50 protein-coding genes (2 of these 50 cut by a window edge) are annotated in these 57671 nt (G+C 62.9%); 41 read left to right on the top strand and 9 right to left on the bottom strand.

The window, feature by feature from the left end:
* Nucleotides 1–358, bottom strand: partial view of a 5-dehydro-4-deoxyglucarate dehydratase gene (kdgD, locus tag G3N95_RS00795; RefSeq protein ID WP_205968054.1) — the start only. 560 nt of this gene lie to the left of the window's left edge; the window shows 358 of its 918 coding nt (coding positions 1–358); its start codon is at nucleotides 356–358; its stop codon lies off the left edge, out of view.
* Nucleotides 359–558: 200 nt separating this feature from the next.
* On the opposite strand from kdgD, the gene garD reads away from it, so the two are divergent.
* Together garD and G3N95_RS00805 are read left to right on the top strand one after the other, a co-directional pair.
* Entirely contained in the window at nucleotides 559–2151 is a 1593-nt protein-coding gene (gene garD / locus G3N95_RS00800; RefSeq protein ID WP_205968055.1) for a galactarate dehydratase, read from the top strand.
* A gap of 63 nt (nucleotides 2152–2214) precedes the next feature.
* Nucleotides 2215–3327 carry a beta-propeller fold lactonase family protein gene (locus G3N95_RS00805; RefSeq protein ID WP_205968056.1) on the top strand — a complete coding sequence of 371 codons (1113 nt, stop codon included), beginning with the start codon at nucleotides 2215–2217 and terminating at the stop codon, nucleotides 3325–3327.
* Between the two features lie 78 nt (nucleotides 3328–3405).
* On the opposite strand, the gene G3N95_RS00810 is transcribed toward G3N95_RS00805, so the two are convergent.
* Nucleotides 3406–3825 (bottom strand): helix-turn-helix domain-containing protein, encoded by a 420-nt coding sequence (locus G3N95_RS00810; RefSeq protein ID WP_205968057.1) that lies wholly within the window; start codon nucleotides 3823–3825, stop codon nucleotides 3406–3408.
* 199 nt (nucleotides 3826–4024) lie between these two features.
* Here G3N95_RS00810 and G3N95_RS00815 point away from each other — a divergent pair, with 199 nt between their 5' ends.
* The 15 genes from G3N95_RS00815 (at nucleotide 4025) to G3N95_RS00885 (ending at nucleotide 20482) form a co-directional block, all read left to right on the top strand.
* The gene (locus G3N95_RS00815) at nucleotides 4025–5032 is read left to right on the top strand and encodes an NAD(P)-dependent alcohol dehydrogenase (RefSeq protein ID WP_205968058.1); all 1008 of its coding nucleotides are present in this window, start codon (nucleotides 4025–4027) and stop codon (nucleotides 5030–5032) included.
* Between the two features lie 123 nt (nucleotides 5033–5155).
* Nucleotides 5156–5368: a hypothetical protein gene (locus tag G3N95_RS00820; protein ID WP_205968059.1), complete on the top strand. Its 213-nt coding sequence runs from the start codon at nucleotides 5156–5158 to the stop codon at nucleotides 5366–5368.
* Between the two features lie 71 nt (nucleotides 5369–5439).
* Nucleotides 5440–6453 (top strand): GlxA family transcriptional regulator, encoded by a 1014-nt coding sequence (locus G3N95_RS00825; RefSeq protein WP_205968060.1) that lies wholly within the window; start codon nucleotides 5440–5442, stop codon nucleotides 6451–6453.
* A 162-nt stretch (nucleotides 6454–6615) separates the two neighbouring features.
* On the top strand, nucleotides 6616–7827 hold the full coding sequence (locus tag G3N95_RS00830) for a M24 family metallopeptidase (RefSeq protein ID WP_205968061.1): 1212 nt from the start codon (nucleotides 6616–6618) through the stop codon (nucleotides 7825–7827).
* 66 nt (nucleotides 7828–7893) lie between these two features.
* A complete protein-coding gene (glyA, locus tag G3N95_RS00835; protein ID WP_205968062.1) occupies nucleotides 7894–9153 on the top strand; it encodes a serine hydroxymethyltransferase in 1260 nt (419 codons plus the stop codon).
* Nucleotides 9154–9204: 51 nt separating this feature from the next.
* The gene (locus G3N95_RS00840) at nucleotides 9205–9999 is read left to right on the top strand and encodes a creatininase (protein ID WP_205968063.1); all 795 of its coding nucleotides are present in this window, start codon (nucleotides 9205–9207) and stop codon (nucleotides 9997–9999) included.
* Between the two features lie 16 nt (nucleotides 10000–10015).
* The gene (locus G3N95_RS00845; RefSeq protein WP_205968064.1) at nucleotides 10016–11491 is read left to right on the top strand and encodes a cytosine permease; all 1476 of its coding nucleotides are present in this window, start codon (nucleotides 10016–10018) and stop codon (nucleotides 11489–11491) included.
* 247 nt (nucleotides 11492–11738) lie between these two features.
* Entirely contained in the window at nucleotides 11739–13106 is a 1368-nt protein-coding gene (locus tag G3N95_RS00850) for an MFS transporter (protein ID WP_241018157.1), read from the top strand.
* A 6-nt stretch (nucleotides 13107–13112) separates the two neighbouring features.
* Complete coding sequence (locus tag G3N95_RS00855; RefSeq protein WP_241018158.1) at nucleotides 13113–14186, top strand: GlxA family transcriptional regulator; 1074 nt, start codon at nucleotides 13113–13115, stop codon at nucleotides 14184–14186.
* Between the two features lie 432 nt (nucleotides 14187–14618).
* Nucleotides 14619–15161, top strand: a complete 543-nt coding sequence (locus G3N95_RS00860; RefSeq protein WP_205968065.1) for a hypothetical protein — start codon at nucleotides 14619–14621, stop codon at nucleotides 15159–15161.
* Between the two features lie 59 nt (nucleotides 15162–15220).
* Nucleotides 15221–16534 carry a gallate dioxygenase gene (locus G3N95_RS00865; RefSeq protein WP_205968066.1) on the top strand — a complete coding sequence of 438 codons (1314 nt, stop codon included), beginning with the start codon at nucleotides 15221–15223 and terminating at the stop codon, nucleotides 16532–16534.
* 94 nt (nucleotides 16535–16628) lie between these two features.
* A complete protein-coding gene (locus G3N95_RS00870; RefSeq protein ID WP_205968067.1) occupies nucleotides 16629–17978 on the top strand; it encodes an aromatic acid/H+ symport family MFS transporter in 1350 nt (449 codons plus the stop codon).
* 78 nt (nucleotides 17979–18056) lie between these two features.
* Nucleotides 18057–19082, top strand: coding sequence for an amidohydrolase family protein (locus G3N95_RS00875; RefSeq protein ID WP_205968068.1), 1026 nt, complete (start codon nucleotides 18057–18059; stop codon nucleotides 19080–19082).
* A 1-nt stretch (nucleotide 19083) separates the two neighbouring features.
* A complete protein-coding gene (gene ligK / locus G3N95_RS00880; RefSeq protein WP_205968069.1) occupies nucleotides 19084–19767 on the top strand; it encodes a 4-carboxy-4-hydroxy-2-oxoadipate aldolase/oxaloacetate decarboxylase in 684 nt (227 codons plus the stop codon).
* 7 nt (nucleotides 19768–19774) lie between these two features.
* Nucleotides 19775–20482 (top strand): substrate-binding domain-containing protein, encoded by a 708-nt coding sequence (locus G3N95_RS00885; protein ID WP_205968070.1) that lies wholly within the window; start codon nucleotides 19775–19777, stop codon nucleotides 20480–20482.
* 48 nt (nucleotides 20483–20530) lie between these two features.
* Here the strand turns inward: G3N95_RS00885 and G3N95_RS00890 are convergent, their stop codons facing one another.
* Nucleotides 20531–26173, bottom strand: coding sequence for a CHAT domain-containing protein (locus G3N95_RS00890; RefSeq protein ID WP_205968071.1), 5643 nt, complete (start codon nucleotides 26171–26173; stop codon nucleotides 20531–20533).
* Between the two features lie 702 nt (nucleotides 26174–26875).
* Here G3N95_RS00890 and G3N95_RS00895 point away from each other — a divergent pair.
* The 9 genes from G3N95_RS00895 (at nucleotide 26876) to dhaK (ending at nucleotide 35280) form a co-directional block, all read left to right on the top strand.
* Nucleotides 26876–27895, top strand: coding sequence for a LacI family DNA-binding transcriptional regulator (locus G3N95_RS00895; protein ID WP_205968072.1), 1020 nt, complete (start codon nucleotides 26876–26878; stop codon nucleotides 27893–27895).
* Nucleotides 27896–28008: 113 nt separating this feature from the next.
* A complete protein-coding gene (locus G3N95_RS00900) occupies nucleotides 28009–29340 on the top strand; it encodes an extracellular solute-binding protein (RefSeq protein ID WP_205968073.1) in 1332 nt (443 codons plus the stop codon).
* Between the two features lie 75 nt (nucleotides 29341–29415).
* A complete protein-coding gene (locus tag G3N95_RS00905; protein WP_205968074.1) occupies nucleotides 29416–30372 on the top strand; it encodes a sugar ABC transporter permease in 957 nt (318 codons plus the stop codon).
* Entirely contained in the window at nucleotides 30369–31322 is a 954-nt protein-coding gene (locus G3N95_RS00910; RefSeq protein WP_205968075.1) for a carbohydrate ABC transporter permease, read from the top strand. The genes G3N95_RS00905 and G3N95_RS00910 overlap by 4 nt, the downstream gene beginning before the upstream one ends.
* Nucleotides 31319–31513, top strand: a complete 195-nt coding sequence (locus G3N95_RS00915) for a hypothetical protein (protein WP_205968076.1) — start codon at nucleotides 31319–31321, stop codon at nucleotides 31511–31513. The genes G3N95_RS00910 and G3N95_RS00915 overlap by 4 nt, the downstream gene beginning before the upstream one ends.
* Nucleotides 31514–31516: 3 nt before the next feature.
* Complete coding sequence (locus G3N95_RS00920) at nucleotides 31517–32632, top strand: ABC transporter ATP-binding protein (protein ID WP_205968077.1); 1116 nt, start codon at nucleotides 31517–31519, stop codon at nucleotides 32630–32632.
* A complete protein-coding gene (locus G3N95_RS00925) occupies nucleotides 32625–33644 on the top strand; it encodes an ABC transporter ATP-binding protein (protein ID WP_205968078.1) in 1020 nt (339 codons plus the stop codon). Before G3N95_RS00920 ends, G3N95_RS00925 begins: the two co-directional genes overlap by 8 nt.
* A complete protein-coding gene (dhaL, locus tag G3N95_RS00930; protein ID WP_205968079.1) occupies nucleotides 33641–34276 on the top strand; it encodes a dihydroxyacetone kinase subunit DhaL in 636 nt (211 codons plus the stop codon). The genes G3N95_RS00925 and dhaL overlap by 4 nt, the downstream gene beginning before the upstream one ends.
* Nucleotides 34277–34290: 14 nt before the next feature.
* Nucleotides 34291–35280, top strand: coding sequence for a dihydroxyacetone kinase subunit DhaK (dhaK, locus tag G3N95_RS00935; RefSeq protein ID WP_205968080.1), 990 nt, complete (start codon nucleotides 34291–34293; stop codon nucleotides 35278–35280).
* A gap of 30 nt (nucleotides 35281–35310) precedes the next feature.
* Here dhaK and G3N95_RS00940 read toward each other — a convergent pair whose 3' ends face one another.
* The gene (locus G3N95_RS00940; RefSeq protein ID WP_205968081.1) at nucleotides 35311–36294 is read right to left on the bottom strand and encodes a CAP domain-containing protein; all 984 of its coding nucleotides are present in this window, start codon (nucleotides 36292–36294) and stop codon (nucleotides 35311–35313) included.
* Nucleotides 36295–36620: 326 nt separating this feature from the next.
* Here G3N95_RS00940 and G3N95_RS00945 point away from each other — a divergent pair, with 326 nt between their 5' ends.
* Nucleotides 36621–37322: a hypothetical protein gene (locus tag G3N95_RS00945; RefSeq protein ID WP_205968082.1), complete on the top strand. Its 702-nt coding sequence runs from the start codon at nucleotides 36621–36623 to the stop codon at nucleotides 37320–37322.
* 46 nt (nucleotides 37323–37368) lie between these two features.
* Here the strand turns inward: G3N95_RS00945 and G3N95_RS00950 are convergent, their stop codons facing one another.
* The gene (locus G3N95_RS00950; RefSeq protein WP_205968083.1) at nucleotides 37369–38091 is read right to left on the bottom strand and encodes a DUF1223 domain-containing protein; all 723 of its coding nucleotides are present in this window, start codon (nucleotides 38089–38091) and stop codon (nucleotides 37369–37371) included.
* Nucleotides 38092–38204: 113 nt separating this feature from the next.
* The gene (locus G3N95_RS00955; RefSeq protein ID WP_205968084.1) at nucleotides 38205–39020 is read right to left on the bottom strand and encodes a DNA-binding transcriptional regulator; all 816 of its coding nucleotides are present in this window, start codon (nucleotides 39018–39020) and stop codon (nucleotides 38205–38207) included.
* A 156-nt stretch (nucleotides 39021–39176) separates the two neighbouring features.
* Here G3N95_RS00955 and G3N95_RS00960 point away from each other — a divergent pair, with 156 nt between their 5' ends.
* The 8 genes from G3N95_RS00960 to G3N95_RS00995 all read left to right on the top strand — a co-directional run bounded on the left by G3N95_RS00960 (nucleotide 39177) and on the right by G3N95_RS00995 (nucleotide 49807).
* The gene (locus tag G3N95_RS00960; protein WP_205968085.1) at nucleotides 39177–41030 is read left to right on the top strand and encodes a bifunctional 3-(3-hydroxy-phenyl)propionate/3-hydroxycinnamic acid hydroxylase; all 1854 of its coding nucleotides are present in this window, start codon (nucleotides 39177–39179) and stop codon (nucleotides 41028–41030) included.
* 1 nt (nucleotide 41031) lies between these two features.
* Nucleotides 41032–42027 (top strand): 3-carboxyethylcatechol 2,3-dioxygenase, encoded by a 996-nt coding sequence (locus G3N95_RS00965; RefSeq protein WP_205968086.1) that lies wholly within the window; start codon nucleotides 41032–41034, stop codon nucleotides 42025–42027.
* Nucleotides 42028–42042: 15 nt separating this feature from the next.
* Nucleotides 42043–42831, top strand: coding sequence for a 2-keto-4-pentenoate hydratase (mhpD, locus tag G3N95_RS00970; protein ID WP_205968087.1), 789 nt, complete (start codon nucleotides 42043–42045; stop codon nucleotides 42829–42831).
* 22 nt (nucleotides 42832–42853) lie between these two features.
* Nucleotides 42854–43807, top strand: coding sequence for an acetaldehyde dehydrogenase (acetylating) (locus G3N95_RS00975; RefSeq protein ID WP_205968088.1), 954 nt, complete (start codon nucleotides 42854–42856; stop codon nucleotides 43805–43807).
* Nucleotides 43808–43820: 13 nt separating this feature from the next.
* Nucleotides 43821–44855: a 4-hydroxy-2-oxovalerate aldolase gene (gene dmpG, locus G3N95_RS00980; protein WP_241018159.1), complete on the top strand. Its 1035-nt coding sequence runs from the start codon at nucleotides 43821–43823 to the stop codon at nucleotides 44853–44855.
* A 75-nt stretch (nucleotides 44856–44930) separates the two neighbouring features.
* Nucleotides 44931–46184 (top strand): 3-(3-hydroxy-phenyl)propionate transporter MhpT, encoded by a 1254-nt coding sequence (gene mhpT / locus G3N95_RS00985; protein WP_205968089.1) that lies wholly within the window; start codon nucleotides 44931–44933, stop codon nucleotides 46182–46184.
* A 16-nt stretch (nucleotides 46185–46200) separates the two neighbouring features.
* Complete coding sequence (locus tag G3N95_RS00990; protein WP_205968090.1) at nucleotides 46201–47064, top strand: alpha/beta fold hydrolase; 864 nt, start codon at nucleotides 46201–46203, stop codon at nucleotides 47062–47064.
* Nucleotides 47065–47365: 301 nt separating this feature from the next.
* Nucleotides 47366–49807, top strand: a complete 2442-nt coding sequence (locus tag G3N95_RS00995) for a glycogen/starch/alpha-glucan phosphorylase (RefSeq protein WP_205968716.1) — start codon at nucleotides 47366–47368, stop codon at nucleotides 49805–49807.
* Nucleotides 49808–49841: 34 nt separating this feature from the next.
* On the opposite strand, the gene G3N95_RS01000 is transcribed toward G3N95_RS00995, so the two are convergent.
* Both G3N95_RS01000 and G3N95_RS01005 read right to left on the bottom strand, forming a co-directional pair.
* A complete protein-coding gene (locus G3N95_RS01000; RefSeq protein WP_205968091.1) occupies nucleotides 49842–50732 on the bottom strand; it encodes an ATP-dependent Clp protease proteolytic subunit in 891 nt (296 codons plus the stop codon).
* Nucleotides 50729–51499 (bottom strand): DUF3047 domain-containing protein, encoded by a 771-nt coding sequence (locus G3N95_RS01005; RefSeq protein ID WP_205968717.1) that lies wholly within the window; start codon nucleotides 51497–51499, stop codon nucleotides 50729–50731. The genes G3N95_RS01000 and G3N95_RS01005 overlap by 4 nt, the downstream gene beginning before the upstream one ends.
* A 324-nt stretch (nucleotides 51500–51823) precedes the next feature.
* On the opposite strand from G3N95_RS01005, the gene G3N95_RS01010 reads away from it, so the two are divergent.
* From G3N95_RS01010 to G3N95_RS01025, 4 genes are all read left to right on the top strand, one after another.
* On the top strand, nucleotides 51824–52879 hold the full coding sequence (locus G3N95_RS01010; RefSeq protein WP_205968092.1) for a 3-keto-5-aminohexanoate cleavage protein: 1056 nt from the start codon (nucleotides 51824–51826) through the stop codon (nucleotides 52877–52879).
* Nucleotides 52880–53039: 160 nt separating this feature from the next.
* Nucleotides 53040–54365: an MFS transporter gene (locus G3N95_RS01015; RefSeq protein ID WP_205968093.1), complete on the top strand. Its 1326-nt coding sequence runs from the start codon at nucleotides 53040–53042 to the stop codon at nucleotides 54363–54365.
* Between the two features lie 108 nt (nucleotides 54366–54473).
* Complete coding sequence (locus G3N95_RS01020; RefSeq protein ID WP_205968094.1) at nucleotides 54474–54851, top strand: BON domain-containing protein; 378 nt, start codon at nucleotides 54474–54476, stop codon at nucleotides 54849–54851.
* A 456-nt stretch (nucleotides 54852–55307) separates the two neighbouring features.
* Nucleotides 55308–56504 carry a porin gene (locus G3N95_RS01025; protein ID WP_205968095.1) on the top strand — a complete coding sequence of 399 codons (1197 nt, stop codon included), beginning with the start codon at nucleotides 55308–55310 and terminating at the stop codon, nucleotides 56502–56504.
* A gap of 190 nt (nucleotides 56505–56694) precedes the next feature.
* Here G3N95_RS01025 and G3N95_RS01030 read toward each other — a convergent pair whose 3' ends face one another.
* Nucleotides 56695–56958: a DUF4148 domain-containing protein gene (locus G3N95_RS01030; RefSeq protein WP_205968096.1), complete on the bottom strand. Its 264-nt coding sequence runs from the start codon at nucleotides 56956–56958 to the stop codon at nucleotides 56695–56697.
* A gap of 213 nt (nucleotides 56959–57171) precedes the next feature.
* Between G3N95_RS01030 and G3N95_RS01035 the strand changes: the two genes are divergently transcribed.
* Nucleotides 57172–57465, top strand: coding sequence for an antibiotic biosynthesis monooxygenase (locus G3N95_RS01035; RefSeq protein WP_205968097.1), 294 nt, complete (start codon nucleotides 57172–57174; stop codon nucleotides 57463–57465).
* 127 nt (nucleotides 57466–57592) lie between these two features.
* Nucleotides 57593–57671, top strand: the 5' portion of a protein-coding gene (locus G3N95_RS01040) for a hypothetical protein (protein WP_205968098.1). The gene runs 248 nt beyond the window's last position; only the first 79 of its 327 coding nucleotides appear in the window; the start codon lies at nucleotides 57593–57595; its stop codon lies beyond the right edge, outside the window.

Consider the following 57671-nt stretch of genomic DNA (forward strand, 5'->3'; position numbering starts at 1 on the left):
ACGCTTCCGTCAGATAGTGCGGCATCAGCAGAATGCCGTTCGCGCCGTTGCGTCGTGCTTCCTGCGCGAAGGCGATGGCAGCGCGCGTCGGGCCGCCCGCACCCGCGAGGATCGGCACCTTGCCTTTGCAGACTTCGGTCGCCGTGCGCACGACGTTCGAATACTCGCTGTGCGTGAGCGAGAAGAATTCACCCGTGCCTCCCGCGACGAACAACGCCGAGGCGCCGTAAGGCGCCAGCCATTCGAGACGCTGCGCGTAGGTGTCGGGGCGGAAATCGCCATTGGCGTCGAAGTCGGTCACGGGGAAGGACAGCAGGCCTTCGGAAACAATCTGCTTGAGTTCTTGCGGTGTCGTCATGATTCGGGTGCGTCGAGTAATGTTGTTTGACATGTTGAGTGAGGTGATCGTACAAGTGCGACGCGGCCAAATCAAACAAAATCAGCATTTTTCTGTGGATTTGAGGGTTTACGCGTAGCCGTAAAAGCGTTAAATGTTGTACGATGACGCCTAAGTTGTTTGACGAAATTGCAGGCTTTAAGCCGATCGAGTTGAAGGCAATGAAACAATCTCCGCTTTACATTCGCGTACACCCCGAAGACAACGTCGCGATCGTCGTCAACGACGGCGGTCTGGACACGGGCGCCGTGTTCCCCGACGGCCTGACTTTGTGCGAGCGCGTGCCGCAAGGGCACAAGGTCGCGCTGCAGGATCTGGCCGAAGGCGATGCTGTCGTGCGCTACAACGTGGTCATCGGGTATGCGCTGAAGGCGCTGCCGAAGGGCAGCTGGGTGAACGAGCACGTGATCCGCATGCCGACGCCGCCGGCGCTCGACGACCTGCCCATCGCGACGATCAAGGCGCCCGACATGGCGCCGCTCGACGGCTATACGTTCGAGGGTTATCGCAATGCGGACGGCTCGGTCGGCACGCGCAACATCCTCGCGATCACGACCACCGTGCAGTGCGTAGCCGACGTGGTTCAGCACGCGGTGACGCGCATCAAGGCCGAGTTGTTGCCGAAGTATCCGAATGTCGACGACGTCGTGAGCCTCGGACACACGTACGGATGCGGCGTCGCGATCGACGCGCCCGATGCGATGGTGCCCATTCGCACAGTGCGCAACATCAGCCTGAATCCGAACTTCGGCGGCGAGGTGATGATGGTGAGCCTCGGCTGCGAGAAGCTGCAACCCGAGCGCCTGATGCCGCCGGGCACGATCCCGATCGCCACGGCGACGAATACGGAAGACGTCGCGGATATCGGCGATCTCTCCGCGAAGGCGGGCAACGGCGAGGTCGTGACCTTGCAGGACGATTCGCACGTCGGCTTTCAGGCGATGATCGAATCGATCATGAAGATGGCGGAAGGGCATCTGAAGCGGCTCGATGCGCGGCGTCGCGAGACCTGTCCCGCATCCGATCTCGTGATCGGCGTTCAATGCGGAGGCAGCGACGCCTTCTCCGGACTCACGGCGAATCCTGCCGTCGGCTTCGCAACGGACCTGCTGGTGCGCGCGGGCGCAACCGTGATGTTTTCGGAAACGACGGAAGTGCGCGACGGCGTCGGCCAGCTCACGGCGCGCGCGGCCAATGCCGATGTCGCGGCGGCCATCATCCGCGAAATGGAGTGGTACGACAGTTACCTCAAGCGCGGCGGCGCGGACCGCAGCGCCAACACGACGCCCGGCAACAAGAAAGGCGGCTTGTCGAACATCGTCGAAAAGGCGATGGGCTCGATCATCAAGTCGGGCAATTCGCCGATCTCCGGCGTGCTCTCGCCGGGCGAGAAAGCTAAGCAAAAGGGCTTGATTTACGCGGCAACGCCTGCCAGCGATTTCATCTGCGGCACGCTGCAGGTGGCGGCGGGGATCAATCTGCACGTGTTCACGACGGGCCGCGGCACGCCGTATAGCCTCGCGGAAGTGCCCGTCATCAAGCTCGCGACGCGCACGGACCTCGCGCGCCGCTGGTTCGACCTGATCGACGTGAACGCGGGCACGATCGCAACCGGCGAAGCAACGATCGAGGATGTGGGCTGGGAGCTGTTCCGCCTGATGCTCGAAGTCGCGAGCGGACGCAAAAAGACCTGCGCCGAAGCGCTCAAACTGCACAACGCGCTCGTGCTCTTCAATCCGGCGCCCGTGACCTGAGCGGATGTGTTTCGACGCAGGCAATCCGAAGAATGCAGTGAAACTTCAACATCGACGACAACAATGACAAGCAAAGACAAGTTCGGGAAACGCGCTCTTCGGATCGTGACGGGTGCCGTATTCGGGGTGATGGCATCGGTGGCGGCTCATGCATCGACTTATGTGTATGTGTCGAACGCGGACAGCAAGGATATTTCCGTGCTCGCACTCGATCAGACCAACGGCAAGCTGACGTCGGTCGAAACGGTGCCCGTCGACGGTGCGGTGATGCCGATGGCGATGTCGCCGGACCATCGTCGTCTGTATGCGGCGCTGCGCTCCACGCCGTATCGCGTGGTGAGCTTCGCGATCAATCCGCTCGATGGCCGTCTGATCGAACTGGGCAGGGCGCCGCTCGCCGACAGCATGGCCTATGTGTCGACGGATGCGACGGGGCGCTATCTGTTTTCCGCGTCGTATGGCGGGAACCTGCTCGCGGTCAACGCGATCGGCGCGGATGGCGTTGCGAAGGACGTGCAGCAGACCATCAAGACGGGACCGATGGCCCATGCGATCCGTACCTCCGGCGACAACCGTTACGCCTTTGCATCGGTGCTCGGCTCGGATGCCTGGCTGCGCCTGAAGTTCGATGCCTCGACGGGACAACTGACGGAAGACAGCGCGCCCGCGTACAAGCTGCCCGAAAAGTCGGGGCCGCGTCATTTCGTGTTTTCGCGCGATCAACGGTTCGTGTATCTGATCGATGAACTCGACGGCAAGCTGCACGTGCTGTCGTTCAATCGCGCGACGGATACCGTCACGCCGATCCAGACGGTGTCGATTCTGCCGCCGGCGTTTTCGGGCGACAAACCGTGGGGTGCTGATGTGCATCTGACGCCGGACGGGCGCTTCCTGTACGCATCGGAACGCACGTCGAGCACGTTGGCGTCGTACAAGGTCGACCCGGTTACGGGCAAGCTGAAACGGCTCGGCACGTATCCGACGGAAAAGCAGCCGCGCGGTTTCAATATCGATCCGACGGGGCAATATCTGTTCGCCGTCGGTCAGTTGTCTCCCACGATGAGCGTGTACCGCATCGACGCGAAGACCGGCGACCTTGGCGAGATCGGCAAGTACCCGGTAGGCAAGGGCGCCAACTGGGTCGAAGTGGTGGGCTTCGACGGATCGAATCAGTAATTCGAGGCTCGTTGCTATTGCGCGAGGTGCCTCGCGCAATAGCGTCTGATTGCAGACCCAGCAGCCGTTTGCACTATCTCAGACGGCTTGTTCAACAGCGTCCGCACGGCGTCGGCGGGTTCCCGCTGTCTTCGGCGCCGTCTTCTCCTTCTCCTCCCCGACCGCCTTCTCCCGGCGCGTCTGCCAGGACTCACCCCATTCACGCAAGCCAATCAGTACCGGCTCGAGCGTTTTGCCGAGCGGCGTCAACTCGTATTCGACCTTTGGCGGCACTTGCGGATACACGTGGCGCGTCACGATGCCATCCGCTTCCAGTTCACGCAGTTGCAGCGTCAACATGCGTTGTGTCGTGTTCGGCATCAGCCGCGTCAGTTCCATGAAGCGCTTTTTCTCGTTCAGCAGATGGAACAGGATCACCGGCTTCCACAAGCCGCCGATGACGGACAGTGTGACCTCGACAGCGCAGCCGCTCTTGCTGTCCAGACGTTTGGGGCGCATGGCTTTTATACCTACATAATTGATAGTACCGGCTTTAATTGTACCTTCTTGCGGCTATCGAGGTACGACGGGACAATCACGCTGTGGTCGCGGGCCTTCCGCGACCTCGCGCGCCGTCACATGGGCGCGATTGCCATTTCGATGCCGATGCGAACTCACCGTTCGTGCGTGCATCAATCGACCATCAGGAGTTGCTTCGATGAAAGCCATCACATTGCGCCGCCCCGGCGGACTGGACCATCTCGAACGCGTGGAACTCGCCGATCCGGGCGCCCCGGCGCCGGGAGAAATCCGCGTACGCATTCACGCGAGTTCGCTCAACTTCCATGACCTGGGCGTCGTCACCGGCCGCCTGCCCGCGGATGACAAGCGCATTCCGATGTCGGATGGCGCAGGCGTCGTCGAAGCGGTCGGCGATGGTGTCACCGAATTCGCCGTCGGCGATTCCGTCGTTTCCACGTTCTTTCCGAACTGGCTCGACGGCGGTCCGATGCTCGACGATTTTTCGACCACACCGGGCGATGGCGTCGATGGTTACGCTCGCGAAATCGTCGTGCGTCCGGCGCAATGGTTCACGCACGCGCCGCGCGGCTACAGCCATGCGGAAGCGGCGACCTTGACCACGGCGGGCCTGACGGCGTGGCGCGCGCTGGTCGTCGACTATTCGCTGAAGGCGGGCGACAGCGTGCTCGTGCAGGGCACGGGCGGCGTGTCGATCTTCGCGCTGCAGTTCGCGAAGCAGATGGGCGCGACAGTGATCGCGACTTCGTCATCCGACGAAAAGCTGGAAAAAGCCCGCGCGCTCGGCGCCGATCATCTGATCAACTACAAGCGCGATACCGACTGGGCGTCGAAAGTACTCGAATTCACGAATGGGCGCGGCGTCGACAACGTCGTGGAAGTGGGCGGACCGGACACGCTGGGTCAATCGATACGCGCGTGCCGGATCGGCGGCCATATCGCGCTGATCGGCGTGTTGACGGGCATCGCCGGGCAGGTGCCGACGGTCGATCTGATGCGTCGCCAGCAGAAGCTTCAGGGGTTGATCGTCGGCAGCCGCAGGCACCAGAGCGACATGATCCGCGCGATCGACGTAAACGGAATGAAGCCCGTGATCGACAGCACGTATCCGCTCGACGAGATTGCCGATGCCTTCCGCCATCAGGCAGCCGGCAAGCATTTCGGCAAGGTTTGTCTGTCGATTTAAAAGAGGGCGGCGCACGTGCTCATGCGTCGCGAGACCTCTAAAGTTTTCCGGATCAGCGCCGAAGAAGTAGCCGTGGTCGTCCACTAACACGCGCAGCGCATCTCTCTACGGCACTGATCCAGAATGAACACGAACAACTGTCGGCAAACAGCCGTCAACGGGTACGCGGCGCAACCGGTGCAGGACGGGCGAGCGAGAGCCCGCAGCGTTCCGCGCGACCAGCCGTCGACCACCGTCGAGCAAATCAAGGAAACGGCCGGCGTTGTGCTGGCGGCCGTGTTCACCATCATCGCGGGAGCCGGAACCGTCCTTCAGCTCGTCGCGTTCTTACGTTGATCCCTGAGCGGCAGCCGAATGAAGTGACGCTATGATGCCGGTTTCAATCATCGCTTCCGATGCGGCCGGTCATGTCGTCAACTCCTGAGCCACCTCTCCAGAGCCGTATCGATGCGGGCGTGCATGATCTGCGCGTCACGCGATACGGCTTCCTGCTGCTCGACAACTTTTCGCTGATCGCGCTAGGCACCGCGGTGGATCCGCTGCGTATCGCGAACATGCTGGTCGAACGCAAGGTTTACGACTATCAGCTGATCGGCGCCAGCAACGAGTTCGTGTGTTCGAGCGACGGCATCCGCGTGATGCCCGACACGTCGATGGCTGACGCAGGGAAATTCGACGCCGTGTTCGTCGTCGGTCCCAATCCGATTCCACGCAAGGGCATCGGCGCGGTGCTCGACTGGCTGCGTTATCACGCGCGCAGCGGCACCGCGCTCGGCGGACTCGATACGGGCAGCTACTTTCTCGCGCGAGCGGGCCTTCTGAACGGCTATCGATGCACGATTCACTGGGAAGACCAGGACGTGCTGCTGGAGCAATTCCCCAAACTCACCGTCTCCAACCGCCTGTATGAGGTCGACCGCGACCGCTACACGTGCAGTGGAGGCGTTGCGCCGCTCGATCTGATGGTGCATCTGCTCGGCATGCCGCCCGGCAGCCATTCGCTGGCGGCGCGCGTGCTCGAACTGCTGGTCGCCGAGCGGCGCAGTCACGAGCAGCGTCAGGTCACGTCGCTGCGGCAGTACATCGGCGCCGAGCACGCGAAACTGGACGAAGCGCTGCAGGTCATGGAAAGCAACGTCGAGGAAACGCTGTCGGTCGCGGAGATCGCGACGTTTCTCGACGTCTCGCAACGGCAGCTCGAACGATGGTTCCAGGAGCGGCTCGGCAAGACGCCGGCGCAGGCGTACCTGGAAATCCGTCTGCTGCGCGCGCGGCAACTGCTCTACAGAACGGCCAAACCGCTCGAAGAGGTCTGCGCCCGCACCGGCTTCACATCGCTGACGCATTTCTCGACCCGCTACAAGGCGCAGTTTCATATCTCTCCGATAGCCGATCGCAGGCGCTATCAGAAGGCGCTGTAAACACCCCACAGCAAGCAGGCACGCGTGAATGCGGCAAGGATCGTGGTTAACCCTCGATGTCGAAAACGAAAACTCCAGTGTCGCATCGAGAAATATTCGAAAGCGGCAGAACCCTAACATGAGGCTCACTTCAACTGGATTTTTCACCGAGGAGTCGAGCACATGAAACTGGAGAACCTGATCCGCATCGAGAACGGCGAGAAAGTGAAGCACACCTTCTCCGACGCCGAATATGCAAGCCGTCAAGGCAAACTGCGTGAGCTGATGGCGCGCGACAACATCGACGCCGTACTGTTCACGTCGTATCACAACATCAACTACTACGCGGATTTTCTCTACTGCTCGTTTGGCCGCAAGTACGGGCTCGTCGTGACCAGCAAGAAAGTCGTGTCGATCTCGGCGAACATCGACGGCGGCCAGCCGTGGCGGCGCACGGTCGGCGACTACAACGTGGTCTATACCGACTGGCAGCGCGACAACTTTTTCCGTGCGGTGCAGGGCGAGATCGAGAACAAGGGCCGCGTGGGCGTCGAATTCGACCAGATGCCCGTCGAAGTGCTGGCTAAACTGAAGGCAGCGCTGCCTGCCGTCGAATTCGTCGATATCAGCGCGCAGACCATGCGCATGCGGATGATCAAGTCGGCGGAAGAAATCGCCTTGATCAAACACGGCGCGAACGTGTGCGACGTGGGCGGCGCGGCGCTCGCAGCGGCCGTGCGTGAAGGCGTGCCCGAGCATGAAGTGGCGCTCGCTTCGACTCAGGCGATGGTGCGCGAAATCGCGCGGCGTTTTCCCGATTCGGAACTGATGGATACGTGGACGTGGTTCCAGTCGGGCATCAACACCGACGGCGCGCACAATCCCGTCACGACGCGCAAGGTGCAGAAGGGCGACATCCTGAGCCTGAACTGCTTTTCGATGATCGCCGGTTACTACACGGCGCTGGAACGCACGATGTTCTTCGATCATTGCCCGGACGAGTATCTGCGCCTGTGGAAGATCAACGTCGAGGTGCATGAAGCAGGTCTCAAGCTGATCAAGCCGGGTGCGCGCTGCTGCGACATCGCGAACGAACTCAACAAGATCTACGCCGAGTACGGCGTGCTGAAGTACCGCACGTTCGGCTACGGCCACTCGTTCGGCGTGCTGTCGCACTACTACGGCCGCGAAGCGGGTCTCGAACTGCGCGAAGACATCGAGACGGTGCTGGAGCCGAACATGGTCGTGTCGATGGAACCGATGATCATGCTGCCGGAAGGTCAGCCGGGCGCAGGCGGCTATCGCGAGCACGACATTCTCGTGATCGGCGAGAAGGGCGCGACCAACATCACCGGCTTCCCGTACGGACCGGAGCGCAACATCATCGCGGCCTGACGGCTGTTTGCGCGTAGCCCTGCGGCGCGAGCCGCAGGCGACCCACTGTGGCAGGAGGCGTTGTACATGTTTTCAAAAGAACAGACCATCGCGGGTTTCGATCCGGAACTGTCGGACGCGATGCTGCGCGAGCGTCAACGACAGGAAGATCACATCGAGCTGATCGCGTCGGAAAACTATGCGAGCCCGCGCGTGCTGGAGGCGCAGGGTTCGGTGCTGACGAACAAGTATGCGGAAGGCTATCCCGGCAAGCGCTATTACGGCGGATGCGAGCATGTGGACGTGGTCGAAACGCTGGCTATCGAGCGAGCGAAGCGGCTGTTCGGCGCCGCGTATGCGAATGTTCAGCCGCACAGCGGCTCGCAGGCGAACGCGGCGGTCTATCTCGCGCTGCTCGCGCCCGGCGACACCATTCTCGGCATGAGCCTCGCGCACGGCGGGCATCTGACGCACGGCGCGAAAGTGTCGTTCTCGGGCAAGGTCTTCAACGCGGTCCAGTACGGCGTCGATGCGGCGACGGGACTGATCGACTATGACGACGTCGAGCGGCTGGCGCTGGAGCATCGCCCGAAGATGATCGTCGCCGGATTCTCGGCCTATTCGCGCGTGCTCGACTTCGCGCGCTTCCGCGAGATCGCCGATCGCATCGACGCGTATCTGTTCGTCGATATGGCGCACGTCGCGGGCCTGGTTGCCGCGGACCTGTATCCGAATCCCGTGCCGTTTGCGGACGTCGTGACGACGACCACGCACAAGACGCTGCGCGGTCCGCGCGGCGGCCTCATACTGGCGCGCGCGAATGAAGCGCTCGAAAAGAAGCTCAGTGCGATGGTATTCCCCGGCACACAAGGCGGACCGCTGATGCATGTGATCGCCGCAAAGGCGGTGGCGTTCAAGGAAGCGCTCGGCGCGGAGTTCGCCGGGTACCAGAAGCAGACGCTGAACAATGCGCGCGCAATGGTGGACGTGTTCATCGAGCGGGGCTACAAGGTGGTGTCCGGCGGCACGGACGATCACCTCTTGCTGGTGGATCTCGTCGATAAAGGGATCACGGGCAAGGACGCGGACGCGGCGCTCGGCCGCGCGCACATCACGGTGAACAAGAATGCGGTGCCGAACGACCCGCAGTCGCCGTTCGTGACGAGCGGCATTCGCATCGGCACGCCGGCCATCACGACACGCGGATTCGTCGAGCACGATGCGAGGCTGACGGCGTCGCTCGTGTGCGACGTGCTCGACGGTATCGGCGACGAGCGGACGGAAGCTCGCGTGCGCGAACAGGTTGCGCAACTGTGCGCACGGTTGCCCGTGTATCGGGGCCTGTGAAGCGCGCGTGAACAACGGGACATGGATTGACGTAATCAGGAGGCAACAGCCATGAAGCAAAGTGTGGTGATAGGAGAACTGGCGGCGCCCGAGTACGCGCGCCGCATCGGCGGCGGCTGGCCCGTGCTGATTCCGCTTGGTGCGCTGGAGCAGCACGGGCCGCACATGTCGATGAACCCCGATGTGCTGCTGCCGACGGCGATCGGCGTCGCGGTCGCGCAGAACATCGACGCGCTGGTCGCGCCCGCGATTGCCTACGGATACAAGTCGCAGCAAAAGAGCGGCGGCGGCAATCATCTGTGCGGCACGACGAGTCTCGACGGCCATACGTTGTCGTCGACGATCAAGGACATCCTCAAGGAATTCGCGCGGCACGGCGCACGCAAGATCTGCCTGATCAACGGCCACTTCGAGAACTCGATGTTCGCGGTCGAAGGAATCGACCTTGCGCTGCGCGAGTTGAAGTGGGAAGGCATTCACGACTTGCAGGTCGTGATGCTGTCGTACTGGGACTTCGTTACCGAGCAGACGATTGCGCGTATCTATCCCGACGGCTTCCCGGGTTGGGCCGTCGAGCACGGCGGCGTGCTCGAAACCTCGCTGATGCTGCATCTGCATCCGCATCTGGTGGACATGTCGCAGGTGCCCACGCATGCGGCCGCGACCTTCCCGCCCTACGACGTGTTTCCGCCGATTGCCGAGTGGACGCCCGCATCGGGATGTCTGTCTTCGGCTGCGAATGCGTCGGCGGAAAAGGGGAAATTGCTGTTCGACGTCTGCGTTGAAGGGATGTCGCAGGCATTGGGCGAAGCCTGGCAAGCGCGTGCGAAAGCATCGCGGGCCTGACAACCGGGAGAGAGCGATGAGCACGCGCGAGAGCAGTCACCCGACACATGAAGTAGTCGCCGACAAGGCATGGAGCATCGAGCAGCACGCGATCGACCCGATTCCCCGCGAAGACCGGCATGGCACGCCCGCCGAACTCTTCAAGATGTGGATCGGCGCGAACACGAATTACGTGGTGGTGGTCACCGGCGCGCTGGCGCTTTCTCAAGGACTGTCGTTGTGGCAGGCCTTGCTCGCGATTCTGGTCGGCAATGCATTCGGATGCTTCGTGCTGGGACTGACGACCATCATGGGGCCGAAAACGGGCACGTCGGGGATCATGACGTCGAGAAGCTCTTTCGGGCAACTCGGTTCGTTCCTGCCGAAAGCCGTCAGTCTCGTTTCAGCGTTGAGCTGGTTCTCGATCAATTCCGTCGTCGCGACCCAGGCACTCGAAACGCTGCTGAAAATGGGCGGTTTTCATAGCCATGGCGTGGTGTGGGTGTCGCTCGCGATCATTCTGGCTGCGGAGATCGTGCTCGCAATCTTCGGGCATGCGACCATCATCGCCGCGGAGAAATGGATCGCGCTGATACTCGCCGTACTGTTCGCGGGGCTTGCGGCATTCGTGTTGCCGCACACGAGTCTCGCGATTGCATCGCAAGTCAATCACGGCGGCGGATCGTTCAGCACGTGGCTGATCGCAATGGGAATCGTGTTTTCGTACCCGATCGGCTGGGCCAACTTCGCCTCCGACTACAGCCGTTATTTCCCCGCGGAAACGAGCTGGAAGAAGATCGTGCTGGCGGCAGGCGGCGGTCAGTTCGTCGCGCTGATGTTCTGCGAAGTGATCGGCGTGCTGTTTGCGACGGCGCTTGGCGGCTCGCTCGGCGAAGATCCCGTGAGCCAGTTGGGCCGCTTCCTGCCGACGTGGTTCATCGTGCCCTTGCTGTTCGCCATCATCCTGGGCGGCATTGCAGCGAACGTGCCCAACGGCTATACAGCGGGTCTCGGTCTTCTCGCGCTGCGCATCCCGATCAATCGCGTGACGTCGCTTGCGATCATCGCATTGTTCACGTTGTCGTTTCGCGTGGTCACCGTGTTCTATGGCCAGTTCTTCGACATGTATCAGGTCTTTCTCAACTACATGGTCTTCTGGACTGCGCCCTGGGCCGCGATCGTCGTCGTCGACTACTTCATGCGCGGCGGCCACTATCGCCCCGACGAATGGATGAAGTGGGGCAGCGGCGCGTACTGGTACACGAACGGAATCTTCTGGCCGGGCATCATCGCGTGGATGCTGGGTATCGTTGCATCGATCGTGTTCTCGAACTCGCCGACCTACGTGAGCCCGCTGATGCGCGACTATCTCGGCTGGGGTGATCTGAGTTTCGAGTTCTCTCTGCTGACGGGCGGTATCGCGTACTTCCTGCTTGCGCGTCGACATCCGCTCTTTCTGACGACATCGGCTGGCGATCGCCTGCGCGGCGATATTCACTCCACGTCGATCTGATTCGTTTATTCCGAGGTTGCCCGCTATGTCCGTCGGCGTCTTATGACGCCAGCGGAGATAGCGGGCCTTTTTGCGTTTACGCGCTCGTTTTCATTCGACTTTAGCGACACTCGAAGCGCTTTTTCTGGCGTATACCCTCGATGTCGGAAACAGTGAGCACGTTGTCGAAAGCGGAAATATTCCGCGTTACTGGACTTCTACCATGCACTCAAGCCGGTTCGATCAACATGAGGTTTGGAGAGTGTCAATGAATACGAGAAGAGCTTTACGTGGAGAGTCCCCCGCGAGTGGCATCGCGTCCACTGACGTCACGCGCGAGGGCGGTGCCGCAGTCCCGGCAGTCGATCCCAAACTGCTCAGGCGCGCGGCCTGTGCGAGCTTCATCGGCAACTTCGTCGAATGGTTCGATTACGCGTCGTACGGTTACCTCGCGACGATCATCGCCGTCGTGTTCTTTCCGAAGACGGATGGCACCACCGGGTTACTGGCGGCCTATGGCGTGTTCGCGATTTCGTTCATCGTGCGGCCCATCGGCGGCATCGTGTGGGGGCATTTCGGCGACAAGATCGGCCGGCGTGCATCGCTCTCGTTGTCGATTCTGATCATGTCGGCGTCGACGTTCGTGATTGCGCTCTTGCCGACTTACGCACAGGTCGGCGTGCTCGCGCCGGCGCTGCTTCTGCTGGTGCGCGTGATCCAGGGTTTTTCCGCTTCCGGCGAGTATGCAGGCGCGTCGGCGTTTCTCGCCGAATATGCGCCGTCGAACCGGCGCGGCTTCTATACGAGCATCGTGCCCGCCAGCACGGCGGCAGGCCTGCTGTTCGGTTCGATTCTGATTGCTGTGATGCACGCGGTGCTGAGCAGCGAGCAACTGCATTCGTTCGGCTGGCGCCTGCCGTTTCTGCTCGCCGCACCGTTTGGTCTGATCGGCCGATACATCCGGGTGAAGCTCGAGGACACGCCGCGTTTCAAGGCAATCGAGCAACAGAGCCATGTCGCGCGTGCGCCTATTGCAGAACTGCTCGGCAGGCATCGCGTGAAGATGCTGATCGCGTTCGGCGCGACCTGCCTGAATGCCGTCGCGTTCTATCTGGTGCTGAGCTACATGCCGACCTATCTGTCGACGGAACTCGGCATGGATGAGACCGCGTCGTTCATCGCCGCGACGATCTCGCTGACGGCATACATCGGCCTGATCTTCCTGATGGGCGCATTGTCGGACCGGCTTGGCCGCAAGTCGATGCTGATCGGCGCATCGATCCTGTTCGCGGTGTTGACGGTGCCGCTCTTCAAGGGCCTGGCGGGCGCGGGCTTCATGACGATCGTCGCGATACAGATTGCATTCGGTGCGTTGCTGACGATGAACGACGGCACACTGCCTTGCTTCTTGTCGGAGATCTTCCCGACGCGGGTGCGTTACAGCGGCTTTGCATTCTGCTTCAACGCGGCCAATGCGCTGTTCGGCGGCACGGCGCCGCTGGTGGCGACGTGGCTGATCGGCGCGACGGGCAGCAAGCTCGCACCCGCGTGGTATCTGGTGGGCGCGGCCGTCGTCGCGCTGGTTGCGATGAGCGCGAGCCGCGAAACCTCGCGTGCACCGTTGGCCGACGAGTAACCCGCCATGCGCATCGCAGACGATCCATTCGGATCGAGAGCACGCGGCGGCGCGGCAAAGAGCCGTGCCGCCGCGGCTGAGGCAACCCGGCCCGTGAAGTTTGGAATCGTCCTGTTGCCGAACTTCACGTTGACGGCGTTTTCCGGTTTCGTGGATCTCTTGCGCCTCGCGAGCGACGAGGGCGATTTCAGCAAACCGGTCCGCTGCGCATGGACGGTGGTCGGCGAGACGCTGACGCCCGTGCGGGCGAGTTGCGGCATTCAGATCCAGCCCTGGCAAACCTTCGAAGATGCCGGCACGTTCGATTACCTCGTCGTGATCGGCGGCCTGCTTCATTCCGGACCCGGCGCCAGCGACGCGACGCTGCGCTTCATCCGCCGTGCCGCCGATACGTCGTCGACACTCGTGGGCATCTGCACCGGCGTGTTCGCGTTGTCGCGAGCAGGTGTGATGGACGGGCATCGCGTGTGCGTCAGCTGGTTTCACTACTGGGATTACATCGCGCGATTTCCGGGCGTGGACGAGACGCTGCTCGTCGCAGACCGGCTGTTCGTCATCGATCGCCGGCGAATTTCCTGTTCGGGCGGACGCGCGTCCATCGATGTGGCGGCGGCCATTCTGCAACGACATCTCGATGCCGCAACGGTGCAGAAGGCACTGCGCATTCTGCTCGTGGAAGACGCGCAGCGGGCGAGTGCGCCACAGCCGCACCCGCCGGGGACGAAGCCCGTCACGCATCCTCGCGTCAAACGGGTGGTGCATCTGATGGAGCAGCACATCGGGCGGCCGTTGAGTCTGGATGAACTGGCCGGACGCGTCGATATGTCGGTGCGCCAGTTGCAGCGTCTCTTCAAGACGCAAACGGGCGAGTCGCCTCTCGCCTACGCGAGGCGCTTGCGGCTGAAGACGGCTGCGTGGCTGCTGACGGACTCGGAGCGAACCGTGGCGGAGATCGCCGCGCTCTGCGGGTTCTCGGATGCCTCTCACATGGGGCGCGAGTTTCGCAAGGAGTTCGCGGTCGCGCCCAATGCCTATCGCGCCGATCGGGCTCGCGAGTCTGTCGCCGTCGAGCAGGTGTGAGCGACGGAATTCGCGACCTACGCGACGGGCGTGGACGCGTTGCGGGCCGGTCACGCGACGCCTGCACTGCCGTTTCAACGCGATCCCACTCAGAGTCGCTATTAAGCCATCTGTTTTGTTTATGAGTCCGCGCAGCGAACAGCAGGACGACAACGCACACGGTCTCCAGACGGGATACCGTGGGATGCGCTCCACGCGGCCTTCCCGCTTTCCTCATACCTGCCTTTTCCATCCGCAGACCGTTGTCACCGTGCCGTTGAACCTGGTTTGACAAGGGTTTACCCTGTGTTCACGTTGCGGCGGCCTGGGTTTGTACTTCGTATCCCATAAGCACCGTCGACTGGTCGAAGACCAAAGCATCGCGCCGAACGAATCAAACGGGCGCGGCGACCGTCGACGAATTTCGTTCAATGTGACTACGAAGGAGGAGACATGGGCAGTCATCTGGCCACGAGCGGTAACGATTCCCGCCGGCATCTCGGCAACCCCGAAGCGGATCGCCACGACCTCAAGGCGACGATTCGCGCGGGCATGGCAGGCGGTTTAACGGGTGCCGTGCTGATCTGGATTTACGAGGCGCTGGTTTGGGTAGGCGCACAACATCTGATGCCGCTCGCGGGCATTCCACGCAACGCGACGGGGCTGGTGTTCGGCAAGGGCGTTCAGGATGCGCTGGGCATCTGGGCGTATTTCCTCGGCACCGCAATCCACTTTTTCTTCGCGCTGGGATGGGGCGTGCTGTTTGCTCTGATCTGGCCGTATTTCCGCCGGCGCGGTTATGAAGCCACGTTCGTCGCGCTGTTCTACGCGATCTTCGCGTGGATCGTGATGCACGTGCTGATCTCGATTGCGTCGAGCAATCACCCGAATTACTTCGATCCGAACGTGATCGTCGGCGGCTTCATGTCGCACTTTGTGTTCACGGTTCCGCTCGCGCTGGTCGTCAAGCGCATGCTCGACCCGCAGAAACGATAGAAGGACGGACGCACGCGTCGGTCCGCAGGAAAGTACCAGCACTACCAAGGAGTTTTGGCATGGCACGGATCATCGGAGGCATTGCGGCCTCACACACGCCCACCATCGGGTTTGCCTTCGACAAGAACAAGCGGGACGATCCTGTGTGGGCGCCCATCTTCGAGAACTTCGCGCCGCTCGCCGACTGGCTCGCGGAAAAGCGCCCCGATGTTCTGCTCTTGATCTACAACGATCACGTCACGTCGTTCTTCTTCGATCACTACTCCGCATTCGCACTCGGCGTGGGGCAGGAATGGAACGTGGCGGACGAGGGCGGCGGACCGCGCGATCTTCCCTCGATCCAGGGCCACCCCGAATTCGCCGCGCACGTCGGCAAGTCGCTGATGACCGACGAATTCGACATGTCGTTCTTCCAGAACAAGCCGCTCGATCACGGCTGTTTCTCGCCGCTGTCGATGCTGTGTCCGCACAAGCCCGAATGGCCCGTGAAGCTCGTGCCGCTGCAGATGGGCGTGCTGCAATTGCCCGTGCCGAGCGCGCGCCGCTTCTACAAGCTCGGGCAGGCACTGCGCCGCGCCGTCGAGAGCTATCCGGAAGACCTCGATGTCGCGATCGTCGCGACGGGCGGCCTGTCGCATCAGGTGCACGGCGAGCGCTCGGGCTTCAACAATACGCCGTGGGACCACCGCTTCCTCGATCTGCTCGAACAGGATCCGGAACAGCTCGCGGGCATGACCCTCGCCGAATACGCCGAGCTGGGCGGCTACGAAGGCGCGGAAGTGATCATGTGGCTGACGATGCGCGGCGCGCTGCCCGCGAATGTCGTCTGCAAGCATCGCAGCTATTACCTGCCGTCGATGGCGGGCATTGCGACGGCGATCTTCGAAGGGCAGGGCGGCGAAACGCGGCCTGCCGTCGTCGAGCGACATCGCGATCGCATGGCCGTCGAACTCACGAACGTCGAGAAGCTGGAAGGCACCTATCCGTTCAGTATCGAGACGGCCGTCAAGGCTTATCGCATCAACGAATACCTGCACCGGATGATCGAACCCGCGCATCGCGCAGCGTTCATCGCCGACCAGGAAGCGAGCTTCGAGGCAGCGGGCCTGAGCGAACAGGAGCGCGACCTGCTGCGTCGACGCGACTGGCGCGGCCTGCTTCATTACGGCGTGATCTTTTTCATGCTCGAAAAGCTCGGCGCCGTGACGGGCGTATCGAATCTGCACATCTACGCCGCGATGCGCGGCCAGACGCTCGAAGAGTTTCAGAAGACCCGCAACGCGCCCGGCGCGCTCTATTCGGTGGCGGGTAAAACCGCTGCCAAGGCCGACTGGGAAGACGCGGAAAAAGCAAAAGACATCAACAAGGGCTGAACGCCCATCGCGTTGCCGCGACTGGCGCGACGTGCATCGAACATGAATCGCACGCAACGCCAGTACGCACGCGCCGCACTTTAGGAGACTACACATGCCGGCGAGCAAGACAATCGACATCAAGGCGTTCATCGACGAACGCCACATTTCGGCCTATCAGTGGCTACTGGTGGTGCTGTGCTTCCTGGCCGTCACCGCGGACGGGATGGACGTCGCCATCATGGGCTTCGTCGCGCCGTCCATCATTCACGACTGGGGCATTTCGCGTCCGCAGTTCGGCCTCGTGATGAGCGCAGCGCCGATCGGTCTCGTGATCGGCGCGCTCGCAGCCGGTCCGGCATCGGACCGCTTCGGCCGCAAGTGGGTGTTGATCGCGTCGGTGTTTCTGTTCGGCGTGTTCACGATCATGACTGCGTTCACGCAGTCGCCGGTGTCGATGGCCGTGCTGCGCATCCTGACGGGCATCGGTCTGGGCGCGGCGATGCCGAACTCGACGACGCTGCTGTCGGAGTACTCGCCGCAACGCAAGCGCGCGTTGCTCATCACGATCATGTTCACGGGCTTCAACCTCGGGTCGGCGCTGATCGGCTTCGCGGCTGGCTGGCTGATTCCGTTGCATGGCTGGCGCTCGGTGCTGATCTTCGGCGGCACGTTGCCGCTTGTGCTGATTCCGCTGCAAATCTGGCTGCTGCCCGAATCGGCTCGCCTGCTCGCGGTGCGCGGTGCGCCTGCTGCACGCATCGGTTCCGTGCTGGGCCGTGTGACGGGTGCCAGGTTCGACGGCGACGAGAAGTTCATCTCGACGGAACCGCCGCTGCCGACGCGCAAGCCGATCGGCGTGCTGTTCTCGCAAGGCTACGGTTCGGTCACGCTGGCGCTGTGGGTCACGTATTTCATGGGCCTGCTCGTGATCTACCTGCTGACGGGCTGGCTGCCGACGCTCATCAAGGACGCGGGCCTCTCCGTGACGGCTGCCGCCAACGTGACGGCGATGTTCCAGATCGGCGGGACGATCGGCGCTGTGCTGGTCGGCTGGTTCATGGACAAGACGCGTCCGGCGCATGTGATCAGCGCCGCGTATGTCGGTGGCGCGGTGTTCGTGCTCGCGCTGGGATGGATGGGCGCACTGTCGTCGTCGCTCGCGCTGCTGGTGTTCGCCGCCGGGTTCTGCATGAGCGGTGCGCAGACGGGCCTCAATGCGTATGCGCCGGGCCGTTATCCGACCGTTGCACGTGCGACGGGCGTCAGCTGGATGCTCGGCATGGGCCGCTTCGGCAGCATTTTCGGTTCCGCAGTGGGCGGCGCGCTGCTCGGGCTCGGCTGGCAATTCGGCGCGATCCTCGCGATGCTCGCTGTGCCCGCCACGCTCGCGGCGATCGCGGTCCAGGTCACGCAGCGCAAACAGGTCGATGGACCGGCCGTGTCTGCCAACGCGGCGCACTAAGCTCCATGGATTGAAGGGCGCTTGCCGCGAACGAGCGGCATGCGCCTGATTTGAAGCATCAAGCGATTGGGAAGAACGATGATCATCGACATTCACGGCCACTACACGACCGCGCCGAAAGCGCTGGAGGCGTGGCGCAACCGCCAGATTGCTGGCATCAACAATCCGTCGGAGATGCCGAAGGCATCCGAACTGCACATCACCGACGACGAACTGCGCGAGTCGATCGAGCAGAACCAGTTGCGCCTGATGCGCGAGCGCGGTCTCGATCTCACGGTGTTCAGCCCGCGCGCGAGTTTCATGGCGCATCACATCGGCGACTTCGAGGTGTCGAGCACGTGGGCCGCGATTTGCAACGAGCTGTGTTATCGCGTGAGCCAATTGTTCCCCGAGCACTTCATTCCCGCTGCGATGCTGCCGCAAAGCCCGGGCGTGGATACGGCGAGCTGCATTCCCGAACTCGTGAAGTGCGTCGAGCAGTACGGCAATGTCGCGATCAATCTGAATCCCGATCCGTCGGGCGGTCACTGGACGAGCCCGCCGCTGTCCGATCGCTACTGGTACCCGATCTACGAGAAGATGGTCGAGTACGACATCCCCGCGATGGTTCACGTCAGCACGAGCTGCAACGCGTGCTTCCACACGACGGGCGCGCACTACCTGAACGCGGATACGACTGCGTTCATGCAATGCCTGACATCGGACCTGTTCCGCGACTTCCCGAGCTTGCGCTTCGTGATTCCGCATGGCGGCGGCGCGGTGCCGTATCACTGGGGACGTTTCCGTGGACTCGCGCAGGAAATGAAGAAGCCGCCGTTGCAGGAGCATCTGCTCAACAACATCTTCTTCGATACCTGCGTGTATCACCAGCCGGGGATCGACCTGCTGACGAACGTGATTCCCGTCGACAACATTCTGTTCGCCAGCGAAATGATCGGCGCGGTGCGCGGCATCGATCCGCAAACGGGCCACTATTTCGACGACACGAAACGCTATGTCGAAGCCGCCGATATGAATCCCGAACAGCGCTACAAGATTTATGAAGGCAACGCACGGCGTGTGTATCCGCGCCTCGATGCCACGCTCAAAGCTCAAGGAAAGTGACATGTACGAACTCGGAGTGGTGTATCGCAACATCAAACGCGCGGATGGCGACGTCGCGACGCAGCTCGGCGCGCTCGGCAGCGCGACGGTGCACGAAGCAATGGGACGCGTCGGTCTGCTGAAGCCGTATATGCGGCCGATCTACGAAGGCGCACAGGTGGGCGGCACGGCCGTGACGGTGCTGCTGCAACCGGGCGACAACTGGATGCTGCACGTCGCGGCCGAGCAGATCCAGCCGGGCGACATCGTGGTCGCGGCCTGCACGACCGACAACACGGATGGCTTCTTCGGCGATCTGCTGGCGACGAGCTTCAAGGCGCGCGGCGCACGTGCGCTGATCATCGACGGCGGCGTGCGCGATGTGCGCGTGCTCACCGAAATGCAGTTTCCCGTGTGGAGCAAGGCGATTTCGTCGAAGGGCACCGTGAAGGCGACGCTCGGCTCGGTGAATATCCCCGTGGTGTGCGCGGGCGGCCTGGTTCACCCTGGCGACGTCGTCGTGGCCGATGACGATGGCGTGGTCGCGGTGCCCGCTGCATTGGCGGCACAAGTGCTGGAAAAGGCGCTGGCGCGCGAGGCCTTTGAAGGAGAGAAGCGCGCGAAGCTGGCGTCGGGCGTGCTCGGCCTCGACATGTACAACATGCGTGGTCCGCTCGAAAAGGCGGGACTGCGCTATATCGACTGAGGCGGCGATGGTCAGTGGCGCAGCTCCGGGACCGTTGACGGTCGTCTCGTCGATGGCGACGCGCCAGTTGCTTGCCGATCTGGTGGAAGGCTATCGGCGCGAGACGGGCGAGCCGGTCGAGGTCGATTCGATGGGCGGCGTGGAGGCTGCACGATGTGTGCTCGAAGGCGAACCGTACGACGTCGTCGTGCTGGCCGCCGATGCGATCGAGCGCCTTGCTGCCGCCGGGCGCGTCGATCCGCACAGCCGCGTGGATCTCGTGCGCTCGGGCATTGCCGTGGCCGTGAAGGCGGGCGTCACGGCACCCGCTCTTGGCAACGGGGCGGCCGTTCGCCGCGCCGTGATGAATGCGCGGTCCGTCGGCTATTCGACGGGACCGAGCGGCGCGTACGTGTTGAAGCTGCTCGATGGCTGGGGGATCAGCGCGGACTCTTCGATGCCGCGCGTGGTGCAGGCGCCGCCGGGCGTGCCCGTCGGCTCGCTCGTCGCGAGCGGCGAGGTCGATATCGGCTTCCAGCAGCTCAGCGAACTGATGCACGTGGAAGGCATCACGGTGGCGGGACTCTTGCCGCCCGACATTCAATCGACGACGATTTTCTCCGCTGCGATCTGCGGCACGTCGCAGCGGCAGGACAGCGCGCGGGCACTGATCGCGTTTTTCGCGTCGCCCGCTGCCCACGATGCCAAGCTCCGCCAGGGCATGGAGCCGGCCTGATCGTCGTGGACGAGGCAAGGCGGGGTGCGATTCCCGCCGACCGCTTCGTCAGGTTTGCCCAGGTTCTTCCGCCCACCCGCGCAGCAGATTCAGCAATCTCTGCGCGGCATCGTATTCCCCCTCGTTCGCCGCGCTGCAGAAACGGCTCAGCACGAATTCGCATTGCCCCGACACGATTCGCCAATATCTCACCGACGGCACCCGGGTGTGCAGGCGTGCGAGCGTCAGTTCGAGTTGCGGCGCATGGTCGCTGAAAGTGCCGTCCGCGAGCCATCGATAGATGTTCAGCTCCGAGACGGAATACACGCTCCAGAAGTCCGGGGACTGGCGATTCTTCCTCGCCAGCCAGCTCTCGGCGTTATTGGCGAGATCGTTGTTCAGTGAGCGGATCTCGCCGGGCGGCCGCACCACGAGTTCGGCGGCGAGGCAATTGAGCGCGGGATAGAAAGAGTTGGAATCGTCGGTGATGCGAGCGCGATCGAGTGACGCGTAATACCCCTTCAACATCATCTCCAGCGCCTCGTGCTCGGCTTTCGGCTGCTGGGCGAAGCGCTCGATCATGGCGAGGCGCTTGTAGGCCGAAGCGCAGATGTTGTGCCGCTCCATCGTCGGGCTCAGGGCGATGAGCGTGTTGATGCGTTTCAGTGCGCCGTTCACGCGTTCGCGCGCCGCGGCGATGTCGGTCTGCTGGGGCGGTGTGCCTGCGTTGCCGTTGACGGGCGTGACGCGCAACGCTGCCCACGCGCATTTGGCCGAGAGATTGGCATGTTGCTCGGCCGCGCGCAGGCACGCGCTGCCATCGTTGGCATCGAGCGCCTTCTTGTACCAGTCGACCGCACGTTCGTCCCAGCCCGCTTCGGAACACGCCATGCCGAACGCTTCGGCAATGGTACCCATGCTTCCCCATTCTTCGCCGAAGCGTGTCTCCAGATAGTTGAGACGCTCCAGATGCGTGTCCGGCTCGTCGTCGTCATAGCGGAGCTTTGTGATCAGCGCTTCGAGCGCCAGCGTGAGAGCAGGCGCCGACGCGACGCCCGCGTAATGGTCGGGCGGCGATCTTTTCCGGCTGTTGGGGCGCGAGTCCTTGCATCGGAGTTGCCAGTTCGCGTCGCCGTAGCACTGATACGCAGCCCACGTGTTGCCGTCGAGTCGCCATGAGGCGTCGCGCGCCTGTCCGACTGCGTCGCCGAAGCGTTCGCCGGCAAGCAGCGCGCGATAGAAAGTGGTCGCGAAAGTCTCGGCGGCATCGTCGTCGACGGCCCATCCGGCCGCAATCACGCAGCGCACGCCGATATCGATCAGCGCCTCGGCGACTGACGCGGCGAACTGCGGCCGGTTGATCTCGACACGTTTCTCGTCGGTCAACAGCTGCCGCGCATCCCGCTCCGCCAGGTGGCAGCAGTTGACGAAGACGAGTTCAGGCACGCGCTCCATGTTCTTGATCTCGCGCGGGCCCAGAAAGGTGTCGTTCGACAGGACGACGCCTTTGCGTCTGTCCTGGTCCGGACGCGTGGCGATGCCTTTGCGTTTGTCTTCGTCAGAACGTGTGGCGGCGTCGTCGCTCGCATCGGGTGCCTCGCCGTGCCCGGCGATGTGCACGATGCGCCAGTCGCGCTCGAGCAGCGTGGTGATGATGGTGCGGGCATTGGGACGGTTCTGGCCGCTCGCGTCACCGATGAGCTCGCGCACGTTTTCCGCGCCGTGACGCTCGCGCAACAACCGGGCGACAGCTTCCGCTTCCTTGCGCGCGCCCGGCAGGCGCACATAACGGGTGGGATCGCAATCGGGCTCGCCGATCACGAGCATCTGCGCGTCGCTATCCGTGTCGGACACGAAGCGCCGGTCGTCCGTGGTGCGCAGCTTGCGGATGAGCTTCGAACGGATCGCCCACGGCCGCGTGTCCTGTTGCTGGGGGCCATCCGTCTGCGCGCAGTCGAGCAGTTCCCACGGAATGCCCGCCGTGCCCTGGTCGAGCTGGATCTGCATCTCGGTCGAGCCGGCGAGAAACGGCCGGATTTCGAGCGGCACGACAAGTTGAAAGAGCGCGCCTCTGATACTGGTGTCCTGGCACTGGTCGTTCGAGGAAGCGGTGACGAGTTCGCGCAACAGACGCACCTGCGTGGCGACGCAACGGACTTCGGAGCGCGCGCGCCGCGTGTCGAGCGTAAAGGATATCTCGTGCTCGCCCTCCGTTGAGACCTGGGATACCGCACTGATCAGATCGTAGTCCGCGCCCCGGTAGCTCGATTCGAGCGGGCGGCGCAGTGCGCCCGCACCGTGTTCGACCGATTTCTCGACGTCGTACCGGCCGGGCATCGCGGCGCTCAGCAGCTGAAGCGAGCGCCACGCTTCCGTTGCACGGTCGAGGAAGAGTTCATAGATCTTGAGTCGCGCGACTTGCGGCCAGCCCGTGAGCGCAAGCCGCTGATTCGCCTGCCATACGCCCTCGGCGATGAACCGCGCAGACGCGCCCGCCGTCACGTCGATCCCGCCGCTACCCACCAGAACGGACGAGAAGTCGAACGGCTCGGTGCGCTCGCGCTCGCGCGTTCGCTCCAGAAGGCGTTGCGACCACGCGATCACGCCTTGCCGCACCGACGCCATCGCATCGCTCGTGTGCAACTTGCCTTCGCTGCCAAGGCCGATCACAACGACGCCTTCGGGGCGCGGCAACTGCTTCTCGTCGTAGAGATTGGCATTCAGGTTGCAGAAGATCAACTGCGTTTCGGTTGTCTGCGGATAGCGGCCGTTGCGCAGCGATTCGCTCATCGTTTTGCCGATCAACAAATCGACCACGCGCTCGGTACCCGTCAGCGCGAAGCCGCGGTAGTGGCCGATCATCACGGGACCGTGCGCGAACTTCAGATTGGCGTTGACGACCGTGATACTGAGCGGGCGCGCGGCACGCGTGTCGGCCGCAAGCGAATCGGCGCCTTCGACGCGCTGCAGATCGTCTTCTCCGCGCGGCGGCACCATCGCGCCGCGCTCGCGCGACGGTCTCCAGCGTTTCAATTCGCCGTTCGCCGGCGGCGCGGCGGGCGCTCCGCCGCGCTTGTCCGCTGCGGGGTGGGATAGTCGGTTGGTCGAGCCGGACTGGAGGAGTTCCAGGAAGCCGGCGAAGCAGTCCTTGGCCTTCGGCAGATCGCCGTGCATGACGCCGATCTGCCAGACGGGCACGCCCGGCAGCGCGGCGTTTTCCAGCGTTACGCGGCCGTCGCCCGCATTGCCTTCGACGTGCAGATAGGTCAGCCCCCGATCTCCGCTCTCGTAACCGCAGGGCGTGAGCTTCGCGCTGCCGACCACCATCACGGCCTTGTCGCGGAACAGGCCGGGCATCTTCTGACGTTGTGCATCGAGCCGCTGATACCAGCCGATCGCCCGGTCGAGCACCGCCTGAGTCGGCACGCCCCACCGGAACACGGCCGTCTGCTCCTCATTCGTGTGCCACCAGTTGAACTGGTTGAGCGCGGCGACGTCCGCATCGGCCAATGTGCGCCAGGTGTCCGCATTCGCAAGCTTGGTGTTCGCATCCGACAAGCCTGCCTGCAATTGCAGGAAGCCGGGCAATTCGGCCATCATCTGGCGCGCGTCGTGATCGCGAAACGGCGAGCCGAGGGTGACGAGCGCATTGCCGAACGTGTCGTCGCCCGTGAGCACCTGCATCGGCGCCCACGAACCGCCATTGGGCGTGCCGAGCATCAGGATGCGCGAGTCCGGGTGCGCGAGCATCCGGTCCCACACGTCGGCGCATTCGAGTTGCATGGCGCGCGCAAGCAGCCCGCCCATCGAGTGCGCAACGATGCGCACCGGCTGCGCGCTTTTTGCGCGCAGCGTCAGCGCCTGCTGCACGGCTTCGCCGAGCCGCTTCGCTTCTTCCTCGATCGGCTTGCGCCAGTCGTACGGAAACTCGATCACTTCGTGCGTCGTGCGAAGGAAGCTGACGAGCTCGTCATAGATCATGCCGATGGGTGCATCGGGCGTTACGCCGTCCGGCTGATCCTGCGCGTAACGCAACCTCGACAGCCCGTTGACGAGCCGCCAGCTGAGCCACACGCGCTCGCCGTTCACCTTCAGATGGCTGCCCAGAATGCCCGGCAGCAGAAACACGGCGGGCTTTTCCGGCTGCGGCTCGGCGCGGCGGCGATCGGCTCCGCGTACGCCGTCCGACGATTCGCCTGCCCACGACAGCGGCCCGATCGCCTGGAAGTCGGCGGGCGGTGCGTTCGAAATGAGCGCGTCGGCAATCAGCTTCGCCGTGCGCTCGTTGGAAAAATAGCTGAAATGCGAGACCTTGCCGCCGCGGTCGAGCACGAAGCTCGCATCGGCTGCACGCGGCGCACCGCCGTACATGGAGCGTGTCTGCACGACGAGATCGTTGTCGGTCCAGAAGAACGCGTCGGACAGCAGCGTCTTGATCCATGAGGCGAGCGAGTCGCCGTCCATGTCGCCCGCCACCACACGCAGGTCGCCGGGCAGCGGCGTGCCGGTTCCATGCAGCCAGTCGATCAACGGGCTGTCGGGCATCTGCGCCGCGAGTCCGGGTGCTTCGCGCGGATCCATGCGGCAGCGCGCCACTTCCGAGATGAGATCCACCAGCGCGGCGGTGACGGGCAGATTGGCTTGAGCGATCAGCCAGTGCACCACGGATAGATACGCATCGAGCCGTCTCGACGCGAGCAGCGTGCCGCGCGCCGGACAGGCGACGCGCACGACGCGCTCGACCCGAATGTCGTTGCTGCGCACGACTTGAATGAGTTCCTTGAGATCGCGCAGGTCGTCGGCGCCGTCTGCTTTGGCGAACGGCGCAAGGTCGGAGTCGCTCAGGTTGATCCCGCTGCACGCGCGCGCAAGCACCTCCGCGATCAGACCGCCGCGCGAATGGCTCAGCAGATGCATCCGCGCACCTTTGGGCATGGTTTTGACGAGCGCCAGTGCGTTGGCGATGGGACTCACACCGAGCGTGGGATGTTCGAGCGCATACACGCCATTGCGATACTGATCGAAGAGGCGCTTCACTTGTGCGGCGTGTTCGGACCATAGCTTGCCGAACGTGCCGTTGGTATCGGAGAACGTGCCGTGCAGCAGCACCAGGACCGGCTGGCTCGAACCGGCGGTCAGGCTGACCGTGTCGACGCGTGTCGCGTCCGATAGCGGTCCGAGGCTGGCGAGCATGAGTCGATGAAGTCCCGGATCGATGCGATCGTCGAAATGGTCGATCACCTTGCGCGCCAGCGCACCCGCGAGCGGGCCCGTATTGGCGCCCGTCTGGCTCGTCGGCCGGAAGATCTGGACGCTCGCGCACAACACGTCCTTCAGCAGTCCGCGCTGCTGCGTGCCACTCGCGACGCCGGCGCGTTGCAAGCCGCGCCATTGCAATTGCGACGGCACGCGGACATCGGATGATGGGGCGGCGCCTCGCTTGACTTCCTGCTGACCGAGCAGCAGGTCGCGCGCGGTGTCGGGATGAAGCACCAGGGGAGGCCCGTCCTTGATGCGGAGAATCACGACGTCGCGACCCGGCTCCGCCGATATCTTGCGTTCGGCGCCCTGGCCGCGCGTCGCTGACAAGCGCACGAATTCGCGCGATGTGCCCGCGAGCGGCAGATCGCCGGATGGAGGAACGGGCGGACTTCCGCCGGCATCGTCGGAGGACACGACGAAGGTCACGGCTTGAGCAGTCGATGGTGTCATGATCAGAAGCCCAGGTTGGACGCGGCCGGTCGTGACTCGATACTCGGTACGCCAGCACGGCATGAGATGCGGGGCGCGCCCCGGCGTGGGAAAAGCGCTATAGATTCATAGCCCAGGAATTGTTTGGGCCAAAGGCGGGCGGTTGGGGCAATGTGCGGTAGGGCACATTGCATGCGGATTCCGGGGAGCCTGAATAAATCGCATAGACGTAGCGTTATTTCGTCGCGGGACCGACCGTGATCGGCCCCTTCGCGAACCAGAGTTCGAATTGCTGCGCGCGGATCGTGCGGCCCTTTGCTTATGTCTCCGTGAGGTCTGTCAGCACGACTTGAGGCTCGATGTCGACCGTGCGTGTCTGGGCAGGTCGCGATGCACGGTGAAGCGTTTCGTTTCGAGGTGTAGCTCGCGGAACCAGCATCGCCAGGTGTGATCGCGGGCGAACTATGCGTTGACGCATGATGAAAAGTTAGGTGTCTTATGCAGTTAAACCATCTCGCTGTTCCGCTCTCATTCTCTGATGAAGTGCGTTTGCACGACCCGCTAATCGGATAACGCAGCAACAGTAAGCGCATACAGAGAACATGTCTGATTAAACGCTATCAAGAATGACGCATTTAAAGCGATAAAAAAGCTTGCATTTCAGACGCGGAAAACTATCTTGAGTTAACAAAACGACTCTTCGCCAGGCACCGGAGGAGACCCATGCCGGCTACCCGTATGATGATTGCGCGTCGCGCCGGCGTGAGCGTTGCCACGGTAGATCGTGTGCTGCGCGAAGATCAGGGCGTGCGCCCCGAAACGGCCGAACGCGTCCATCTCGCGCTGGCGACACTGCGTGACGAACGCGCGAGCCGCGGCCGGCCCGCTAAAGCGACTTCGTTCCGCGTCGCCTTCGTTTTGCCGCAAATCAATTCCCGTTTTCTCGATCAGGTCGAGCGCGATATCGCGCTTTCGGCCAGCTTCTTTCGCGAGCATCGTCTCGTGTCGTCGTTCTATCGCTGCGATCTGTCCAGCCAGCGCGACGCGGCATCACTCGCTCGGCAACTGATCGACTACGACGCACTCGTGCTCGTGCCACTCGATTACCCGTGGATCGAGCGGATGATTCAGGACATGACCGATGCCAATGTGCCCGTCGTGACGGTCTTTTCAGATTTGCCGTCGAGCGCGCGCGCTGCCTATGTCGGTGTCGACAACCGCATCGCCGGACGAACTGCGGGGCTGCTGATGGGGCGCTTCGTCGGTTCGCGCATCGGCACGGTCGCGGTGCTGTCCGCATCGTCGCGTCTGCACGATCAGCTCGATCGCCGCACGGGCTTTTCTCAGGTGCTGGAAGAGGACTTTCGCAACCTGCGCTGGCTCACCGAGCCCGATTTCGCCGAAGACGACGATGGCGCCGGGCTCGCCGTGCAGGGACTGATGGCCGGTCACCCGGACCTGGTCGGCGTGTACGTAACGGGTGGCGGTATTTCCGGCGTTGCGGCGACGTTGCAGGAATCGGGCGACAAGGCGCGCATCGTACTGATCGGCCACGAGTGCACGGCCGACACGCGGGCTCAACTGTCAGAGCGGGCGATCGACGTCATCCTCGATCAGGACGTGCGCGGCATCGTTCATCAGGCGGGACTCGCCGCGATCAACTTTCTGAACGACGTGCGCGGTGTACTCGCGATCCCGACGCCCGAAACCCGTATTTATCTTCGTGAGAATGCGCATGCCTGAAGCTCGCGACATGCGGACGGTTCGACAGGTCCGCCAGAGCCGAATACAGCGTCCGGCGCATGGGCGCTGTCTGTGATCAGGTTGGAGACCCGACAGAGACAAGGAGAAGACACATGTTACGTCTTACGTCAGCAAGGGTAATCGCGGCAGTCCTGGCATCGCTGGGACTAGGCTTCGGATCGGCGGCACACGCACAAGGCAAGCAGTTGACGCTATGTTGGGCCGCGTGGGATCCCGCCAATGCGCTGGTCGAATTGTCGAAAGACTTTACGGCCAAAACCGGGATTGCGATGAAGTTCGAATTCGTGCCGTGGACGAGTTACGCGGATCGCTTTATCAACGAACTGAATTCGCACGGAAAGCTATGCGATCTCATCATCGGCGACAGCCAGTGGATCGGCGGTGCCGCGGTCAATGGACACTACGTGAAGCTGAATGACTTCTTCGACAAGAACAAGATATCGATGAACGACTTCGTGCCCGCGACTGTCGTCGGCTACGCGGAGTGGCCAAAGGACACACCGAACTACTGGGCGCTGCCTGCAATGGCGGATGCAGTGGGTTGGACTTACCGCAAAGACTGGTTTGCACGGCCCGAACTGCGCGCGGAATTCAAGCAGAAGTACAAGCGAGAACTCGAACCGCCGACCACGATGGACGAACTGAAGCAGACCGCCGAGTTCTTCCAGGGCCGCAAGATCGACGGCAAGACCGTGTATGGCGCGTATATCTTCACGGAACGCGGCTCCGAAGGGATCACGATGGGCGTGACCAACATGCTCTACAACTTCGGTTTCGAATACCAGGATCCGAAGAAACCCTATCGTCTCGACGGCTTCGTCAATTCGCCGGGCGCGGTCAAGGGACTCGAATTCTATAAGGCGCTGTACAAGTGCTGCACCGCACCCGGCATGACCAACGCGTACATGCAGGAAGGGCTCGATGCGTTCAAGTCGGGGCAGGTTGCGATGCAGATGAACTGGTTTGCGTTCTTCCCGGGACTGTACAAGGATCCGAATGTCGGTGGCGACAAGATCGGCTTCTTCGTCAATCCCAAAGAGATGAAGCAGTTCACGCAGCTTGGCGGGCAAGGTATTTCCGTCGTGTCGTACTCGGATCACAAGGCGGATGCGCTCGAATACATCAAATGGTTTGCGCAGCCTGATGTACAGAAGAAATGGTGGCAACTCGGCGGCTATTCGGCGGCGAAGTCGGTCGTGGATGCGCCGGACTTTCCGAAGAGCCAGCCATTTGCGCCTGCGTTCCTGAAGTCGATGTCGATCGTGAAGGACTTCTGGGCCGAACCTGCCTATGCCGAACTGCTGCTCGACATGCAAAAGCGCGTGCACGACTATGTGGTCGCCGACAAAGGCAGCGCGAAGGAAGCGCTCGATCTGCTCGTCAAGGACTGGAACAAGGTCTTCAAGGCAGAAGGAAAGAACTAAAGTCAAAGGGAACATGAAAGCGCGGACCGGCAAGCCGAAACGAGCTTGCCGGTCTGCGAGATAAAGGAGTCGGGCATGTTGGCAAACAAGCCTTTTCCTCCGGAAGGATTGCAGACGAAAGCACAGACGCGCGCAGCCGCGCGTCTGCGCGGACTATCTGACCGGACCATCGCGTGGCTGTTCATTCTTCCGACCATCTTGCTGCTGCTCGCCATCAACATTTTTCCGTTGATCTGGGCATTGCGGCTGTCGTTCACGAATTTCAAGTCGAATATGCCGAGCGTGCCCGCGCGCAATGTCGGCATCGGCAATTACACGGACATCCTCACGGACGAGGACATCTGGTACGCGATGCAGGTGACGGCGCGCTTCGTGTTCTGGTCCGTCGGGCTCGAAGTTCTGCTCGGCTTCGGGCTGGCGCTGCTGATCAACCGGCAGTTTCGCGGCCATAGTTTCTGGACGACGCTGATTCTGCTGCCGATGATGCTGTCGCCCGCCGTGGTCGGCAACTTCTGGACTTTCCTGTTGCAACCGCAAACGGGTCTGTTCAACGACATCGTCAGCTTCTTCACGGGCATTCCGCCGAACTCGTTCCAGATGATCGGCGACGTGCCCCTCGCGCCCTGGACCATCGTGATGGTCGATACATGGATGTGGACGCCGTACGTGATGCTGATCTGCCTCGCGGGACTGCGCTCGATTCCCGACTACATCTACGAAGCGGCCGAAGTCGACCGTGCTTCGCCGTGGCGGCAATTCTGGTCGATCACCTTGCCGATGACGCTGCCGTTCCTGATGCTCGCGATCCTGTTTCGCGGTATCGAGAACTTCAAGATGTTCGACATGGTGAACCTGCTGACATCGGGTGGTCCCGGTTCGGTCACGGAAACGGTATCGATCACGCTCAAGCGTGCCGCATTCGAGAAGTGGCAGACGGGTTACTCGTCCGCTCTGGCGATCATTCTGTTCGTGGTGGTGTTCGGCGCGGCGAACATCTATGTGAAGGCACTCAACCGGGTGAAACAGCGATGACAGACCTTGCGCTTCAACAGTCGGTGGTGGCCGCATCGCCGCGCAGCAAGACGTTTGCCGCCGTCGTCGTGATCGCCTATGCGCTGATTGCGACCCTGCCGATCGTATGGATCATCCTCACCAGCTTCAAGACGCAGGAAGACGCGATAGCGTATCCGCCCGTCGTGGTGTTTCATCCGTCGATGGAAGGCTATGTGAATCTCTTCACGATCCGCTCGCGCCAGACGCCGGAGTTCATCGCGAGCTTGCCGCCCGCTCAAACCTGGTATGACCGCGATGTGCGCAAGCGCAATATGGTGATTGCGGGCCCATCGAAAGTCTTGCCGCGCTTCGTCAATTCACTCGTGATCGGCTTTGGTTCGACCTTCCTCGCGGTTTTTCTCGGCACGCTTGCTGCCTATGCATTCTCGCGCTTCAAGATTCCGCTTGCCGACGATCTGTTGTTCTTCATCCTGTCCACGCGGATGATGCCGCCCATCGCCGTCGCGATTCCGATCTATCTGATGTATCGCGCGCTGGGCCTCGCGGACAGCTATCTGGGCATGATCGTGCTGTACACGGCGGTGAATGTTTCGCTGGCCGTGTGGCTGCTCAAGGGATTCATCGACGAAATTCCGCGCGAGTATGAGGAAGCGGCACTCGTCGACGGATACACGCGTCTGCAGGCCTTCATCAAGGTGGTGCTGCCGCAGGCGATCACGGGCATCGCTGCAACCGCCATCTTCTGCCTGATCTTTGCGTGGAACGAGTATGCATTCGCGTTGCTGCTGACCAGCGGCGACGCGCAGACCATGCCGCCGTTCATTCCGTTCATCATCGGCGAGGGCGGCCAGGACTGGCCAGCCGTCGCGGCCGCCACGACCCTGTTCGTGCTGCCCATCCTGATCTTCACCGTCGTGTTGCGCAAGCACCTGTTGCGCGGCATCACCTTTGGAGCGGTGCGCAAATGAAAGTCCAATCCACCATGCCGCGCCGCCGCCTGTTCCGCCGGCGCTACTGCGAGGGCGCATCGACGGTGCTCATCGGGCTCGGCATCGCCATGCTGGTCCAGCCATTCACGGTCGATCTCTACACGTGGTCGTTTCCCGTGATTCTGGTGGGTGCGCTGGCATTCGTCGTGACCAGCCACTTTCCGGAGTGAGCCATGTCGACGATCGTACTTTCCAACCTTCATAAACGCTTCGGCGACTTCACGGCGGTGCGTGACACGAATCTCACCATCGGCAACGGCCGGTTCGTCGTGCTGCTCGGACCTTCCGGCTGCGGCAAGACGACGACGTTGCGCATGATCGCGGGGCTCGAACTGCCGACGTCGGGCCAGATTCTGATCGACGGCGAGAACGTGACGGCGTTGCGGGCACGCCAACGCGATATTGCATTCGTGTTCCAGATGTTCGCGCTCTATCCGCATATGACGGTGCGCAACAACATCGCCTTCCCGCTGAAGAACGAGGGCATTTCGCGCAGCGAAATTGCGACGCGCGTCGATGCAGCCGCGCATATGCTGCGCATCGACAATCTACTGGATCGAAAGACAGGCGGCCTGTCGGGCGGCGACCGGCAACGCGTCGCATTGGGCCGCGCGATCGTGCGTCATCCCAAGGCGTTTCTGATGGACGAGCCGCTCGGCACGCTCGACGCGGACTTTCGCGAACTGATGTGCCTCGAATTGCGCAAGCTGCATAACGCGCTCAACGCGACGACGGTCTACGTCACGCACGATCAACGGGAAGCGATGGCGATGGCCGACGACATCGTCGTGATGAATGGGGGCGAGGTGCTGCAATCCGCATCGCCACACGAGGTCTATCACTTTCCAGCGACCGTGTTCGTCGGCAGCTTCATTGGCAGCCCGCCGATGAACTTTCTGGCCGTCGACGGCGGCGTCGATGCAGGCGTTGAGTCGGTATCGCTGGGCGGCGTGGCCGTGCCCGTGCCGCGCACCGATGCGTCCGCAGCGAAGGCGCTGCTGGGCGTGCGTCCGGAACACGTCGTGATCGACGAGCATGGCGCTTTGCGCGGACGTGTGATCGCCGACGAGTATCTCGGCTCGCATCAGATTCTGGTGGTCGAAACCGCGCTCGGCATCGTGCGCGTGAGAGTCGGTAAGGACGACGGACGGGCGGCGGGTTCGCAGGTCGGGCTCTCGTTTCGCAAGGAACGCACGCTTCTGTACGACGCAGCGAGCGGCAAGCTGCTGCCTTGTGCTGCACGGCAGATGGCCGTCAATGGAAACGGCAACGGAGGCGCTTATGTCTGAGATTCGCTTGCAAGGAGTGACGAAGCGATTCGGCGATATCGTCGCGGTGGACGATGTGTCGATCGACGTGAAGGAGGGCGAGTTCGTCGTGTTGCTGGGGCCGAGCGGCGCGGGCAAGACCACCACGTTGCGGCTCATCGCCGGTCTCGAACATCCCGACGCCGGCGAGATATTCATCGATGGCGAAGCGGCGACGGCGATGCATCCCGCGGATCGCGACGTCGCTTTCGTCTTTCAGCAATATTCGCTGTATCCGCATCTCACGGTGTTCGGCAACCTCGCGTTTCCATTGCGCTCCCCACGTCGCCGCGTGAGCGAGGCAGAGGTCACGGCGCGCGTGCAGGCCGTCGCGCAGATGCTGCACATCGAGTCGAAACTCGGCAACCTCGCGACCCGTCTGTCGGGCGGCGAGATGCAACGGGTCGCCATCGGCCGCGCGCTCGTGCGGCAGCCCAAAGTGTTTCTGATGGACGAGCCGCTTTCGTCGCTCGATGCAAAACTGCGCGAGGAGTTGCGGATCGAACTGACGCGGCTGCATCGCACGATCGGCGCGACGATCATTTACGTGACGCACGATCAGGTCGAAGCCACGACGCTCGCCGATCGCATCGGCATACTCGAACATGGCCGCATCGTGCAGATGGGCACGCCGCGCGAGGTGTATGGCAATCCTGCTTCGCTGAGCGCGGCGCAACGTCTCGGTTCGCCGCCGATCAACCTGCTACCCGCTGTTCTGTTCGATCCGGCTGCGATGCCGACAGGGACCAGGACGGTTGCGATCCGGCCTGAAGACATCGTGCTGCACGCGCCCGATACGCGTGACGTGCTGAATCTTCGCGTGCTTGAGTATTCACCGCTTCGGCATCTGCTGATCCTGGACCGCGATGGCACCGCAATCGCCGCCACCACGATGACCGAGCGCAATTTCGCGCCGGGACAAACAGTCGGCGTATCGCTGCCGCCGCGCAGCCTTCTCTATTTCCGCTCCGACGGCAGGAGGATTCCGGCATGAACGGGAAAACGGTCATGGCGTGCATCGAGGCCGCGCATGCAACGCTAAAGGAACACACCGACGAGATCGCAGCGCTCGATCAGCAGATCGGCGACGGCGATCATATCTTCAACCTGTTGCGCGGCGCCGATGCGCTGTTGGCGATGCGCGCCGACATCGAGGCGGAGGCATTCGCGCCCGCGCTCGATCTCGCGGCGTCCAAACTGTTGTCGACAGTTGGCGGCTCGTCGGGGCCGCTCTTCTATTCGTTGTTGCACGGCATGGCAAAGGCATCCGCAAACGCGGAGACGCTGAGCGTCGAGCATGCGGCCAGGGTCTTCGCTGCGGGTGTCGATGCCGTTGCGCAGCGCGGAAAGGCCGGCATCGGCAGCAAGACGATGATGGACGTGCTCATTCCCGTGGCGTCGCGCTTTGCGGAACTGGCCGATGACGACGCGGCTCCCGAAGCCGTGCTCGATGCATTGCCGGAGGTCGCCGAAGCGGGCATGCTCGCGACGCGCGACATGCTGGCGACCAAAGGACGCGCGTCGTTTCTCGGCGAGCGCTCGCGCGGCCACATCGATCCGGGCGCGCGGTCGAGCCAGTTGATGATCGGTGCGGTGTGCGCGCGGCTCGCGCAGGACAAGGAATGAAAGGAGCGTAGGCCATGAAAAAATTTATCAATCACGTCGACGACTTCCTGACCGAGAGCCTTGCCGGGTTCGCCGCCGCGCATAGCGATCTCGTCGTCCTCAATCAGGAACCCGTATTCGTTCGGCGCAAGTCGTTGAAGTCGGGCAAGGTCGCGCTGATCTCGGGCGGAGGCTCGGGGCACGAGCCCTTGCATAGTGGCTTTGTCGGCTATGGGATGCTGGATGCGGCGTGCCCTGGTCAGGTGTTCACATCGCCGACGCCCGATCAGATGATGGCGGCCGCCAAGGCCGTCGACACGGGCGCGGGCACGCTCTTCATCGTGAAGAACTATTCCGGCGATCTGATGAACTTCGAAATGGCGTCGGAGATGTCGGAGTTACCGAACGCGATGGTGTTGATCAACGACGATGTCGCGGTGGAAAACTCCAGTTACACGACGGGGCGGCGTGGCGTAGCGGGCGCCGTGATCGTCGAGAAAATGGTGGGCAGTCTGGCGGAAAGCGGCGCCGACCTCGAGCAGTGCAAGGCGTTCGGCGACCGGATCAACAAGCATACGGCTTCGATGGGCGTTGCGTTTTCCAGTTGCACGGTGCCCGCAGCGGGCACGCTCACGTTCAAGATTGGCGACGATGAAATCGAGGTCGGCGTCGGCATTCATGGCGAACCTGGGCGGCGGCGCGCACGTTTTGCCTCGGCCGATGCGATTGCGGGAGAACTGCTGACCGCGATCGTGAACGATCTGAAGCCGGCGAGCGGCTCGGCGTTGCTGGTTCTGATCAACGGGCTGGGCGGCACGCCGCTCGGCGAACTTTATCTGTTGTTCAATTCCGCCCGCGTCTGGTTGCAACAACGCGACCTGCAAATTGCGCGGGTGCAGGTCGGTTCACTGACGACGTCGCTGGAAATGGCGGGTGCGTCGATTACCTTGTGTGTGCTGGACGACGAAATGACGCGGCATTGGGATAGTCCGGTGCATACGGCGTCGCTGAGGTGGGGGCTGTAGCGGCTAACGACAATCCACGGAGCCGGATGATCACTGATTGCCGGACTGCGCGACGACGGGCGGCGCCGGCCTTTCGTCTGCGCGGGTGGTGAATGACCAGACGAGGTCGACGGGCCGGACTTTGCCCAGTTGCACGACCTCTCCGACCACATGTACGTTGTAGCGCGTAGCCGTGTGGAGCGGCTCATACGGCGTACAGACGGCGGTGTTGCGCGCCGCATCGGCGGCTGTGAGCGGCGCAATCTTGCAGGCCACTTTCTTGCCCCGCTGATCGCGCAGGTCGACGCTGCGCAGTTCGATATGCGCATTCGGCCCGCCCGACAACGTGATCGGAAAGCCGAGCACCTGACCGCGATAGCCCGCGTCCGCGCCCATCGGATCGGGCTGTTCGTTGTTCACCCACGACGTAGGCACCTGGCGCTGGCCATCGTAGGGCCAGGCCACCAGTTCCGTGTCCGCAAGCGTGGGCGCGATGTCGGCGAAATCGACGACCGTCACGGCGTGAGAGCCCGCAATCGACGCCTCACCCGCACGCGCCCAGTCGAACAGGATCGCGCCCCTGTGATAGGGGGACGAGAAAATTGCCTCGATGGACGCGGCAACGGAGCGCGGTTCGCCCGACACAGCGAGGATTTCGCTGACTCCGTCGGCCGCCGTGTGGCGCCTCACGCGCGTCATGATCGCCGTGCCCGTGAAGCCCGGCTTGCCTGGCACTTCGTCATGCGTCGCGACGCGATTCAGTTCGAGATATTTCGCATGGTCCGCCGCCGCTGCCGCCAGTTTGCCGTCGACCGCGATCAGCGGCAAACCGGCTTCTTTGCGACGTGCGTTCACGTAATCGAGTGCCGTTGCGTGATCGGTCGGCGTCGTGTTCGCGGAACCCGGGGCGTGACGCAACTGGACGGGCGGCCCGCTGTAGAACTGATCGGCGTGATCGATCCTGGCGGCCTTGTTTGCGCAGCCGGTCAGAAGCGCGATCGCGAGGAGGGATGCGGCGAGAGCTGGGATGTGCATTCGCGGTGTTCACTGCTGGCCCGCATCGAGGGACAAAGCGGGCAGAGATCGAGGCGGTTGTGGCGGGCACCGCTGACCTGTTTGCCGGGTAGGGTGCGTGATGTCCAAGGATCTTACACGAAGGTCTGACCGCCTCGCGTCCGTGCCGCCGGCGGCCGACGCTCACCGTCCGGTCCAGCCCGACCGTAAGCACGGCCCATAAACTTTCGGCCAATTACAAAACATCAAGTCTCAAGCGACAGGCCCGATAACCCGTTTGCACGGCGCAACGCTGCACTCGACTTTCGACCCTTTTCCAGGCGCAGACCGGAGGAAGCATCAGTTCCATGTCACCCGATCCAATCAGCACGGCCACATCGCTCAACACCTCGCCGCCGCCCGAGCCGCCTGCGCCGAAAGAAGGCTCATCGACGACCAGCGCGGCCGAGAGGGGCAATCATGAACTGATGGTGGCGCTCAAGCGCGCGCTGGCCCAGCTCGGCATCGACGGGTCGACGGGATTGGCCATCAGCGACGGCAGCGACGACGGCACGCCGTTTCACAAGCGGGTGAGCGCAACGAGTGCATCGCTGATCGCGGCGCTGTATCAGGCGCTCAAACTTCATCAGGCGATTGCGTCGGCGAACGGCGCGACGGACGGCGACGATTCGAACGGCGCGATTGGTGGTGTGTCGGGAGCGCAGCATTCGACGGCTCACGGCAGCGAATATCGCGACCTCAGCGCACAGATTGCCGATCTCGCAAGCCTGGCTGGTGCGGTGGTGGGTGACGAACCTGAACAGGACGAATGGGACTGGGGCTTCTCCGATCCCGTCGACACCTCCGCCACCCATAGTTCTTCGGACGACAGCGACCCGATGACATCCGCCATCGCACAGCTGAATCAGGCGTTGCAGGATCACGTGGCAACGCTCGCGCAGGATACGGGGGCGAGAGTGCCGCTCGCCGCGGTGCTCGACGGATTGTCGAACGAGACGAAGAGCATCAAGTGGCGGCCGCTCGGCGCGTTGATCGACGTGCAGGCGTGAATCCTGCCGGGTAGCGAATCAGCGCAGCGTGCGACGGCGCAAACCCTCAGCGTGCAGGCGCTGCACGCGTATCGCTGACACGCGCCGCGCCGACGATCGCACCGTCATCCGCCTCCAGAAGCACCACCAGATGCTCGCCGGATGTCGGCTGGGCACGCAATTCGAGCGCCGTGCCGGACCACTGGCCGATCGGCGCGAAACCACGCACGATGTTCGATTCAGCGAGCGTCTCGCCCGCATTCTCGCCGCGCCCGACGGGCGTGACGTGGCGCGCGTCGTAGCCGACCAGCAGCACGCGCGCGTGTCCGGTGCCCGCGCCAATCGACACCGACACGCCGCCATCCTCGCGTTTCGCGCTGATCGAAGCAGCCGTCACGTTCACGGACTTCGCCCGTTCGATGGCCGCACTGGCGGCACTGCGATTCGAGCCCACCACCGCTGCCTTGCCGTCGATCACCATTTCCGGCGTGTACGCGAAGTCGTGAAACTGCTGCACGTACCGGGCCTGACGCGCATCGGCGGCATCGAGCGAAAACGGATCTTTCCAGCCGAGCTGATTCCAGTACGTGACATGAAACGCCAGCGGCAGGACATCGGCGCGCGTGTCGCTCATTTCAGTGAGAAAGCGGTCGGCCGGCGGACACGACGAACAACCCTGCGACGTGAACAGTTCGACCACGACGGGACGCGGCGCGGCGGCGTACGCATGTGAGGCGAGCAGTGCCGCGGCGGTGGCGAAAATACAGGTGGCAAGAGAATGGCGCAACATGGGCTGGCTCCGGATGATGACGCTATCGGTAATTCGCTGGCCAGCACGAGTTGGTTACAGTTGAAGCGCTTTCGCGCGTCAGATGCAATGTGTCGCGGTGCGACGCAGCAGGCTCACGCGTCGTCGCTGGAACGGGAGCGTGCATTGGCGATATCGAGCGCCGCGACCATGTCCGCCGCCGCTTTCTGCAACTCGGGCACATAACGCCGCGTCGCGTCCGCGAGACTCACCGCACGTGAGAGAAACACGATGTTCAGGCTCGCCAGCACGCGATCATCCGCGACGATCGCCACCGCGACGGCACCGATCTTCGCCTGAGCAGTCCAGTCACCGTGATTCGAGCCGAAGCCGTCGTCGCGCACACGCTTGACCAGCTGCCGCACCAGCGCATCGTTTTTCGCCAGTGCCTGCTGCTCGTCGCCGCCCGCGCCCGAGCGCAACAACTCGAGTATGTCTTCGCGCTCTTCATCGGGGCACATCGCAAAGTAAGCGCGTCCCGCAGCCGTCAACAGTATCGGCAGACGGCGGCCGACCATCGCGCGATGAAACGAAAGCTGGCTGAAGCGATGCGTCGTTTCGCGGATGATCATCGCGTCGCCGTCGGGTGTCGTGAGATCCGACGGCCACGCGACGCGTTGCAGGAGTTGCCCCATGACAGGCGGCGCCACCGTCGCAATCCGTTCGGTATCCGTAAAACCTTCGCTCAATGCGCGCACCGACAGCGTCAGTCGAAAGCTGTCGTCCGAGTTGCTGCGCCGTACGTAGCCTTCTTCCATCAGCGTTTCCAGCAGACGCCGCGCCGTCGTGCGATGCAGGCCCGTGATTTCCGCGATCTGCTGGCTGGTCGCGCGGCCGTTTTCCATCGCGTTGAGCGCCTTCAGCACCTGGAGCCCGCGCGCCAGGCCGCGTACGTTCGTGTACGTCGTCACGATGAAAATATCCTTTTAATTCAACTATGTGCATTGTATGCACATTTTGGAGATTTTGTTGAGAGCGATACGGGCCGCTCATAGACTGCCATCAAAACCTGAACGGACAACGCCAGCCAGCGTGCCGTTCCAAGCACATTCTGGAGACAGTCAGACATGAGTCCCGCCCCCGACATCGTGGCCGGTCACGGTCACGCTCAACCCAACACGATCACGACGGATGTCGCCATCATCGGCGCCGGTCCCGTTGGTCTGATGATCGGCAACATCCTCGGCTTGCAGGGCGTGCGCGTGGTCATCGTCGAAAAGCTCGACCAGATCATCGACTACCCGCGCGCAATCGGCCTCGACGACGAAGCGCTGCGGGTGTTTCAGTCCGTGGGTCTGGTCGACGAACTGCTGCCGCACACCACGCCCAATCACTGGATGCGCTTCACGCTGAACGGTCAATGCTTCGCGTCGATCGAGCCGCGCACCGACGAGTTCGGGTGGCCGCGCCGCAACGCCTTCATTCAGCCGCTCGCGGACGGCATCCTGTACCGCGGGCTGCAACGCTTCGATCACGTGCAAACGTTGCTCGGGCAGACGGTCGCGAGCTTCGCGCAGGACGACGGCGGCGTGACGATCGAAGTCGCGGACGCATCAGGCGAGAAGAAATCGATTCGCGCGGCGTGGATGGTCGGCGCGGACGGCGGCAACAGCTTCGTGCGGCGCGCCCTCGACGTGCCGTTCGAAGGACGCACGAAGCCGAACCAATGGATCGTGATCGACGTGCGCAACGACCCGATCGGCTCGCCGCATGTCTACCTGCATTGCGATGCGAAGCGCCCTTACGTGTCGGCGGCGTTGCCGCACGGCATCCGCCGTTTCGAGTTCATGGTGATGCCGGGCGAAACGGAAGACGAACTGTCGAAACCGGAGAACATGGCGGCGCTGATGCGCAACGTCGTTGCGGAGCCGGACAAGGTCGACTACATCCGCAAACGCGTCTATACGCACAACGCGCGGCTCGCGAGCACGTTCCGCATGAAGCGCGTTCTGCTCGCGGGCGACGCGGCGCACATCATGCCCGTGTGGCAGGGGCAGGGCTACAACAGCGGCATCCGCGATGCGAGCAATCTCGGCTGGAAGCTCGCGATGGTCGTCAAGGGGCAGGCCCGCGACGCGCTGCTCGACACCTACACGATGGAGCGCCGCGCACACGCGCGCTCGATGATCCATCTGTCCGAAGTGGCGGGCGATATTTTCGCGCCGACCAGCCGCTTCGGCATGAAGGTGCGCGATACGTTCGTGCGGACCTTCAACGTGCTGCCCGCCGTGAAGCGCTATTTCGTCGAGATGCGTTTCAAGCCGATGCCGCGCTATGAAGAGGGCGTCGTGCTGTCGAACGTGCGCGCTCGCCGCGACGGCTGGCTTGCGCGTGCGCTCGCCAAAGCGGGCCATACGGCGCCCGGCCGTTTGCTCGGCCTGATGAGCGAGAAACGCGAGTCCTTGCTTGGGCGCATCGTGCATGGCCGCGATCCGTCGGCGGCGACCCCTGTCGGCCGCATGTTCATTCAGCCGCTCGTGCGTCTGGAGGACGGCAGCATCGTGCGTTTCGACGATGCGATCGGTAATCGCTTCGCGATCGTGGGCTGGGGCGCGGACCCGACCTTCGGACTCACGCCCGAGGCGCGCCGCATCTGGACGTCGATGGGCGGCTGCTTCGTGATGGCGAAGCCCGATACGCAACTGACGTTTCATGACGACGTGCCCGAAGGCGTGACGGCAATCGGCGATATCGACGGGCGCATGAAGGACTGGTTTGCGCGCGTGCCGGAATCGGTCGTGCTGCTGCGGCCCGACCGATTCGTCGCGGGGATGTGCTCGCCGCAGCGTGTGTCCGCACATGTCGTGCGGCTGGCCGACAAGCTGTCGCTGGCGACGGTCGCCGTCGGGCTTGAAGCAGATGCATCCGATGCGCAGCAAGACGCGGTGACGCCCTGCGAAACCGCTGCGGCAGGAGCTTGAGATGTCGAAGATCCGACTCGAGTGCATGTCGCACACGCCGCTGCACGGTTACTACGATCCCGCGCCGGAAATCGTCGCGGAGGTGGAGCGCATGCAGCGTGCAGCCCGCGAGCGCGTCGCCGCATTCGATCCCGAACTCGTGATCGTGTTCGCGCCGGACCACTACAACGGCTTCTTCTATGACGTGATGCCGCAGTTCTGCATCGGCGCGAATGCGACGGCAATCGGCGATTTCAACAGCGCGGCAGGGCCGCTGCCCGTCGCGCAGGAAGTGGCGCTCGCGCTTGCCGACGCCGTGCTCCAAAGCGATGTCGACGTGGCGGTGTCGTACCGGATGCAGGTCGATCACGGCTGCGCGCAGGCGCTCGATGTGCTGACGGGCGGCATCGACCGTTATCCCGTCGTGCCTGTTTTCATCAACTCCGTTGCGCCGCCGATGGCCTCGTGCCGCCGCGCGCGCCTGCTCGGCGATGCGATGGGCCGCTTCATCGCACGCATGGACAGGCGCGTGCTGCTGATCGGCTCGGGCGGCATTTCGCACGAACCGCCCGTGCCGGAGATCGAGGGCGCGGATGCCGTGGTGGCGGAGCGCCTGATCGCGGGTCGCAATCCGTCGCGTGAATCACGCGATGCGCGCGAGGCGCGCACGGTCGCCGCCGCCAAAGCCTTTACGGCGGGCGACAGCCGTTTGCATCCGCTCAATCCGTTCTGGGACCGCGCGTTTCTCGACCTGCTGCAAAGCGGCGACGTCGCGGCAACGGATGGACTCACCAACGACGCCATCAGGCGCGAAGGCGGCAAGTCGGCGCACGAAATCCGCGCGTGGATTGCGGCATTCGGCGCGCTTGCGGCGTGCGGACCGTACGAGGCATCCGTCGATTACTACCGTGCGATTCCCGAATGGATCGCGGGCTTCGGCGCGATGCACGCGCGCTCGCTCGAACATCAACACGCGGCGCGGCACACGCAGATCGCAACGGCGCTCGCACTCGCGTAAAGGGAGAACCCACTCATGTCGAATCAGCACACTATCCAGTCGATTGCCGCGCGTCTGCGTGAAGCCGAGGCATCGCGTCAGCCGGTCGCGCCGGTGCGCACCGAAATCGCTTCCGACGATGCCGCGCTCGCCTACGCGGTTCAACAGGTCAACGTCGATCTGCGTTGTCAGAAGGGCGAGCGCATCGTCGGCAGAAAGATCGGATTGACGTCGCTTGCCGTGCAGAAGCAGCTGGGTGTGGACCAGCCGGACTTCGGCACGCTGTTCGCGTCGATGGCCTATGGCGACAACCAGCCGATGCCGCTTTCCACGCTCATCCAGCCCAAGGTCGAAGCGGAAATCGCGCTCGTGCTCGAACGCGATCTGACGTCGGAGAAGCACACCTTCGCCGACCTGATCGGTGCGACGGCCTATGCGCTCGCCGCAATCGAAGTGGTCGACAGCCGCGTGCAGAACTGGGACATCCGCTTCGTCGATACCGTCGCGGACAACGCATCGAGCGCGCTGTTCGTGCTCGGCAGCCGTCCTGTGCCGTTGCGCGACGTCGACTTGACGGCGTGCGCGATGACGCTCGCGCAAGACGGCGAAGTGCTGTCGCGCGGCAACGGTTCCGCCTGCCTCGGCAATCCGCTCAACGCAGCCGCATGGCTCGCGGACCGCATGGTGCAACTCGGCACGCCGCTGCGTGCGGGCGACATCGTGCTGACGGGCGCACTCGGCCCGATGGTCGCGGTGAAAGAGCCCGGCACATACACGGTACAGATCGAAGGACTCGGCAGCGTGCGCGCCGCGTTCAGCGCCTGATTCATCTATCACGGAGACACACATGGCAATCGGAACGCCCAAACGCAAGGCCGCGATCATCGGCTCGGGCAACATCGGCACGGATCTGATGATCAAGATCATGCGCCATAGCGAACACCTGGAAATGGCGGCGATGGTCGGCATCGATCCCGCATCCGACGGCCTCGCGCGCGCCGCGCGGCTCGGCGTCGCGACGACGCACGAAGGCGTGCAAGGGCTGACGCGTCTGCCCGTGTTCGATGAGATCGACTTCGTGTTCGACGCGACGTCGGCGGGCGCGCACGTGAAAAACGATGCGCTGCTGCGCACGCTCAAGCCCGGCATTCGCATGATCGACCTCACGCCTGCCGCGATCGGCCCGTATTGCGTGCCCGTCGTGAACCTCGACGCGTATCTGGATGCGCCCAACGTCAACATGGTCACGTGCGGCGGACAGGCGACGATTCCGATGGTCGCGGCCGTGTCGCGCGTCGCGAAGGTGCATTACGCGGAAATCGTCGCGTCGATCAGCAGCAAGTCGGCGGGACCGGGCACGCGCGCGAACATCGACGAGTTCACGGAAACGACCTCGAAGGCGATCGAAGCCGTGGGCGGCGCGCGCAAGGGCAAGGCGATCATCGTGCTGAATCCCGCCGAACCGCCACTGATGATGCGCGACACCGTGTACGTGCTGTCCGACACGGCGGACCGCGCGCAGATCGAAGCCTCCGTCGAACAGATGGCGGGCGCCGTCAATGCCTATGTACCGGGCTATCGGCTCAAGCAAAAGGTCCAGTTCGACGACATTCCCGCCGATGCGCCGCTCGACATTCCGGGTCTTGGCCGCTTCAGCGGTCTGAAGACGTCGATCTTCATCGAAGTGGAAGGCGCCGCGCACTACCTGCCTGCGTACGCGGGCAATCTCGACATCATGACTTCCGCCGCGCTCGCGACGGCCGAGCGCATGGCCGCGACCCTCGCGAATGCAGAAGCGTAAGGAGCACACAGACATGAACAACGTGAGCAAGAAACTCTACATCTCCGACGTGACGCTGCGCGACGGCATGCACGCGATCCGTCATCGCTATTCGATCGACGACGTGCAGCGGATCGCGCGCGCACTCGACGATGCAAAAGTCGACAGCATCGAAGTCGCGCATGGCGACGGCCTGCAAGGTTCGAGCTTCAACTACGGCTTTGGCGCGCACAGCGATCTCGAATGGATCGAAGCCGTGGCGGACGTCGTGCAACACGCGAAGATCGCGACGCTGCTGTTGCCCGGCATCGGCACGATCCATGATCTGAAGGCTGCTTACGACGCCGGCGCGCGCGTGGTGCGCATCGCCACGCATTGCACCGAAGCCGATATTTCGAAGCAGCACATCGAGTACGCACGCGAACTCGGTATGGATACGGTCGGCTTTCTGATGATGAGCCACATGACCACGCCGGAGAACCTCGCGATCGAAGCGAAGAAGATGGAAAGCTACGGCGCGACCTGTGTGTACGTCGTGGACTCGGGCGGTGCGATGAACATGAGCGACATCCGCGCGCGCTTCAGGGCGCTCAAGGCGGCGCTCGATCCTTCGACGCAGACGGGCATGCACGCGCATCACAACCTGAGCCTCGGCGTCGCGAATTCGATCGTCGCGGTGGAAGAGGGCTGCGATCGCATCGACGCGTCGCTGGCGGGGATGGGCGCGGGCGCGGGCAATGCGCCGCTCGAAGTGTTCATCGCGGCGGCGGAGCGCATGGGCTGGAACCACGGCACCGATCTCTACACGTTGCTCGATGCCGCCGACGACATCGTGCGGCCGCTGCAGGATCGACCCGTGCGCGTGGACCGCGAGACGCTCGCGCTCGGCTATGCGGGCGTCTATTCGAGCTTCCTGCGTCACGCGGAAATAGCCGCGAAGAAATATGACCTGAAGGCCGTCGACATTCTCGTGGAGCTTGGCAAGCGCCGCATGGTGGGCGGCCAGGAAGACATGATCGTCGATGTCGCGCTCGACCTGAAGCAGCGCGTGGCCGCAGTGCAAGCGTAAAGCCGGTTTTTCCTCGAAACGTAAAGAAACGAAGCGCCATCAAGAGCGCCGTTCAATTCAACATTGGAGACTTACATGAATGCGTCAACGAAATCGCCCGTGCGTTCCGGCAGCGCGCTCACGATCGGCCTGTGCCTCGTGGTCGCGCTGCTCGAAGGGCTCGATCTGCAATCGACGGGCATCGCCGCGCCGCGCATGGCGCGCGAGTTCCATCTCGCCGTCGCGCAGCTTGGCTGGGCGTTCAGCATCGGTGCGCTGGGGCTGCTGCCGGGCGCGGCGATCGGCGGCAGGCTCGCCGATCGCATTGGCCGCAAGCGGGTGCTGATGTTGTCGGTCGCGCTGTTCGGCGTGTTCTCGATCGCGACGACCCAGGTATGGGATCTGAACAGCCTGCTCGCCGCGCGCTTCATGACGGGTCTCGGGCTGGGCGCCGCGATGCCGAACCTGATCGCGCTGTGCGCCGAGGCCGCGCATCCCGATCAGCGCAACACGGCCGTCGGTGCGATGTACTGCGGCATGCCGTTCGGTGCGGCGCTTGCGGCCGTGATCGGCATCGTGAGTCCCGGCGACGACGGCTGGCGGCACATCTTTTATGTCGGCGGTTTTGGTCCGCTGCTGGTGCTGCCGCTGCTCGCGCTGTTCATGAAGGAGTCGACGCATTTCATCGCGCTCGGCAAGCACGCGCATCGCGAGGCTGCCGCCAGTGTCACGCATGCATTGTGGAAAGAGGGCCGCGGCAGCACGACGATCGCGCTGTGGGTCAGCTATCTCTGCACGCTGATCGTGCTGTATTTCCTGATCAACTGGCTGCCGTCGATGGTGCTGTCACGCGGCCTGACGCGCGTGCAGGCTGGCGTCGTGCAGATGATGTTCAACATCGGCGGCGGCATCGGCGCAATCGTGATCGCGGGCCTGATGGACCGCATCGGCAAGAAGCCGACCGTGACGGGCATGTATGTCGGCATCGCAGCGGCGCTAGCTGCGCTCGCGGGTGCGACGGGCAGCGTGTCGATGGCCTGCGGCGGGCTGCTGGCCGGGCTGTTTCTGGTCGGCGGCCAGTCGGTGCTGTACGCGCTCGCCGGCAGCGCCTATCCGACGCAGGTGCGCGGCACGGGTGTCGGCGCGGCGGTTGCCGTGGGCCGGGTCGGCTCGATCGTCGGCCCGCTGATCGCGGGACAACTGTTCGCCATCGGGCAAGGCCCGTCGATGCTCGTCACCGCGAGCATTCCGTTGATCGCCGTTGCAGCGATCGGCGCGCTCGCGGTGGTCGCGAAATTTCCGCGCGAGACGCTGGTTGCGTCCCGCGCCGTGAGTACCGAATCAATCTGAATCGAAGGGACGTTAAATGACTACGACGCAAGCACATAGCGAAGCCGCCACGAGCAAGTTCGTGAGCGTGATGGAGAACGGCACGGAACTGCGGCTGCATTACAACGATGCGGGCGACGGCAAGGAAACCGTCGTCATGCTGCACGGCTCGGGACCGGGCGCGAGCGGTTGGGCGAATTTCAACCGCAATGTGGATGCATTCGTCGATGCGGGGTATCGCGTGATCCTGCTCGACTGTCCCGGTTGGGGCAAGAGCGATTCGATCGTTTGCACGGGTTCGCGTTCGGACCTCAACGCGCGTTTGCTGAAGGGCGTGCTCGATACGATCGGCGTGGAGCGCGTGCATATCGTCGGCAATTCGATGGGCGGGCATAGCGCGGTGGCGTTCGCGCTCGCGTATCCGGAGCGTGTCGGCAAACTGGTGCTGATGGGCGGCGGCACGGGCGGCCCGAGCCAGTTCGTGCCGATGCCGACGGAAGGCATCAAGCTATTGCAGGCGCTGTATCGCGAGCCGACGCTGGAGAATCTGAAGAAAATGCTCAACGTGTTCGTGTACGACCCGAGCACGATGACGGAAGAGCTGATGCAGGCGCGGCTGTCGAACATGCTCGCGCGGCGCGATCACCTGGAGAACTTCGTCAAGAGCCTCGCGGCGAATCCGAAGCAGTTTCCGGACTATGGGCATCGTCTGGGCGAGATCAAGTCGCCCGCACTCGTGATCTGGGGGCGCGACGACCGCTTCGTGCCGATGGATGTGGGCTTGCGGCTGGTTTGGGGGTTGCCGGAAGCCGATCTGCATGTGTTCGGCCGCTGCGGACATTGGGCGCAGTGGGAGCATGCGGAGAAGTTCAACCGGATGGTGCTGGAGTTCCTGGCCTGATTGTGCCGTTGTGCGGGCGCGAGGTTTCCGCTGAGGAAACCTCGCGCGAACGACACAGCAACGCGCGGTGAACGGGATAGCACTTGAAATACAGCCCTGGTAACGTATTCTGGCTTAACGGTCTTGCCGCGCCGCACAGGGCTGCATCATCGATGCGCGCGCACGCGGTACCGATCGTGTCGACATGGCTGAGCGAGCATGGCCTGAGCAGCACCCGAGAACCGACGCACAGAGGGAGAGCATCGTGGCCACCGTCGCGGTCCGAACGAATTCTCCGGGTACGGATTCCGCGCGCAGCGGAATGGACGCCGACGCGCTACGCCGCGGCGTACTCGACAACCTCATTTGTCTGCAGGCTCGTCCGCCCGCCATCGCGACGCCGCACGACTGGTACATGGCACTCGCTTACAGCGTGCGTGACCGCATGCTGGCGCGCTGGGCCGCGACGTTCCAGACCTACGCCGCGCAGGAATTGCGGGTGGCGTGCTATCTTTCCGCCGAATTCCTGATCGGACCGCAACTCGGCAACAACCTCGTCAACCTCGGAATCGAGGACGACGCGCGTGCGGCCATGCAGTCATTGGGCCAGGATCTCGACAGCCTGCTTGCGCTGGAGGAAGAGCCGGGGCTTGGCAACGGCGGGCTCGGACGGCTGGCGGCCTGTTATCTGGATTCGCTCGCGACGCTCGAAATCCCGTCCGTCGGCTATGGCATCCGCTACGAGTTCGGCATCTTCGATCAGGAGATTCACGACGGCTGCCAGGTCGAGGTGACCGACAAATGGCTGCAAAAGGGCAATCCGTGGGAGATCGTGCGCCCGAACGTCGCGTACTACGTGGCCTTTGGCGGCCACACCGAAAGCGGCGTCGACGAGCAGGGGCGATACACGGTGCGCTGGGTGCCCGTGCGCATGGTCAAGGGCGTGGCCTGCGACACGCCGATGCTCGGGTTTCGCGTCAATACCTGCAACACGCTTCGTCTGTGGAAGAGCGAAGCCGTCGAGTCGTTCGATCTGCAAGACTTCAATGCCGGCGATTATTACCAGGCGGTGCAGGAGAAGGTGATTTCCGAAACGCTGTCGAAGGTGCTCTATCCCAACGACGAGCCCGAGGCCGGCAAGCGCCTGCGCCTCGCACAGCAGTACTTTTTCGTGTCGTGCTCGTTGCAGGACATGTTGCGTCTGCTCGATCTGAAGGGCGAACCGGTCGCGCGTTTCGCCGATATGTTCACGGTGCAGTTGAACGACACGCATCCTTCCATCGCGGTGGCTGAATTGATGCGTCTGCTGATCGACGTGCGAAGGGTTCCGTGGGACGACGCGTGGGCGATCACCTGCCGCGCGCTCGCGTACACCAATCACACGCTGTTGCCGGAGGCGCTCGAAACGTGGGGGTTGCCGCTCTTCGGCCGCTTGCTGCCGCGTCCCCTCGAGATCATCTACGAGATCAACCGGCGTTTCCTCGAGTTGGTGCGGCGCGCGTATCCCGGCGACGAGGCGCGCGTCGCGCGTATGTCGCTGATCGACGAGAGCGGCGACAAGAGAGTCCGCATGGCGCATCTGTCGACAGTCGGCAGCCATGCCGTCAACGGTGTCGCCGAACTGCACTCGACCTTGCTCCGGCAAACCGTGCTGCGAGACTTCGCCGAGTTGTGGCCGGAGCGCTTCATGAACGTCACGAACGGCGTCACGCCGCGCCGGTTCATGCTGTTGAGCAATCCGGGCCTTGCGAGCCTGCTCGATGAGACGGTGGGCAAAGGTTGGGCCACCGACCTCACACGGCTGCGCGCATTGGAGGCGCACGCCGACGATCTCGCATTCCAGCAGAAGTGGCGCGAAGTGAAACTGTCGAACAAGAGGGTACTGGCGGAGCGGATCGGCAAGGTCACGAATATTTCCGTCGATCCCAGCGCGCTATTCGACATTCAGGTCAAACGCATTCACGAGTACAAACGGCAGCATTTGAATGCGCTGTACATCGTTACGCTTTATCAGCGCTTGCGTCGCAATATCGAACAAGGTGTCGTTCCGCGTTGCTTCATCTTCGGCGGGAAGGCGGCGCCGGGCTATGCGATGGCGAAGTTGATGATCCGCCTGATCACGGGCATTGCCGAAGTCGTCAACAACGATGCCGCGATGGAAGGCCGGCTCAAGGTCGTCTTTTATCCCGACTTCAATGTGAAGAACGCGCACTTCATCTATCCGGCCGCCGATCTGTCCGAGCAGATTTCGACGGCGGGCAAGGAAGCGTCGGGCACGGGCAACATGAAGTTCATGATGAACGGCGCGCTCACGATCGGCACGCTGGACGGCGCGAACATCGAGATCCGCGACGAAGCGGGGAGCGATAACTTTTTCCTTTTCGGTCTGACTGCTGCACAGGTGGAAAACGTCAAGCGCGAAGGCTATCGGCCTGCGCTCCATGTCGAGCGCAATGCCGAACTGCGCGAGACACTGGATCTGATCGCAGACGGCTATTTTTCGCGAGGCGACCGGCAGGTGTTCCGTCCGCTCGTGGATAACCTGCTCAACGTCGATCCGTTTCTGGCGCTCGCCGATTACGCGGATTACGTCGCTTGCCAGGAGCGCGTGAGTTCCGCGTGGCAAGACCCTGTGCGCTGGACGCGGATGTCGATCCTCAACACGGCGCGCTCGGGGAAGTTCTCGTCGGATCGCGCGATTGGCGAATACTGCGAGCGGATCTGGAACATCTCGCCGGTACGAATCGCTCTCGATCAAAGTTGAGACCGGGCCGATCGCGTGCGTCGTCGAGATAACGTTACGACGGCATGCGCTTGAGTTCATCGATGCGCTGACGGTAGCTGCGCAGCAGACAGGCTTTGTCGCTGCATGCATCGCGCGAACTGCGAATCCATGTACGCTGGTCGGCGCGCAAGCGGCTCTTGTTGGACGAAGCGTTCATCTTCTGGGCGTAGATTTCGGCCAATGTCCTGTCGATGCGGGTCAGTTCCTCGTCCCCGCAAATGAGCCGCGCCTGAACCGAGATGAGCTTGCTGCAATCCAGACTGTGCGTGAGTGACGCTTTGGATTCGTATCGTGTTTCGAGCAGCCCAGGCTTGCATAGACCCTGCAGCGATTTGCATGCGATGTCGCGCCCGACCCATGCCATGTCTCCTGCGCCATAGCGTTTGACGAATCGATTGATTGCTGCCTGGCTGATTCCTCTTTGCATCGCATTGGCGGCGATGATCTCGTTGCAGAGCGAATCCGCGGCGTAGCTTTTCCCATCGCGCCGGTAGCAGCTGTGAAAGCCGAGCGTCCCGGTACCCATGACGCTGCGGCGTTCCCCTGAAGCAAACAGGATCGAAGCGCAAGCGGATGCGCACTTCGCATGATCGGGAACGATCGTGTAGACGCGGACCTTATCCATTGCATCGACGACGCGAAACGCGGCCTCGACGTTACCCCCCGGACTGTTCAAAACAAGGACGACGAGTCCTTCGTCATCGCGGCCGGCGAGTCTGGCAATCGCCGCGAATTTCTCTGCGTCGCCGTCCTGGATACGCCCTTCGGCCCGCACCACTTTCAGCTGGGTCTGCGGCTGGGTGTCGAGCTTGAAATCCATCGCTCGCGCTACACCGGGAAGCATGAGCACGGTGAAGCAGACATACGGCAGCAACCGTGCGCGCCCGGTGAATTGCATCGTCATGGTCCGGGCAGGAACTCGATGTCTCCATACCAGGCGCGTGTCTCGGTACCCGTGTTGTCGGTATCCGTCAGGAGGCCATAGCCGGTAATCCGTCCGGGCGGTTCATGAAAGACCTTCTCGTAGTCTTTCACGATGTTGCGGCGCAGGGTTTGCCACTGACCCGCATCGCCGGGTTGACCGGACAACACGATCATCTGTACGCGTTTGGTATGAGGGTTGGCGATGGCGGTGCCGGGCGCCGCATTGGTCGACCAGACGTACATCAGCGTGGCATAGGGCAGCTCCTGGCCACCCATGCTCTTGGCCAGATCCATCTTGGCGCGGTCGAACATCGACAGCTTGCTCTTGTCGCCGTCGAAAGCAAATACCAGCCGTGCGGGCGCGTCTTCTTTCGATCCCACCCGGTTGTCGGCGCCTTCGATCGGCTTGTCCGCTTTCCAGCGCCATGTCACGACGGGCGTATGGCTCAGGTCGATATTGCCGTCGTGCATCAGCGCAGAAGCCGAGCGGTTCGCGTCGGCCTGCAGAACCGTCGTCTGGCCGTCCTTAACGAGCGTGTAGTGCGTGATCGCCTTGCCCTTCGCGACGGGCAGGTTCTTCCAGGTCGCCGGCAGCGATGCGCCGGGCTCCATCGTCGAAAAGGCGATGCCGGGCTTTTCGTCCTGCGCAAGGAGGGTCAGCGGCGACAGCAGGAGAGCGGTGCACAAGACGATCCGCACGGGCCAGGCTGCCGGTTTTTGCAGACGCGAAATGGATAGTGGAAGCATTGTTGTCACATTCGGCTGTTCGCCGGAATGCCCCGTTTCAACAGACGGATTTGATAACGAACGTCGCTCTCTGAGCAGCATCGTATCGTTCAAGTGGCGGATGGCGATATCCGTTCAGTCACGGATTCTGACCATGTTTTTGCGGCTGCGTCGAGCATTGCTTCAGGTGCTGTTTGCCCGCTTTGGAAATTAAAGTATTACATAAAAAACTCGCGGTTCCGCCCAGAGGGGGAAAGGGGTTAACCCAGCCCCCTCTACTGAGGGGGCCTCGCCGTCACGTGCGTGAGTAAGCTGACGAGGTGGAATAACGCGTAGGAGCAAAGCATGCAATTTCTCGACGACTCGCTGCACCCGGAGCATCAGGACAAGGTAGTGATCACGGTCGCGCCGTACGGGCCCGAATGGATGCCGGAAGATTTCCCCGAAGACATCCCCGTGACGATGGAAGAGCAGATCCAGAAGGCCGTCGACTGCTACAACGCAGGCGCCACGGTGCTGCATCTGCATGTGCGCGAACTCGACGGCAAGGGCTCGAAGCGTCTGTCGAAGTTCAACGAGCTGATCGCCGGCGTGCGCGCCGCAGTGCCCGACATGATCATCCAGGTCGGCGGCTCCATTTCGTTCGCGCCGGAAAACGACGGCCAGGCCGCCAAGTGGCTGTCCGACGACACGCGTCACATGCTCGCCGAACTCGATCCAAAGCCGGATCAGGTCACTGTCGCGATCAACACGACGCAGATGAACATCATGGAGCTGCTGTATCCGGAATACCTCGCAGGCACCTCGCTCGCGAACCCCGCGTACCAGGCCGCGTACAGCGAGATGACCGTGCCCGCTGGTCCGGCATGGGTCGAAGAGCATCTGCGCCGTCTGCAGGCATCGGGCATCCAGCCGCATTTCCAGCTGACGGGCATGCACGCGCTCGAAACGCTCGAACGGCTGGTGCGCAAGGGCGTGTACACGGGTCCGCTGAACCTGACGTGGATCGGCATCGGCGGCGGCTTCGACGGTCCGAACCCGTTTAACTTCTTCAACTTCATTCATCGCGCGCCGAACGGCTGCACGCTGACGGCCGAGTCGCTGCTGAAGAACGTGCTGCCGTTCAACACGATGGCGCTGGCGATGGGTCTGCATCCGCGCTGCGGCATCGAAGACACGATCATCGATCAGCACGGCAACCGCATGACCTCGGTGCAGCAGATCGAGCAGACGGTGCGCATCGCGCGCGAACTGGGCCGCGAGATCGCGAGCGGCAAGGAAGCGCGCGACATCTACCGGATCGGCGTGCAATACCGTGACGCCGACGAGACGCTCGCCGCGAACGGCATGGCGCCGAACCGCACGCGAGGCGTGAAGAATCTTCCGCTGCGCGCGGCATAAAGAACGGCACCGTGCCGGACATGGCTGCGAAACGCCCGGCACGGTTGCAAGGTAGTGCTCTCCGGCAAGAGCCGGGAGTTTGACGGATATCCATCGACGGTTCGTTGGTCCGGCGGACAAACACGGACGCCAACGAGAGAGATGCAAAGGAGACGAAGTTATGCTGATGCAGCATGCCGAACCCACCGCTGGCGACGTGCCGGCGACGCAATCGGATGTGCGTGCTTACGCCTGGGTGGTTTTTGCACTGACGGTCGGATTGCTGCTATCCGACTACATGTCGCGGCAGGTTCTGAATGCCGTGTTTCCGCTGCTCAAGTCTGCATGGGACCTCTCCGACGCCCGGCTGGGCGCACTGAGCAGTATCGTCGCGCTGATGGTGGGCGTACTCACGTTCCCGCTGTCGGTGCTCGCGGACCGTTGGGGCCGCGTGAAGAGCATCGTGTTGATGGCAGCACTGTGGAGTCTCGCAACTCTCGGCTGCGCGATTTCCACGAGCTACGGTGAAATGCTGGTGGCGCGCGCTTTCGTCGGTATCGGCGAGGCTGCGTATGGCAGCGTCGGTATCGCGGTCGTCCTGAGCATTTTCCCGACGCGGCTGCGCTCCACGCTCACCGGCGCATTCATGGCGGGCGGGGCGTTCGGCTCGGTGCTCGGCATGGCGGTCGGCGGCGCGGTCGCGGCACATCTCGGCTGGCGCTGGGCATTCGGTGCGATGGCTGTCCTTGGCATCGTGCTCGTCGTGTTCTACCGGTTCATCGTGACGGAAAAGCGCGTGGCGCCGTTGCAGCCTTCCTGCCTGAATACGCGGCCGGAGAGCCTCGGTGTGCGCATGAGTCTGCGTGCGCTGATGAAGGGCTTGTTCTCCACGAAGTCCGTCGTCTGTGCGTATGTGGGCAGCGGTATTCACCTGCTCGTGCCCGCTGCGGTGTGGGCATGGATGCCGAGCTTCCTGAACCGCTACTACGGCATGGCGCCCGGTAAGGCCGCGATGATCGGTGCGTTGTTCGTGCTGGTGACGGGCCTGGGCATGGTGGTGTGCGGCAATCTGGCGGACCGGCTCAGCAAGCGTTCGCGGGAAAGGAAGTGGGGTACTGCGATCGTCTTTTGCCTGATCTGCTTCGTGATGCTCGCGATCGGATTCCGCATGCCGGCCGGGCCGCTGCAACTCGTCGTCATCGGTGTGGGCATGTTTTTCAGCGCCGGCGCAAGCGGTCCGTCGGGCGCGATGGTGGCCAACCTCACGCCGCCGTCGATCCACGCATCCGCATTTGCGACGCTGACGCTGGCCAACAACCTGCTGGGCCTCGCGCCCGCAGCTATCCTGACCGGGATCCTCGCCGACCACATCGGTCTGCTCGGCGCGCTGCAACTCGTGCCGTTTGCGCCTCTCATCGCCACGTTTGCGTTCTACATCGGAAAGCGCAACTACGGCCGTGACATGGACCGCGTGAACGCCCTGCGGGAGCGGGCCGCGCTCTGTTGACGAACGCGTGTCATCCGCGCCATCGCGCATAAAACGGCTCCCGCGATCCACATCGGTCGCGGGCTTCCGGTTTCCTTTACCTGCAACAAATCAAACGGGAGTGTTCCCTTGAAAACAAACTCAGCACGCATGCTTGCTGTCGGCGGATTACTCATTGCATTGTCGATCAATGCCTGGGCACAGGGTGGTGCCACAGCCAGCGCTCCGGTTGCATCGACGGTCGAGGCGTCGGGCGCGACTACTCCGGCTACGGGGAAAAAAGCGGATCGGGCACTGCGGAAAAAAGTGTACGCGGCGATCGGTAAGAATAAGGAGATCAAGGCCGGAAGTATCAGTGTCACGGCCAAAAACGGTGCGGTCATGCTGAATGGTACGGTTCCGGACGCCAATCAGATTCCCACGATCGTGGAGATCGCGAAAGGTGTTCCGGGTGTGACCTCCGTCACCAGCAAACTGGTGGTTCAAAAACCGTTTGGCGGTCAGTAAGCACCCTTCGACGCAAATGGACAGAGCCGGTTCATGACCGGCTCTGTCCATTTGCGGGTCGCCGCGCCGCAGTTCGAGCGAGCATCGCTCTGATCGCGGTGCCTCGTCTAAAGTCCCAGGTTCGCCCCCGGCCGACATTCGGTTGCGGTGCCGCGCGAATTCCCGCCGATCGACAACAGGGCGTTCGCCCACCCCCCAGGTTTCTTCATTGGCACGACGCGCGATCAGCGACTGCGCGATCCGACGCGACACACTGCCGCATCGAAGCGCCTGGCGCCCGCCGGGCCGTATGCGGCAAGCCCTTTTCTTCATCGCCCCCACTACGGAAAACCCTGCCCCCCGCCGATGGGGGTAACGACCAGGGCATCGATGTCTATTCTCTCGTAGTGGATGCAATGTCCCTTCAAGAAGAATCGGATCGTTATGCATCGAACCAGAACACAGTACGGAGACCTAATGAAGGTAAAACTGAAAACGACGGCATCGGCAGCAGCACTGCTCGCAATCGCTGGTGCCGCGCATGCGCAATCATCGGTAACGCTGTACGGCACGATCGATTCCGGCCTGCTCTGGCAGAACACGTCGGCGGCGAATTTTCTGCCGGTCGCGTCGAAGAACCCGAACCTCGGACACGTCTTTCGCTTCAAGGACGGCGGTCTCTATTCGAGCCTCTGGGGCTTGAAGGGCAGTGAGGACATCGGCGGCGGCTACAAGGTCAACTTCCGCTTGCAGGGCTCGTTCGACAGCGGCACGGGCAAGTTCCAGCTGAGCGATACGCCGAACGCGCCGGCGCTCTTCAACCAGATCGCGACGGTTGGCGTATCGGGACCATTCGGCAAGTTCGACATGGGCCGCCAGCTCGCGCCGATGGCCTATGCATTCGCCGATACCGACGTGCGCAACGCATGGTTCTTCGGCAGTGTTCTGACTGCATGGCTGACCATGAACCAGCAGTCGGGCTGGACGGCCAACAGCACGAACGGCAGCATCGGCGCACTCTATGACAGTAACGCGCTGGTGTACAACTCGCCGAACTTCTATGGCTTTTCGGCAGCGCTCGAATATGCGCCCGGTGGCGTTGCGGGTCATTTCCAGGGCGGCACGCGCGAGTCGGCCGTGCTCAAGTATTCGAACTTCGGCCTGAACCTCGCAGCCGTCTATTACAACGGCCACGACACGAGCCCGTACCCGTATCCGACCGCCGCCAATCCGGGCGCGACGCCCATTCCGGCAACCGGTCAGAACAACAACCGCTTCGTTTATTTCGGCGGAAAGTACACGTGGAAAGGGCTCTCGGTCTCAGGCTCGTTCAGCAACGGCCGCAATCCGGCGAATCCGAACGGCAACCTGGCTGCGGGCATCGCTTCGGGCGATTTCGACATGTGGACGGGGGGCATCGGTTATCGTTTCTCTCCGGCGTTCGAACTCACGTCGGGCGTCTACTACGTGAAGGACGAGAAGCATAACCAGAACCAGTCGACCGCCTACGTGCTGGGTGCCGATTACAACCTGTCCAAGACGACGACGCTGTACGCACAGGGCGGCTATGTGTCCAACCGTGGCACGATGAATCAGACACTCGTGTACGGCCAGCCGGTCGCTGTGGGCAAGAACACGGCTGCGGGCATGCTGGGCATCCGTCACTCCTTCTGATCTTCCGATGTCGAAGCGGGTTCGGCGGCGCTGGTCGCCGAACCCGGTACGGCGCTTCGAGTGCGTGAGCGGCATGTGAGCCGGTGATGCGCGGCCCGCGCAAGACGCGCGCAGTCGACTCGCAGCCGCATCAGGGTGGCTGCATCGGCAAGTCTGTACGTCCGCCGTGTGCTGTCGACGGGTAAGTCAGCTATTGCTGAATTTGCGGGGCGCCACCTGCGGCGGCGCGCCGTTGCGCGACAACGATGCTGGCGGCCTCGGCATTGTCAGGATAGTAGGCCCACTCGTCAGGGTTGAAGCCGGCGGCGAACCACTCATTCAGTTCGGCGACCACCTGAGCGCGCGTCTTCGGGGCTGACGGATCATATGAACCCGATGAAGCCTGCGCGTAGGCGGAGGCCACACAGGACGCGCCGAGCAGCGCACCCAGAGCAAGGCGTGAGAAAGTACCCATGGCGTCGGCGTCCGTAAAATGGATAGCGCTTTTTATTGTAGGCGCTGCGCGGAGATCTGCAGGCGATCTCGCATCCAATCGCATTGCCGTGGATCAGCGCACTGCTTATGATCTCTTCCTCACACGCGAAATCATTGCCGCGAGCCTGGTGCGTAAAGCGTCATACCGGGCGGACGTTCAGACTTCGTTTACCAACTGGAAAGGAGAGTGCTGATGGTTTTCGAACTGGCTCACATCGTGATCTTGCCGGGCAAGGCTGCCGAGTTCGAAGCGGGCGTCGCCGAGGCGGTTCCGCTTTTTCTGCGTGCGCAGGGCTGTAGTGGTGTGAAATTGCATCGGACCATCGAGCATCCGGAGCAGTACGTTCTGCAGGTCGAGTGGTCGAAGGTCGACGATCACATGATCACCTTCAGGGAATCCGCCGACTTTCAGGCGTGGCGGCAACTCGTTGGCCCGTATTTCAAGGAGCCGCCTGTCGTGGTGCATACGGAGGTCGTGGTCGGCTGAATCGTCCGGCTCGAAGGTCGTTGACGGCGGCGACCCATGCGGTCGCCGTTTTCCGTTATGCATTCGCGGTGCGTGTCGGGGCGCGTCACGACCCGACTGTCCGGTGACCTTCCGTGGCAGATGCAGGATGAGACCTCTGCGCATCTGCATCGGCAAGCGCTTCCTCGACATCCGACTGATGAAACAACGCTTCGTGCATCTTCTGC

Origin of the sequence: Paraburkholderia sp. Tr-20389 (genome assembly GCF_017104565.1) — a bacterium.
In the GTDB taxonomy this organism is placed as follows: domain Bacteria; phylum Pseudomonadota; class Gammaproteobacteria; order Burkholderiales; family Burkholderiaceae; genus Paraburkholderia.

Coding starts and splice junctions, on each gene's coding strand:
- G3N95_RS01000 (WP_205968091.1), bottom strand. CDS start 50,732: ATGACGATGCAATTCACCGGGCGCGCACGGTTGCTGCCGTATGTCTGC.
- G3N95_RS00810 (WP_205968057.1), bottom strand. CDS start 3,825: ATGCGCCCCAAACGTCTGGACAGCAAGAGCGGCTGCGCTGTCGAGGTC.
- G3N95_RS00805 (WP_205968056.1), top strand. CDS start 2,215: ATGACAAGCAAAGACAAGTTCGGGAAACGCGCTCTTCGGATCGTGACG.
- G3N95_RS00865 (WP_205968066.1), top strand. CDS start 15,221: ATGGCACGGATCATCGGAGGCATTGCGGCCTCACACACGCCCACCATC.
- G3N95_RS00815 (WP_205968058.1), top strand. CDS start 4,025: ATGAAAGCCATCACATTGCGCCGCCCCGGCGGACTGGACCATCTCGAA.
- glyA (WP_205968062.1), top strand. CDS start 7,894: ATGTTTTCAAAAGAACAGACCATCGCGGGTTTCGATCCGGAACTGTCG.
- G3N95_RS01035 (WP_205968097.1), top strand. CDS start 57,172: ATGGTTTTCGAACTGGCTCACATCGTGATCTTGCCGGGCAAGGCTGCC.
- G3N95_RS01010 (WP_205968092.1), top strand. CDS start 51,824: ATGCAATTTCTCGACGACTCGCTGCACCCGGAGCATCAGGACAAGGTA.
- mhpD (WP_205968087.1), top strand. CDS start 42,043: ATGTCGAATCAGCACACTATCCAGTCGATTGCCGCGCGTCTGCGTGAA.
- G3N95_RS00995 (WP_205968716.1), top strand. CDS start 47,366: ATGGACGCCGACGCGCTACGCCGCGGCGTACTCGACAACCTCATTTGT.
- garD (WP_205968055.1), top strand. CDS start 559: ATGAAACAATCTCCGCTTTACATTCGCGTACACCCCGAAGACAACGTC.
- G3N95_RS01005 (WP_205968717.1), bottom strand. CDS start 51,499: ATGCTTCCACTATCCATTTCGCGTCTGCAAAAACCGGCAGCCTGGCCC.
- G3N95_RS00830 (WP_205968061.1), top strand. CDS start 6,616: ATGAAACTGGAGAACCTGATCCGCATCGAGAACGGCGAGAAAGTGAAG.
- G3N95_RS00945 (WP_205968082.1), top strand. CDS start 36,621: ATGTCACCCGATCCAATCAGCACGGCCACATCGCTCAACACCTCGCCG.
- dhaK (WP_205968080.1), top strand. CDS start 34,291: ATGAAAAAATTTATCAATCACGTCGACGACTTCCTGACCGAGAGCCTT.
- G3N95_RS01025 (WP_205968095.1), top strand. CDS start 55,308: ATGAAGGTAAAACTGAAAACGACGGCATCGGCAGCAGCACTGCTCGCA.
- G3N95_RS00870 (WP_205968067.1), top strand. CDS start 16,629: ATGCCGGCGAGCAAGACAATCGACATCAAGGCGTTCATCGACGAACGC.
- G3N95_RS00940 (WP_205968081.1), bottom strand. CDS start 36,294: ATGCACATCCCAGCTCTCGCCGCATCCCTCCTCGCGATCGCGCTTCTG.
- G3N95_RS01030 (WP_205968096.1), bottom strand. CDS start 56,958: ATGGGTACTTTCTCACGCCTTGCTCTGGGTGCGCTGCTCGGCGCGTCC.
- G3N95_RS00905 (WP_205968074.1), top strand. CDS start 29,416: ATGTTGGCAAACAAGCCTTTTCCTCCGGAAGGATTGCAGACGAAAGCA.
- G3N95_RS00910 (WP_205968075.1), top strand. CDS start 30,369: ATGACAGACCTTGCGCTTCAACAGTCGGTGGTGGCCGCATCGCCGCGC.
- ligK (WP_205968069.1), top strand. CDS start 19,084: ATGTACGAACTCGGAGTGGTGTATCGCAACATCAAACGCGCGGATGGC.
- mhpT (WP_205968089.1), top strand. CDS start 44,931: ATGAATGCGTCAACGAAATCGCCCGTGCGTTCCGGCAGCGCGCTCACG.
- G3N95_RS00840 (WP_205968063.1), top strand. CDS start 9,205: ATGAAGCAAAGTGTGGTGATAGGAGAACTGGCGGCGCCCGAGTACGCG.
- G3N95_RS00965 (WP_205968086.1), top strand. CDS start 41,032: ATGTCGAAGATCCGACTCGAGTGCATGTCGCACACGCCGCTGCACGGT.
- G3N95_RS00845 (WP_205968064.1), top strand. CDS start 10,016: ATGAGCACGCGCGAGAGCAGTCACCCGACACATGAAGTAGTCGCCGAC.
- G3N95_RS00915 (WP_205968076.1), top strand. CDS start 31,319: ATGAAAGTCCAATCCACCATGCCGCGCCGCCGCCTGTTCCGCCGGCGC.
- G3N95_RS00825 (WP_205968060.1), top strand. CDS start 5,440: ATGTCGTCAACTCCTGAGCCACCTCTCCAGAGCCGTATCGATGCGGGC.
- G3N95_RS00855 (WP_241018158.1), top strand. CDS start 13,113: ATGCGCATCGCAGACGATCCATTCGGATCGAGAGCACGCGGCGGCGCG.
- G3N95_RS00925 (WP_205968078.1), top strand. CDS start 32,625: ATGTCTGAGATTCGCTTGCAAGGAGTGACGAAGCGATTCGGCGATATC.
- G3N95_RS01015 (WP_205968093.1), top strand. CDS start 53,040: ATGCTGATGCAGCATGCCGAACCCACCGCTGGCGACGTGCCGGCGACG.
- dmpG (WP_241018159.1), top strand. CDS start 43,821: ATGAACAACGTGAGCAAGAAACTCTACATCTCCGACGTGACGCTGCGC.
- G3N95_RS00860 (WP_205968065.1), top strand. CDS start 14,619: ATGGGCAGTCATCTGGCCACGAGCGGTAACGATTCCCGCCGGCATCTC.
- G3N95_RS00990 (WP_205968090.1), top strand. CDS start 46,201: ATGACTACGACGCAAGCACATAGCGAAGCCGCCACGAGCAAGTTCGTG.
- G3N95_RS00820 (WP_205968059.1), top strand. CDS start 5,156: ATGAACACGAACAACTGTCGGCAAACAGCCGTCAACGGGTACGCGGCG.
- dhaL (WP_205968079.1), top strand. CDS start 33,641: ATGAACGGGAAAACGGTCATGGCGTGCATCGAGGCCGCGCATGCAACG.
- G3N95_RS00950 (WP_205968083.1), bottom strand. CDS start 38,091: ATGTTGCGCCATTCTCTTGCCACCTGTATTTTCGCCACCGCCGCGGCA.
- G3N95_RS00920 (WP_205968077.1), top strand. CDS start 31,517: ATGTCGACGATCGTACTTTCCAACCTTCATAAACGCTTCGGCGACTTC.
- G3N95_RS00900 (WP_205968073.1), top strand. CDS start 28,009: ATGTTACGTCTTACGTCAGCAAGGGTAATCGCGGCAGTCCTGGCATCG.
- G3N95_RS00850 (WP_241018157.1), top strand. CDS start 11,739: ATGAATACGAGAAGAGCTTTACGTGGAGAGTCCCCCGCGAGTGGCATC.
- G3N95_RS00875 (WP_205968068.1), top strand. CDS start 18,057: ATGATCATCGACATTCACGGCCACTACACGACCGCGCCGAAAGCGCTG.
- G3N95_RS00885 (WP_205968070.1), top strand. CDS start 19,775: ATGGTCAGTGGCGCAGCTCCGGGACCGTTGACGGTCGTCTCGTCGATG.
- G3N95_RS00895 (WP_205968072.1), top strand. CDS start 26,876: ATGCCGGCTACCCGTATGATGATTGCGCGTCGCGCCGGCGTGAGCGTT.
- G3N95_RS00960 (WP_205968085.1), top strand. CDS start 39,177: ATGAGTCCCGCCCCCGACATCGTGGCCGGTCACGGTCACGCTCAACCC.
- G3N95_RS00975 (WP_205968088.1), top strand. CDS start 42,854: ATGGCAATCGGAACGCCCAAACGCAAGGCCGCGATCATCGGCTCGGGC.
- G3N95_RS00890 (WP_205968071.1), bottom strand. CDS start 26,173: ATGACACCATCGACTGCTCAAGCCGTGACCTTCGTCGTGTCCTCCGAC.